This window comes from Sporichthyaceae bacterium (assembly GCA_036493475.1).
In the GTDB taxonomy this organism is placed as follows: domain Bacteria; phylum Actinomycetota; class Actinomycetes; order Sporichthyales; family Sporichthyaceae; genus DASQPJ01.
The window spans coordinates 1-57,411 of sequence record DASXPS010000118.1; the positions used below are offsets into that span (position 1 = coordinate 1).

Consider the following 57,411-nt stretch of genomic DNA (forward strand, 5'->3'; position numbering starts at 1 on the left):
CGCCGGGGCACGCTGGCCGAACACGTGCACCGGCACGGGCCGCTGCCGCCCGCGGAGGCCGCACGGGTGGCCGTTCAACTCGCCGCCGCCCTGGCCGCGGCGCACCGGTTGGAGGTCGTGCACCGCGACGTGCACCCGGCCAACGTGCTGGTCTCCGACCACGGTGGAGCCCTGCTCGCCGGCTTCGGCTCGTCGGACGAGGAGCCCGCCGGAGAACTGGTCGCGCGCGACCCGGCCACGGTGCAATTCACCGCGCCCGAGGTGCTGGACGGGGATCCGGCCGGTCCGGCCGCCGATCTGTACGCCTGGGCGGCCACCGTGTATCACCTGCTGACCGGGCGGCCCCCGTTCCCGGCCCAGCCGGGCGAGGGCTTCACGACGATCTACATCCGCATCGTCAGCCAGCAGGCGCCCGCCCTGTCCGCCGACGTGCCCGCCGTGCTGCGTGATCTGGTCGCGGCCGGGCTGGCCAAGGACGCCGCCGATCGCCCGGCCGACGCGGCCGCAGTGGCCGAGGCGTTGGTGCGAGCCGGTGCGGGCGCGGGCGACCCGGCCGTGCTCACCCAGCACACAGAGACTCCCGATGAGCGCGGCCTGATCCATCTGTTGCCCCGCCCGCGGCGTCGCTGAGGACTGCGGTTCCGCCGTTGCGCCGTACGGGTGGTCGGTACGGATAGGACCGTACCGGGTCGTCGGCGGGCAATTGCCGCGGAATTCATCGCAACCGTTGTGTCCGGTTCGGCGGCGAATACCGACGTTTTGCCGTACACCCTGACGGACGCGCTCCCTCACGCCTTTCGATTTCGCCGGCTAACGTCACCAATGCGTTCGGGGGAAGTAATTCGATCGCCTCATTCGAGCAAATAGAGGCGTCGCATTTCTTGGTCAGGAACGCACGGCGGCACCGGGCCTTGCGTGATCAGGGGGACAGCTCAATGCATCGGCGCAGGGTCTTGCAGGCGGGCGTACTCGCCGCCGCCGTCTCCGCCTCGGTGCTGATCGGCCCGGTGTCACAGGCCGCGCCCGGCGCGGTCGGCGCACAACGAGTGGGCCACGCCGCCCGGCTGCACACCGCCCGGCCGGCCAATGGCGCCCCGGTGCCCACCGGCGGCCTGTACGACGCGGGCGTGCCCACCGTGGCCGGCACCCCGAACCCGGCCCCTCAGCCGGCGCCGCCCGCGCCGGCGCCGGTCCCTTCCCCGCAGCCGACGCCCATGCCCACGCCCGGGCCGGCCGCGCCCGGCACCTCGGTTCCACCACCTGCCCCTGCACCTGCGCCGACGCCCGGCAACCCGGCCCCGGCGCCCAATCCCGCCCCGACTCCCACGCCCTCACCGGTGCCCACCCCGCCCCCGGCCGGTCCGGTGGTTCCGCCGCCACCGCCGCCCGCGCCCGGTCCGTCGCACAACATCACCGAACTGCTTGCGTTGACCAACCAGGACCGGCTGAACAACGGCTGCGCCGCGTTGACGCCCAACCCCGCCCTGATGCGTGCCGCCCTCGGCCACGCCCAGGACATGGCGCAACGGGACTACTTCTCGCACACCTCGCTGGACGGGCGCACCTACGACCAGCGCATCCGGCAGGCCGGCTTCGACGGCGACGACATCGGGGAGAACATCGCCTCGGGGTTCCCGGACGCCCGCGGCGTGCAGGATGCCTGGATGGACCACGCGGGCCACCGGCGCAACATCCTGGACTGCAACTTCAAATGGGTCGGCATGGCTTATGTGCCCAACGGCCAATACTGGGTCGTGGACTTCGGCGGCTGACCGGGAATTCCTGTCAAGGAATTCGTGGGGAATTCACGACTGGATTTCTTTCGGCGCTGCGGATTCGTCGTCGATTTTCGGGTGATCCCTTCGGTCAACCCGTTCGATCGCCTCGGCAGAGCGAACGCTCGTTCCTCGCTGCTCGCTCTCCTCTCGGCTCACTTCCGGGTATGCCCCCTTGGCCGGGCGACGCCGACGCACCGGAGCGGGCACGTCGGGCGCCATGCGTCGGGTGGTGACCAGAAAACCGGTGTGCCCGATCATGCGGTGGTCCGGGCGCACCGCCAGACCCTCCACGTGCCAGGTACGCACCAACGTCTCCCAGGCGGTCGGCTCGGTGAACAGCTTGCCCGCCCGCAGGTCCTCCACCAGCGTGGACAGCTGCGTGGTGGTGGCCACATAGCAGCACAGCACGCCGCCGGGCACAAGCACGTCGCTGACCGCGGGCAGGCACTCCCACGGCGCGAGCATGTCCAACACCACCCGGTCCACCTCGGCGTCGGCGGGGTTGCCGGGCAGCTGCTCGGCCAGGTCACCCTCGGTGAGCCACCAGGCCGGGTGCGGGCCGCCGAAGAAGCGCTCCACGTTCTTGCGGGCCACCACCGCGAACTCCGGGCGCCGCTCGTAGGAGGACACCCGCCCCGCGACGCCCACGGCACGCAGCAAGGAGCAGGTCAGCGCCCCGGACCCGGCCCCGGCCTCGACCACCCGAGCGCCGGGGTGGATGTCGGCCAGCCCGACGATCTGCGCGGCGTCCTTGGGATAGACGACGGTCGCGCCCCGCGGCATGGACAGCACGAAATCCGACAGCAGCGGGCGCAGCACGAGGAAGTCCTGCCCACCGTTGGTGCGGATCACCGTGCCCTCCGGCGCCCCGATCAGGTCGTCGTGCGCGAAGTTGCCCTTGTGCGAGTGGTAGGTCTTGCCGACCTGCAGGGTGATCGTGGAGTGCCGCCCCTTGGGGTCGGTGAGTTGGACGAGGTCCCCGGCCCGGAACGGGCCGCGGCGCGACACCTCGGGGCGCACGTCCTCGGACGCGGGCTCGTCGGTGCTGTGTTCTCCGAGGGTTCGCTCACTCACGGGCGGCCACCCTAGGGCGTCAGGTGCTCACCACGCGGCGCACGTCCGCGGTGGACAGCATGCCGAAGATCGACCCGTCCGACTCCAGCACCAGATATTCGGTGGCCGGGAAGGCATCCAGCCGACGCAGCAGGTCCTCCCCGCTCAGGCCGGCGTCCAGCACCAGGCCCGGCTCCAGCCGCCGGGACAGCGTGGCCACCGCCACCCAGGGCCGCCGGTTCTCCGGGGTGGCCGACACCGAGGCCTCGTTGACCAGGCCCACCGGACGGCCGGTGGAGTCGACCACGACCAGCCCGTACGCGCCGACCTCGGCGGCGCGGCGCAGCGCCTCGCCCAGCGGCAGGTCGGAGTCCACCGGGATGGCGCGGCGGGTCAGCCCGCGCACGGCGAGCTCCGGCAGCTTCTCCCGCAGTTGCGCCCCGCGCATGGCCGCGGTCGCCCCGACCCAGATGAATCCGGCCAGCAACGCTCCCCAGACCATGGAGAACGGTTGTGCCTTCCGATCCCCCCACGAGTCGATGAGCAGCGGCACGAAGAACACCACGACGGCGAGCCCTCGGCCCACCCAGCCGGCGGCCATGGTCGCGGTGTAGGTGCGCCCGGTGACCGCCCACAGCGTCGAGCGCAGCATCACTCCGCCGTCCAACGGCAGACCGGGCAGCAGGTTGAAGATGCCGACCACGATGTTCGCGTACATCAGCGCATCGAGTAGTTCCAGCGCGATGCGCAGGTGCACCGAGTCGTTGGGATCGGAGGCGGCCGATCCCCCGGTCAGCCCGCCGGGGTCCCCGCCGAGCGCATGGATGGCGGCCCAGGCGCCGATGCCGAGCGCGATGGACAGCGCTGGACCGGCCGCGGCGATGGCGAACTCCCGGCGCGGGCTGCGCGCCTGTCCGCCCATCTCGGTGACCCCGCCGAGCAGTTGCAGGGTGATCCGACGCACCGGCAAACCCATGCGCATGGCGGTCACCGCGTGACCGAGTTCGTGCACCAACACCGAGCCGTAGAGCAGCACCGCGTAGGCGAAGGAGACCGCGAAGCGCCCGGTGCCGATCTCCGGGATGTCGTAGCGGACGTTCGGCGCGAACATCACGGTAATCAGCAGTGCGACCACGGCCCAGGACGGGGTGACGTAGACCGGAACGCCCACCACCCGGCCCATCAGCCAGCCCGAGCCCCGTCGCGGGGCATCGTCGGCGGATGGACGGGCCGTGTCGGTCACCGCGCGTCCCCGCCTCTGCTCGTCCCTTGGTCCCGGCAGCGACGCCAGGGCTAATCCCCGATGGTATGGCGCCGCGCCGTCCGCTGCCCCGCGGCGCGACGCTCAGTCCGGCTCGGGCACCAAGTGCAACAGCGCGCTGCGCACACACATCAGCCCGGCGTGGTCGTCCAGGAAGCGGGCCACCACACGGCGGACCTCGGGGGTTCGGTAGTCCTCGATGACGATCCGACCGCCCTGCGTCAGCCGTGCCGCGACATCGGTCAAGCGGTCCACCGCGGGCCCGGTGAGGTAGACCAGCGCCGCCGAACCATCCGGCAGGGCGCCGTTGACCGGCACATCCACCCGCTCGGCACCGCCCGCGGCGCCGAGCACCACGGGTACGGCGACCGCGGCCGGGCCCAGCACCAGCAGCCGGCCGGGCACTCCAAGGACCGCGGCGGCCGCGTCGGCCAACTCCAGCAGTACCCGGGCGGACGGGGCGTCCGGGCCGCGGCGCAGCTGGTTGAGCGCGGTCCGAATCCCCTCGGGCACCTCATCGGTCTCGTAGAGCCGGTGCAGCGCCTCGGCCTCCGCCCGGGCGTCGGCCAGCTCCGCCCGCAATGGACCCAGCGAGGTGCGTATCTCCGCGCGTGCCGCGCGGAGCTTCCCGTTCGTCTTGCGCAGGCTGGACTGGACCTCAGCGAGCTGGTTGCGGGCCAGCTCCCGGGCCCGCCGGGCCCGCCGGACCTCGGCGGGGAAGGCACGGATCTGACGCAACGTGGTGCCCGGTTGCCGCCAGGCCTGCTGCCAATGCACCCTGCTCATCCTTCACACCGGGGATCAGAATCGGGCGCAGATTACCCGTGCCAGGTAAGCAGAATGCTCGCAAAACGCATCAAGACCTCCGCCATTCGGCGAGTCACCCGAAGACCTTCGGCCTGTTTTTCGCCGCCCGCGGAGCGCGATCGGCCCCACGCGCGTCGAATCGGCCACAAGTCCCTTCTATCTAGAGGTGTCAGGTTGTCGTCGTCTTTCTCCCCGGTCCGCCAGGTTGCGGCAGTCGCTGCCGGGTTCGTTGTGCTCGGCGCAGTTGCCATCGCCGCCTCGCCGGGCGGTGCGGAGGCGGCATCCACGCACGACAAGGTGGTCCAGAGTTACAACCAGATCTACGCCGGCCAGCAGCCGATGCTGGCTCCTTCGATGGACCGTTCGCACGTCCTTTTCACTGGGCTGCTGTCCGACCTCACGCTGGCCGCTGAGCCGGGCAACGAGGGCGCCTACATCAAGCTGGCCAAAAAGACCTGCGACGCGCTGCCCACCTGGGGTGCGCAGTCCGACCGGATCTCCCAGAACGTCGCAGCGCTGGTCGGGCACGACGTGGACGCCAACCAGCTGATCACCTTCGTGACCGCGTCGGCTCTCGCCTACTGCCCGGGCATGCAGCACTTCGCCACGGACTGAGGTCCCCACCGCACCAGACGTACTGATGCCCGTCGGACACGCCCCGACGGGCATCAGTCGCGTCCGCGGGGCCGAGCTTCCCTCCGCTCATTCATGAGCGCAGAGAGCACTGTCATACGCGAGTCGTCGAAATCACGCCCCCGGCGCCCCCGAAAATGACGGCCCACGTATGACAGTGGCGGTCCGGCGGGGGTAGAGGAACCGGGCTGGTCTGCCGACGAGGTGCGAGGGGTCATGGGTAAGGACGTCTCCACCGCGGAGTTCACGTCCGCGGATCGTCGCCGGTTCCGGGACAAACTGGCCCGCTGTCGGTCGGCGCTGGACCGCATGCTGGCCGAGGGCATGTTCCAGGAGGCCGGGTCGAAGGTCGGCATGGAACTCGAGCTGTACCTGGTAGACGCCGCCTTCGAGCCCAGCCTGAACAACGCCGACGTGCTGGCGGCGATCGACGACCCGCGTTGGCAGAGCGAGTTGGGCAAGTTCAACATCGAGCTGAACACCGACCCCCGCACACCGGCCGGAGACGGCTTCGCCGAGTTCCGCACCGAACTTGTGCAGAGCCTGGAGCACGCCGAGGCGATGGCGCAGCGGTTGGACACCCATCTGGTGATGGTGGGCATCCTGCCCACACTGCGCGAGGAACACATCGGACCGGCGGCGCTGTCGGAGTCCACGCGCTACGCCGCGCTCAATGACCAGCTCCTGGCCGCGCGCGGTGAGGAGTTCCGCATCGTCATCGACGGGACGGACCGGCTGGTGATGTCCGCCGACACCGTGGCCCACGAGGCTGCCTGCACCTCCGCGCAGTTCCACGTGCAGACCGAGCCCGCGGCCTTCGCCGATTGCTGGAACGCCGCGCAGGCCGTGGCGGCGGTACAGGTAGCGGTGGGCGCCAACTCCCCGCTGCTCTACGGGCATCGGCTGTGGGCGGAGACCCGGGTGCCGTTGTTCGAGCAGGCGGTGGATCCACGCCCGCCGGAGTTGAGGGTGCAGGGGGTGCGGCCGCGGGTGTGGTTCGGCGAACGCTGGATCGACTCGGTCGACGACCTGTTCGAGGAGAACACCCGCTACTTCCCGCCGCTGCTGCCGATCTGTGCTGACGAGGACCCGCTGGCAGCGCTCGACGCCGGCGGGGTCCCGTCGCTGTCCGAACTCACCCTGCACAACGGCACCGTCTACCGGTGGAACCGCCCGGTGTACTCCGTCGAGGACGACGTGGCGCACCTGCGGGTGGAGAACCGGGTGTTGCCCGCCGGGCCGACGGTCGCCGACACCGTGGCCAACGGCGCATTTTTCTTCGGCCTGGTGCGCGGGCTGACCGGGCACCGCGGCCGGGTGTGGGCGGACCTGGACTTTGACGCCGCCCGGGCCAATTTCCGAGTCGCGGCGCGGCACGGGCTGGACGCGACGCTCACCTGGCCCGGACTCGGCGAGGTGCCCGCGGTCGACCTGGTGCGGCACACGCTGTTGCCCATCGCCGCGGCCGGCCTGGACGACTGGGGCGTCTCCCCCGCCGAACGGGACGCCACCCTGGGCATCATCGAGGGCCGCTGCACCCACCGCCGCAACGGCGCCTCCTGGCAGCAGGATTTCCTCGCCGCACGGGAGAACGCCGGGCTCGATCGCGAGCAGGCGCTGCACGAACTGACCCAGCGTTACCACCAGTACATGCATGCAGGCGAACCCGTGCATACGTGGCCCCTGCCCTGAGGCGGATATTGCGGTGCCCCGCTGCCGGCGAGGTGGTTGGATCGCAACGGTGACCATCTCATTGCTTCCGGACGCCGGACTCGATGATCCGGTCCGGTACGCCCTGAGGGGCCCTCAGCACGCCCTCGGCGTGCACGCCGAGCACTGCGCCGCCTTCCGCGCCGACGTCGGACCGTTCGCGTTTCTGGACGACCCCGCCGACCCCGAGCACTGGGCGGCGTTGCGGGCATTGCTGCCCGATCGCACGGTCATCGTGCTCGACGTCCCCGACGGGCAGGTCCCCGCCGACTGGACGGTGCTGCGCCGGATCGTCGGCCGGCAGCTGGTCGACCCCGTCAGGCGGCAACTCGACGACCCCGAACTGGTCGAACTCGGCGAGGCCGATGGACCGCAGATGCTCGACCTGGTCAACCGCACCCAACCCGGCCCCTTCGCCGAGCGCACCATCGCCTTCGGCGGCTACCTCGGCCTGCGCGGTCCCGGCGGCGACCTGCGCGCGATGGCCGGGCGTCGGATGTGGTCCGGCAACGCCATCGAGATCAGCGCCGTCTGCGCCGACCCCGCGCACCGCGGCCAGGGCCTGGCCCGGCGCGTGGTGCACGCGGTATCCGCCGGCATCCAGGCGGACGGCGCGACGCCCTACCTGCACGTCGCGGACGCCAACACCCCGGCCCTGGGGCTGTACCACGCGATGGGCTTCGTCCTCCGCCGCGAGGTGCACTTCGTGGTGCTGACCCCCGCCGGCTAAGGCGTGACCGCGTTCAGGTGCAACGCGATCACTTCGGCTGCACCTTCGACGTCGAGACCGTGGCGCACGAGGCCGCCTGCACCTCCGCGCAGTTCCACGTGCAGACCGAGCCCGCGGCCTTCGCCGATTGCTGGAACGCCGCGCAGGCCGTGGCGGCGGTGCAGGTTGCGGTGGGCGCCAACTCCCCGCTGCTCTATGGGCATCGGCTGTGGGCGGAGACCCGGGTGCCGTTGTTCGAGCAGGCGGTGGATCCGCGCCCGCCGGAGTTGAGGGTGCAGGGGGTGCGGCCGCGGGTGTGGTTCGGCGAGCGCTGGATCGACTCGGTCTACGACCTGTTCCGAGGAGAACGCCCGTTACTTCCCGCCGCTGCCGATCTGTGGTGACGAGGATCCGTTGGCGGCGCTCGAGGCCAGCGGTTACATGGACCGCGCTCTGAGCGACCTCCGCCGCCGGGGCTACCCGGTGCTCGCGCAGGACGTCCCCCGGCTGTCTCCGGTTCGTGCGCCACCACATCGGCATCGACGGGCACTACAGCTTCCACCTACCCGAACTGGGAGGTACCCCATCGACCGCTGCGGGACCCCGACACTCCAGACGATGACGAGTGAGCCAGGAACGCCTGGGCGGAGCTGGTCTTAGCCGACGCAGAACTCATTGCCGTCGGGATCGAGCACGACCGTCCAGCTCCGCCCGTTGCGCTCCAGGTGCTCGCCGCGGCGGAGGGTTGAAGACGGCTCGTACGGCGGCTTCATCGCCTTCGATCTCGACCAGCCCACGGGTGTCGTCAAGGCCGAGCACACCCGCTGCCAGCCCGAGAACGATCGGGGCGTCAGCGCGCACGACGGCGTCAAGATCGCGACCATCATGCGGGCTCACCTCTGTGCCCGAGCGTGTCATCCGAACCTGGACCAGCACGCCATCGACCGCGATCCCCACCGTCGATGACCGGCGTGCGGCTGCCTTGCCAGTGAGTAGGACTGAGAGAGGCAGGACGAGCCATTCGGCGCGGAAGTGGTCGCCGCCTGGCCCGCGCGTCATGAGCGGCGTGGACCAGCGGATGAGGCCCTCGACCGGCTCCCGCAGCTCGGCGCCCCATGGGGTGAGCGCGTAGACGATGGCGTTGCCCTCCTCCGCCAGCCGTCGCTCGATGACTCCGGCGGTCTCCAGGTCGCGGAGCCGGTCGGCGAGCAGGTTGGTGGCCACACCGGGGAGCCCTTCGAACAGCTCGCGGTAGCGCGCGGGAGCCATCAGCAGCTGGCGGACGATCAGCAGGTTCCACCGGTCGCCCACGACATCGAGCGCCCGGGCGAGACCGCAGTAGTGGCCGTAGTTTCGACTCATCCCAGTCACTTTACAATCTCAAGCACGCCTGACAACATCTAGTAGAGCTGGCCGGAACGAAGGGCAGTGATGGCAGACACGGGAAGACCTGCGTGGGTCGACGACGAGCTGTTCCCATTCGAGAGCCGCTTCGTCGATATCGGCGGGCACACGGTGCACTACGTGGACGAAGGATCGGGGCCGACGCTGCTGTTTCTGCACGGCAACCCGACCTGGTCGTTCGACTATCGCGACGTGGTCCGCGCGCTGCGGGACGAGTTCCGCTGCGTCGCGCTGGACTACCCCGGCTTCGGGCTGTCCTCGGCTGGGCCGGGCTACCGGTATCTCCCCGAGGAGCATGCCGCCGTGGTCGTGGATTTCCTTGACCACCTGGGCCTATCGGACGTCACCCTCGTTGCACACGACTGGGGAGGCCCGATCGGCTTGTACGCGGTCGAGCAGCGACCGGACACGTTCGAACGCCTCGTCCTGGCCAACACCTGGGCGTGGCCCCTCAACGGCGACCTGGTCGTCGAACTGGCCTCCCGCCTCATGGGTGGACCGATCGGGCGCGAGCTGATCCGGCGGTTCAACCTGTTCGTCAACGCGATGATCCCCGTCGGGCACCGGCTGCGAAAGCCGACCCCCGATGAGATGGCGCATTACCGGAACGCCCTCGCCACCCACAGCCGGCGCGAGGCATCGGCCGTATTCCCCCGGCGCATCACCGCCAGCCGCGACTTTCTCGCCGGTATCGAGGCCGGGCTCGCAGACCTCGCGGCACTCCCGACGCTCATCGTGTGGGGCGACGCCGACTTCGCCTTCCGAGCCAAGGAACGACAGCGATGGGAGCAGATCTTCGCCGACCACCGCACCGTGATCATCGAAGGCGCCGGCCACTTCGTGCAGTCCGACGCGCCCGAGGAGTTCGCGGCGGCGATCCGTGGCTGGTGGTCGGCACCGGACGGGCGGCGAACATCTCCGGCTCGCGAGGACATCCGGCGCAAAACGCCAAGGCAACCGTAGTGGCTTACGACGTACACCTCGCCGACCGTGTCCGGGAGCCGCTGGTGGACGGCTCGCCGGTGACCGAACAGAGGATGTTCGGAGGACTCGCCTTCCTCGTCGCCGGCAAGATCGCAGTAGCGGCAAGCAGCCAAGGTGGCCTTTTGGTGCGGGTCGATCCGGCACGCACCTACCATCTCCTCGCCACCACCAACGCGCGGCCGATGGAGATGAGAATCCGAGCGATCCAGGGCTGGCTACACATCGACGGCGACGACCTGCGCACCAAGCGCCAACTGGCCGAATGGATCGCCGTCGGGACAACCACCGCGAGAAACACGCCCGCCACGGGAGCGAATCGATGACCAGCACCCGCCCAGATCCCCGTCCCAGACCCTGATGCCCAGAAGGGCGCTGACATGGCCCCAGCCGCGACGCACAGCGGTGCACCCGACACCATGGCCCGGGCTCGCGCCGCGTTGCGCGACGTCGTCCCCAGCCTCGTCACACTTGTGAGCTGCATCCCTGACGCCAACTCAGCGTCGGTCGGTACCTGGACGGTGGGCGACGTCGCGGCTCACCTGTCCCATTCTTTTCGCGCCGACACCGACGCCATCGCCGGAAGGCCAGTCCCGGAAACCGTTGTGACGAAAGCGGGCATAGCCGAGGCCACCGCGAAGCTGCTGGCCGAGGACAGTGAACGGGACCCAGCTGCACTCGCGGCCCGCATCGGCACACTCGCAGGCGAGTTCGACGACGTCGCGTCGCGTTCGCAATCAGCGACCGTCGATTGGCTTCAAGGTACCCGCCTGCCGGTTTCGGCGGTGGCTTGTCACCTGCTGAACGAGTGCCTCATCCACGGCCATGACATCGCCACAGCCACCGGGCGACCGTGGCCGATACAGCGCCACCATGCCCTCCTCGCGATCGAGGCCTTCGTGCTTCCACTGATCGCGGCCCTGCCGCCCACCGCTTTCCTGAACCAAGAGAAGGCCGGATCCTTCCGAGCTCGCATCGAGCTGCGCCTACGCGGAGGCCAACGAACGGTAATGGTCTTCGACCGCGGTTCGCTGACGCTCGACACGGGGCGCGCACCTGAAGTTGACGCCCACATCTCCGCCGACCCCCAGGCCTTCCAGCTGCTATTCATCGGCCGCCAAGGAATATGGAAACCAATTCTCGAAGGGAAGCTCACCGCGTGGGGACTGCGTCCCTGGAAGCTCCCCCGCATGCTCACCGTAATGAGCCCCCCGTAAGCCGTTCGACCACCGACCCGGCACGAAGCGCGCGCGATCGTCCACTGACCGAGGGGTGCACAACCCGGCAAGAGTCGGGTATCACCGACCGCTCGTACGCCGGGCGGCCGGGTCGCGCTCGGCCTGCCATCTGCCCAAGGCCCCCGCCGAGACGCGTGCGTACTTGGCCAGTGACGACTTGCACGTCGCGGACGCCGACACCCCGGCGTTGGAGCTCTACCGGTCGATGGGGTTCGTGGTCCGCCGCGAAGTGCACTTCGTGGTGCTGACGCGCTAAGCGTTGAAGTACTTCGCCTCGGGGTGGTGCACGATCAGGGCGTCGGTGGACTGCTCCGGGTGCAGCTGTAGCTCCTCGGACAGCGTGACGCCGATCCGGTCGGGCTTGAGCAGCTCGACGAGCTTGATGCGGTCCTCCAGGTCCGGGCAGGCCGGGTAGCCGAAGGAGTAGCGCGAGCCGCGGTAGCCCTGCTTGAGCATCGTGTTCAGGTCGCCGTCCTCGTCGCCGAAGCTGAGCTCCTCACGCACCCGCGCGTGCCACATCTCGGCCAGCGCCTCGGTCAGCTGCACGGACAATCCGTGCAGCTCGACGTAATCGCGGTAGGAGTTGGCGGCGAACAGTTCCTTGGTCACCTCCGCGATCCGGCCGCCCATGGTCACCAACTGGAAAGCAACCACGTCGATCTCGCCGGACTCCTTGGGCCGGAAGAAATCCGCCAGGCACAGGTGCCGGTCGCGGCGCTGCCGCGGGAAGGAGAACCGTAGGCGCTCGGTGCCCGGCTCTCCCCCGGACCCCTCGGAGTGCGCCACCACCAGGTCATCGCCCTCGGACCAGCACGGGAAATAGCCGTAGATGACCGCGGCCTCGAGCATGTTCTCGGTGAGCACCCGGTCCAGCCACATGCGCAGCCGCGGGTGTCCCTCCGTTTCCACCAGTTCTTGGTAGCCGGGGCCGTCGTCGCGGCCACGCGTGGGCTTGAGTCCCCACTGGCCGAGGAACAGCGCCCGCTCATCGATCCACGAGGCGTAGTCGGCCAACTGGATGCCGCGCACGATGCGCTCACCCCAGAACGGCGGGACCGGCACCTTGTTGTCGGCGGCCACGTCCGAACGCGCGGGCATGTCCTCCGGCGCGGTCTCGATCAGTTTGGCCGCGCCGGTCACCCGACGCTTGCGCAGCGGCGGCAACTCCGCGCCGGGTACGCCGCGCTTGACGGCCATGAACGCGTCCATCAGGCGCAGACCCTCGAACGCGTCGCGGGCATAGCGCACCTGGCCGGGGAACTGACCGGCCAGGTCCTCCTCGACGTAGGCCCGGGTCAACGCCGCACCGCCGAGCAGAATCGGCCATCGGTCAGACAACTGACGACTCGTCAGTTCTTCCAGATTCTCCTTCATGATCACCGTGGACTTCACCAGCAGCCCGGACATGCCGACCACGTCGGCCCGGTGCTCCTCGGCGGCCTCGACGATCGCCGCGATCGGCTGCTTGATGCCGATGTTGACCACGGAGTAACCGTTGTTGCTCAGGATGATGTCGACGAGGTTCTTACCGATGTCGTGCACGTCGCCCTTGACCGTGGCCAGCACGACGGTGCCCTTACCGGATTCCTCGCCCTCGACCTTTTCCATGTGCGGTTCGAGGTGGGCCACTGCGGTCTTCATCACCTCGGCGGACTGCAGCACGAACGGCAGCTGCATCTGCCCCGAGCCGAACAGCTCACCGACTGTCTTCATGCCGGACAGCAACGTCTCGTTGATGATCTCCAGCGCCGGACGCTCGCGCAGCGCCAGATCGAGGTCGTCCTCCAGACCCTTGCGGGCGCCGTCGACGACCCGGCGCTCCAGCCGCGCGAACAGCGGTAGCCCGAGCAGTTCGGACTCCTTCTCCGCGGCCATCGACTTGGAGTCCACGCCCTCGAACAGTTCGAGGAACTTCTGCAGCGGGTCGTAGGCCGAGGTGTCCGCGGTCGCCGGGCGACGCCGGTCGTAGATGAGGTCCAGCGCGGTGTTGCGCTGTTCCTCGTCCAATCGCGCCATCGGCAGGATCTTCGACGCGTGCACGATCGCGGAGTCCAGCCCGGCCTTCTGAGCCTCATTCAGATAGACCGAGTTGAGCACCATGCGCGCCGCCGGGTTCAGCCCGAAGGAGATGTTCGACAGGCCCAGCGTGGTCTGCACCGTGGGATAGCGCTGCTTGAGCAGCCGGATCCCCTCGATGGTTTCCTCGCCGTCCTTGCGCGATTCCTCCAGCCCGGCGCCGATGGTGAACGCCAGGCAATCCACGAAGATGTCCTCGACCCGCATGCCCCACTTCGCCACCAGGTCGTCGATGGTGCGCGAGGCGATCTCGACCTTGCGTTCGGCCGTGCGGGCCTGGCCCTGCTCGTCGATGCACATGACCACGACGCCGGTGCCGTGCTCCTGGACCAGCGGCATGATCCGGGCGAAGCGGGACTCCGGGCCGTCGCCGTCCTCGAAGTTGACCGAGTTGATGATCACCCGGCCGCCGATGCACTCCAGGCCGGCCTGCAGCACCGCGGGCTCCGTGGAGTCCAGCACCAGCGGCAGCGTGGAGGCCGTGGCGAAGCGCCCGGCCAGTTCCTTCATGTCCGCGACGCCGTCGCGGCCGACGTAGTCCACGCACAGGTCGAGCAGGTGCGCGCCGTCGCGGGTCTGGGCGCGGGCGATGTCCACGCAGTCGTCCCAACGGCCCTCGAGCATCGCCTCGCGGAACGCCTTGGACCCGTTGGCGTTGGTGCGCTCACCGATAGAGAGGTACGCGGTGTCCTGCTTGAACGGCACCGTCGTGTAGAGCGATGCGACGCCGGGCTCGGGCCGCGGCTTGCGCTTGCCCTTCTCGGCCGCGCGGACCCGCTCGACCAGCACGCGCAGGTGCTCCGGCGTGGTGCCGCAGCAGCCGCCGACCAGGGACAGCCCGTAATCCCGGATGAAGCCGACGTGCGCGTCGGCAAGCTCATCGGGTCCCAGCGGGTAGTGCGCGCCGTTCGGCCCGAGCACGGGCAGTCCCGCGTTCGGCATGGCGGACACCCCGATCCGGGAGTGCTTGGAGAGGTAGCGCAGGTGTTCGCTCATCTCGGCCGGGCCGGTGGCGCAGTTCAGCCCGATCAGCTCGATGCCCAGCGGTTCCAGCGCGGTCAGCGCGGCGCCGATCTCCGAGCCGAGCAGCATGGTCCCGGTGGTCTCCACGGTCACCTGGGCGAACACCGGCAGGTCCACGCCCATGGCCTGCAGTGCGCGCCGCGCGCCGAGGATGGATGCCTTGGTCTGCAGCAGGTCCTGGCTGGTCTCCACCAGCACCGCGTCGATGCCGCCGGCGACCATGCCCTCGGTCTGCTGCTGGTAGGCATCGCGGAGCTTCGCGTAGGGCGCGTGGCCCAGCGTGGGCAGCTTGGTGCCCGGACCCATCGAGCCGAGCACCCAACGCTGCTGCCCGGTCTGCTCGGTCCAGTGCTCGGCCGCCTCCCGGGCGATCCGCGCGCCGGCCTCGGCCAGTTCACCGATGCGTTCTGGTATGTCGTACTCACCGAGATTCGCGAGATTGGCACCGAAGGTGTTCGTCTCCACCGCGTCGACGCCGACCTCCAGATAGGCGTCGTGCACCGAGCGGACCACGTCGGGCCGGGTCACGTTGAGGATCTCGTTGCAGCCCTCGTAGCCCTGGAAATCCTCCAGGTGAAGGTCGTGGGCTTGCAGCATGGTGCCCATGGCGCCGTCTGCGACGACAACTCGCTCGACCAGGGCCTGGCGCAGGGCGGCAACGGAGGGCTTCATTGGAGTCCTAGCTTAACTAACCCGGTCGGGTAGGTTCGCCGGACAAACGCTGCCGCGGAGGAGGTGCAGGTCAGGGTGATCACGTTCGACGGGGTCGATTCGCTCACCGAGCCGATCCTGCTGGCCTCCTTTGAGGGTTGGAACGATGCGGCGGAATCCGCCTCCGGCGCGCTGGGCCACCTGTCCAACGTCTGGCAGGCGGAGTTGATCGGCGAACTCGACCCGGACGATTACTACGACTTCCAGGTCAACCGGCCCCAGATCAGCGCCGAAAACCCTGGTCAGAGCCTTTCCCGGATCACCTGGCCGACCACTCGCTTCTACCGGGCGCGGCCGAACGGGCGCGATGTGCTGCTGATGCGCGGTGTGGAACCCAACATGCGGTGGCGGGGCTTCTGTGAGGAGCTGATCGGGGCCTGCCGCGACCTGAAGGTGACCACGGTGGTGACCCTGGCCGCGCTGCTGGGTGACGCGCCCCACACCCGTCCGGTGCCGGTGCGCGGTACCTCGGTGGATGTGCTGCTCCGCGAGCGGCTGGGCGTGGAGCCGTCCACCTATGAGGGACCGACGGGCATCGTCGGGGTGTTCCAGGACGCCTGTCACCGAGCCGGGTTGCCCGCGGCGTCGTTCTGGGCCGCGGTGCCGTATTACGTGGCGCAGCCGCCCTGCCCGAAGGCGACGCTGGCCTTGCTGCAACGGGTCGAGGATGTGCTCGACCTGGCCATCCCCCTGCTGGACCTGCCCGCGGAGGCGCGGATGTGGCAGGAGGGCGTGGACGAGATGGCCGGGGAGGACAGCGAGGTCGCCGAGTACGTGCGCTCGCTGGAGGAGGCCAAGGACACCGCGGAGTTGCCGGAGGCCTCCGGTGAAGCCATCGCCAAGGAGTTCGAGCGCTACCTGCGTCGCCGCGACGAAGGTCCGGGCGGCGAGACCCGCTCCTGATCACCTCTCGACCCGCACAACTTCGGGCCGCCAGGGCACGTATCAAGGGGCGCTGATACGTGCCTGGACGGCCCGAAGATGCGCGTGGTGCTACTGGCTCAGGTCGGCGAAGACGATGACGTCGGAGTCATCGCCGGTCGGTGCGACCAGGCGCAGTTGCGGGGTCTTGCTGGGGCCGTAAACGTCATCGGCCGGGACGTCGGCGAGCGCGTAGGTCTTCACCGACTTGACCACGAAGGTCACCTTGCTGCCGCCGTCGGTCTCGACGACGATCTGGTCCCCGGCCTTGGAGTCGCCCAGGTTGGCGAACACGTCATCGGCGCCGGTCGCGTCCAGCCGGTGCCCGAGGATCACCGCGCGGCCAACTGTGCCGGGCTTCGGACCCGCCGCGTACCAGCCGGCCTGCCCGTAATCCGGGGTGTCCAGCGCACCGGTGCTCGCGTCGGTGGACAACGGCTCGATCGCCGCATCGATGTGCAACCGAGCCATCTCCAGATGGGTCGGCGTCTTGTTGTTCGGGTCCACCGGCGTGATCGAACTCGCCGCCGGCGTCGTGTCGCTCCACGGCCAGCTGTGCAGACCGCCCCACCACAGCAACGGCAGCGCCGAGGCCGCGGCCAAGAGGTAATGAAGAGCCTTCCACCAGTTGCGGTGATTCGGCCCGACCAGTTCTTCCTCGTGCTCCGGTGCGCGCACCGGCTCAATCGTCTTCACCATGCTCCCCCGATGAATTCGCGGCGCCCCGCGGCCCCGGCGGCCCCCGCCGCCCCGGTCACAGCCACGCCCCCCAACACAATCAATGCCAGCGCCGCCGCACCCAGACCGGCCTTACCGGCCGCAGTCTGCGGTAACAGCGACGCCACGTTGCGCACGGCCGCCGATGCGCCACCCACCCCGGAGTGGTGCGACGAACCGTCGGTCGACGGGACGTTCATCAACCCCGGCGGCTTCGGCGCGGTCCAGGTGGACCCGGTCCGCGCAACCGTCCCCGTGCTCTTGTGGTGACCGGACGGGGTCGGGCCGGGCTTGCCCGGCGACGACCCCGAACCGGTCGATCCCGCTGCGGGCGCCCCCGAGCCCAACAGCGGCAGCGAGTCCACAACGCCCCCCAGCGTTGGTCCGAGCAACGGCAGGCCGGAGACGATCTGGGCCAGGCTCGGTGACTCATCGCCTGCGTCGGCCGAGGCCGGCGCGGACGTTTGGAGTCCGAGAGTGTCGGTCAGCCCGTGCAGCAGCTGACCGAGACCGAGTACATCGGCCTGCGGCTCAGCCGTGGGCACGGTGGCCGCGGACGCCGAACCGGCACCCACCACCCCCAACACCGCGACCGAGGCAACCACGATTGCCGCCCGACCCGGGTGGATAGCCACCCGGCGCGGTCGAGCATGACGTGCTGCCATTTCTGCCACCTCCGAACCACACGGTTCTCGAACGCCTTGAGAATGCCGGCTGGAATAGCGCAGAACAGGGTCGGCGACGAACTCGTTCTCAACTCCGGACTCCACGCGCGAGCAAAACAACGGATCATCCGTCGCGTTCTTTGGCCCCGACGCGAATAGCCCAAGCCGCCCTTCGGGGGTGGATGGGACTTCTCTGCCCGGCGGGCCGGCCCGCTCCGGATTCCCTCAATCCCCTTGCTGAGCTGGAAAAACGCCGGGGCGGACAACGCTGTGGCAGCCGCCCGGCGGCGGGATGTCGGGTGCGTCGGATTCGCCGCGATGACCGGGAGCGCACGACATTTTCCGCCGCGATCATCCGCCATGAAATCCTAAAGTCGCCGGCCCGTAGAACCGAAAGACTGGCCGTTCGTATGATGCCCGACTCATACGATTGGCAAGCGCGAAATAGTCCACCCGGATAGGTGACAAATCGGAATTGCCACCCGCCGTGAGAGAATTTCTACAACGCGATCCCGAGTAGGCCGTCGACCGCACGCGAGATCACGCCGGGCGCCGCCGGATCGGCACCGCCCGAGGCAGCCCGCGACGCCCAGTCGTCGATCGCGGCCAGCGCGCTGGGGGCGTCCAGGTCCGTGGCCAGCGCGCCGCGGATCGCGGCCAGGGTGTCCTCCGCGACAGGCCCATCGGGACGGGACACCGCGGCCCGCCAAGCGTCCAGCCGCGCCTGCGCCGCGGTCAGGTCCGCGTCGGTGTACTCCCAGTCCGAGGCGTAGTGGTGCGCCAACAACGCCAATCGGATCGCGGCGGGCTGCACGCCGGCCCGACGCAGGCCGGAGACGAACACCAGGTTGCCCCGCGACTTGGACATCTTCTCGCCCTGGTAGCCGACCATGCCGGCGTGCATGAACACCCGGACGAACTCCTCGTTCCCGTTGTGCACGTGCGCGTGCGCGGCGCCCATCTCGTGGTGCGGGAACACCAGATCGCGCCCACCCCCCATGACATCGACAACCGGACCCAACCGGTCCAACGCGATCGCCGTGCACTCCACATGCCAGCCGGGCCGACCGGAACCCGCCGGGGAGTCCCAGCTGGGCTCGTTCGGGCGGGCGGCCCGCCACAGCAGCGCATCCAGCGGATCCTTCTTGCCCGCCCGGTCCGGGTCCCCACCGCGTTCGGCGAACAGCGCGAGCATTTCCTCGCGGTTCAGTCCGGACACCGCGCCGAACGCCGGGTCGGTGCTCACCGGGAAGTACAGGTCACCGTCCAGGTCATAGGCCGCATCGCGGGCGGCCAGTTCGGCGATGAACCGTCCGATCAGCGGGATCGCCTCCACCGCGCCCACGTAGTGGTCCGGGGGCAGCACCCGCAACGCGGTCATGTCCTCGCGGAACAGTTCGATCTCCCGGCGCGCCAACGCCCGCCAGTCCTCGCCGGTGGCGTTGGCGCGCTCCAGCAGTGGGTCATCCACGTCGGTGACGTTCTGCACATAGCGGACCTCGACGCCGCTGTCCCGCAGCGCCCGGCCGAGCAGATCGAAGGCCACGTAGGTATTGGCGTGGCCCAGGTGGGTGGCGTCGTAGGGAGTGATCCCGCATACGTAGATGCGCGCGACCGGCCCGACGGCGGCGGGCTCGAGTTCGCCGGTGGCGGTGTTGCGCACCAACACCGCCGACCCGGTGCCGGGCAGCCGCGGAAGTGCCGTGGTCGGCCAGGCTTGCATGGTCTCAACCCTAGGTGGCCCGGGCCCCGCCCCGGTCCGGGGCTTCGGTCAGAACGGGGGCCAGGGCACCGTGGGCCAACCGTCGTCCCGTGGGATCGGGTGCACGCCACGGCGCAGCAATCGGGCGATACGTCGCCGGGTCGCGCTGACCTCGTCGGTGGCCAACAACTCCCCGAGCGCGGGCGCCAGCTCGTCCGACCAGTCGGCGATCAGGCCGGCCAGCACGTCGACCACGTCCTCCGGCAAGGGACTGCCCGCCCAACCCCACAGCAACGTGCGCAACTTGTCCGGCACCGCGAAGCACAACCCGTGGTCGATGCCGTGCAGCGCGCCGTCCGGAGTGGGCAACACATGACCGCCCTTGCGGTCGGCGTTGTTCACCACCACGTCGAACACCGCCATGCGCCGCAGCCGCGGGTCGTCGCTGCGCACGAGTGCGATCCGGTCGCAGCGTTGGTCGACCTCCACCCACAGCTGGCACATGCCCGGGCCCCAGGGTCCCTCACGCATCACCGTCGGCGGCACCACGTCCCAACCGGTGGCCGCGGACACCCGGTAGGCGGCCACCTCGCGCGCGGCCAACGTCCCGTCCGGGAAGTCCCACAACGGCCGCTCACCGGCGATCGGTTTGTGCACGCAGGCGGCGGTCACCCCGTCCAGGCTCACCGCACAGTAGAGGGTCGCGTTGGACGCGTCGACCAGCCGACCGACCACCTCGAGTTCACCGTGGGAGAGCAGGGCCAGCGCACCGGGCAGACCGATCTGGCTGACCGCCACTGTTGGTACTGCCGCGACCTCCTCCGGCTGACTCAACGCCGGTGGCCGTTCTGCCGCGGGCAGATATGACCGCCGGCATCCACCGGCAGGCCGCAGAACGGGCACGGCGGGCGGCCCGCGGACACCACCGACGCGGCGCGCCGGGCGAAGTCGCGGGCCATCTCAGCCGTCAGTCGTACGCGCAACACATCCGGCCCGTCGAGGTCGGTGTCCTCCTCCTCGATCGCCGGCGCGGAGCCCGCCTCGCCGTCCTCACCGGGTGCCTGGGCGACGATCACCAACCGGTCAACCCGGGGATCCCAGCCCAACGCGAGCGTTGCGACGCGGAAATCCTCCTCGATGGGGAGCTCGAGCGGATCGAGGTCGGATATCACGGGGACAGCGGTGGGCACCGCCTCCGGGGCGATCCTGCGCACCTCATCCAGCACTCGGTCGACCTGTTCGGCCAGCAACAGCACCTGCTGCTTCTCCAGGGCGACGCTGGTCAGCCGTCCAGCGGCGCTGGCCTGCAAGAAGAACGTGCGCTGGCCGGGCTCGCCCACCGTCCCGGCCACGAACCGATCCGGCGGGTCGTAGAGGAACACCTGCCTGGACATATGGGGAAGCCTACGACTTCGGTCCGGCCCCGCCGCCGACCACGGCATCCCCACGGGCGCTACGCCCCCGGCCCGCGGGGGGCCGGTAGGCGGCGGCGTCCCCGCCGGTGTCGTTGACCTTGAGCAGGAACGGTCGGCTCTCGGTGTAACGGATCGCGGTGACCGAACCCGGGTCGATCACGATGCGTTGGAAGAGATCCAGGTGCATGCCCAACGCGTCGGCCACCACGGCCTTGATCAGGTCCCCGTGGCTGCAGGCCACCCAGACCGCGGCCGAGCCGTGTTCGGCGCTCAGGCGCTGGTCCCACTCGCGGATGGCGTCCACCGCCCGAGCGGCCATTGCGGCCATGGACTCCCCGCCGGGGAACGCCACCGCGCTGGGGTGGGTCTGCACCACCTTCCAGACCTTCTCCTTCATCAACTCCTTGATGCTGCGCCCGGTCCAGTCGCCGTAGTCGCACTCGGCCAGTCGCTTCTCCTTCCTTACCCGCCCGCCGGTGGCCGCGAGCAACGGCGCGACGGTCTCCAGGCACCGCTGCAGCGGGCTGGACACGACCGCGGCCAACGGCAGCCTGGCCAGCCGTTCGGCCACCGCCGCGGCTTGCTCGCGACCCTTGTCGTCCAAGCCGATGCCGGGGGTGCGCCCGGCCAACACTCCGGAGGTGTTGGCCGTCGACCGGCCGTGTCGGACCAGCAGGACGGTGGCCACTGGAATACTTCCCCTCACCCTCGCCCGGGCAGGCGCGCCGACACGACCTGCGCTGCCGGGCTCGACGCCCGACGCCGCTTAGCCTTGCCATCATGGAAGCAGCCTCGGATTCGATCGCCGGCGGGGGCATGGTGCATCGCCGGGTGGGCCGCAGCGGTCTGAGCGTTTCCCGTCTCGGGCTGGGCACGTCGAGTTGGGGTTCGGTAACCGACGCCGCCGACGCCGCGGACGTGCTCACCACGTTCGCCGAGGCCGGCGGCACGCTGATCGACACCGCCCCGCATTACGGCGAGGGCCATGCCGAGGAACTGCTCGGCAGCCTGCTGCGCAAGACCGTGCGTCGCGACGAGATGGTCGTGGCCACCAAGGCCGGCCTCGGTCTGCGCGGACCGGATTTGGTGGTGGACACCTCCCGGCGCGCACTGCTGGACACCCTCGACCTGTCGCTGGCCCGGTTGGACACCGACCACGTGGACCTTTGGCAGGTGCACGTGTTCGACCCGGCCGCGCCGCTGGACGAGACGCTCTCCGCGTTGGACCACGCCCTGGCCTCCGGGCGCACCCGTTACGTCGGGGTGTCCAACCACGCGGGCTGGCAGCTGGCCCGCACCGCGACGCTGCAGGAGAGCTCGCCGGCGCACGCCCGGATCGTGTCCGACCAGGTGGAGTACTCCCTGCTGCATCGCGGCGCGGAGGCCGAGGTGCTGCCCGCGGCGGCGGCGTTGGGTGTCGGCGTGCTGGCCTGGGCGCCGCTTGCCGGTGGCGTGCTGACCGGCAAGTACCGCCGCGGGACGCCGATCGATTCCCGCGCGGGCCGCTCGGACGCCGTGGACCGCTACTTGACGGCGAACGGGCGCCGGGTGGTGGACGCCCTGGTGACGGCGGCCAAGGGATTGGGCGCGACGCCGCTGGAGGTCGCGCTGGCCTGGGTGCGTGACCACCCCGGCATCAGCTCGGCCATCGTCGGTGCCCGCAGCACCGCGCAGCTGGGTGAACTACTGACCGCGGAGAAGCTGACGCTGCCCGCGGAGATCCGCACTGCACTGGACGACATCTCCGCGATCTAGTGCGGCGCCGCCCAGCGCACCGGCACGTCGAACCGGCACAGCACGTCATCCGGGTCCGCCTCGCCGAACGCGTTCTCCATCCAGGTTGCGTCGTCGCCGACCGCGTCGAACGTGGGCAGCACCCAGGTGGTCGCACCGTGCCAACGCAGACCCACCGCCACGCCGGCGTCCGGGTCGCCCAACGCGCTGTGCCCCCGATCCGCGGCGAGCATGGCCAGCGCCTCGGCGGGGGATCCCGCCTCCTCGTTGGTCGCCAGGTTCAGCGCCTTCGGGTCGGTGATCGTGAAGTCCCATCGGGCCAACACGGAGAACCGACGTGGGTCGAGGTCCACATCCTCATCCGCGGATTCCGGTGCCCGGTCCGGCAACTCGAACGGGGTCACCTCATCGTGCTCGCGATACAGCGCGTCGTCATAGGCGGCGGCCGCCGCGCGCACTGCGCGGTAGGCCGCGGTCACCGCCGGGTCGTTTTCCGAGGCTCGCGCCCCAACCGCAGCCCAGTGCTGTTCCAGCGCCTCGACGAACCCGTTGAGTGCGCTGCGGGCAACGCCGTTCTCTTCGGTAGACATGAAATCTGATGTCCCGTCAGCAGGTGGCCAGGAAGCGGTCGAGCACCCGCACCCCGAAATGCAGGGCATCGATCGGCACTCGTTCGTCGACGCCGTGGAACATGGCTGCGAAGTCCAACTCCGGGGCCAGCCGCAGCGGAGCGAAGCCGAAGCAGCGCATGCCCAGCCGGGAGAACGATTTGGCGTCGGTGCCGCCGCTCATCGCGTATGGGATCGCCCGCGAGCCGGGGTCCTCGGCCTGCAGCGCGGCGACCATGGCGTCCACCAACGCCCCGTCGAAGGTCGTCTCCATCGCGATGTCGGTGTGGATCATCTCCCGGCGCACCCGGTCGCCGATCAGCTCGTCGATGGTGGCGAAGAACTCGTCCTCGTAGCCGGGCAGGAATCGCCCGTCCACCACGGCGTGCGCCTCGGTCGGAATCACGTTGGCCTTGTAGCCGGCCTGCAGCATGGTGGGGTTCGCGGTGTTGCGCAGCGTCGCGCCGATCAGCCGCGACATGGTGCCCAATTTGGACACGGTGGCGTCCAGGTCGTCGGGGTCCAGTGGCACCCCGAGGGCATCGGCGATCTCGTCGAGGAAGGCCCGCACGGTCTTGGTCATCCGGATCGGGAAGGTGTGGTTGCCGATCGCGGTGACCGCCTCGGCCAGCGCGGTCACCGCGTTGTCCTCGGCGACCATCGAGCCGTGTCCGGCCCGCCCGGCCGCGACCAGTCGCATCCAGGCCATGCCCTTCTGCGCGGTCTCGATGGCGTAGAGCCGCTTGCCGCCGACGGTGATGGAGAAACCACCGACCTCGCTGATCGCCTCCGTGCAGCCCTCGAACAACTCGGGGCGGTTGTCCACCAGGTAGCGAGCGCCCTTGGCGCCGCCGGCCTCCTCATCGGCGACAAAGGCCAGCACGATGTCCCGCGGCGGCACGCGGCCCTCGGTGCGCCAGGCGCGGATGGTGGACAGGATCATCGCGTCCATGTCCTTCATGTCCACCGCGCCGCGGCCCCAGATGCAGTTCTCGGCGATCTCGGCGGCAAAGGGTGGGCGGGACCACTCCTCGGCGAACGCCGGCACCACGTCGAGGTGACCGTGGATCAGCAGGGCGCCACGGGAGGAATCGGCGCCCTCGATGCGGGAAACCACACTGGCCCGGCCGGGGTCGGACTCGATGATCTCGCCGTCCAACCCGACCTCGGCGAGCTTGCCCGCAACGAACTCGGCGATGCGCCGCTCCCCCGGCCCGGAGGAGTCACCGAAGTTGACCGACTCGATGCGGATCAGGTCCCGGCACAGGTCGACGACCTCGGCCGCGGCCTTCTCAGCCGTGCTGCTGGGGTCCGGATTACCGCTGTCCACACGCTCTCCTCGCAGGCTTCGGGCGGGCCGCTGTCCACACCTACCCATACCCAATCCTGCCGTGACGGACGACCGAGAGCGACACCCGCTCGGTGCTAGGGTTCTGCACGGCGTTACGGCGCCCCACGTCCGGGTGGCGGAATTGGCAGACGCGCTAGCTTGAGGTGCTAGTGCCCCAAAAGGGCATGGGGGTTCAAGTCCCCCCTCGGACACCCGATTGAGGCGAGCGGAAAGCGCGAACCGAAGCGTTACGCTCCGCCCATGCAGCTAGCCGTGGCTCTGGTCGGTCTTGCGATCGTGATCCTCCTGGTCGGCCTGGTCGTGACCGCGATCAAGGTGCTGTCGCTGATCGCGCTGATGATCCTGGTGCTTGCGATGGCCTACTATTACCGCGACGCGAAACGACAGTAGCTCGCTCCGCCATGCCGCTTTCTGAACCGCTGTCCGATCTCCTGGCGCGCGCCGAGGGCCGGGAGCCGATCGATTCGGCGGGTAAGTCCGGGGCTCGGCTGGAGCGGTTGCGCATTGACGGCGTCGCCTATGTGCTCAAGGAATTGGATCGTCGGCAGGACTGGACGATGCGGGCGGCGGGTGTGCTGGCCGGGGCGCCCGCGTTGTTGTGGTCGACCGGGTTGTTGGACCGGTTGCCGGACTGTTTGAACTCCCCGATCGTTGCGGTCGAGGTCGGGCAGACCACCCGGATGCTCATGCACGACGTGAGCGCCTGGTTGGTGCCGGTGACCGATGAACCGGTGGACCTGGCGATGCATCTGCGGTTCCTGAACCACATGGCGGCCATGCACGCGACCTTCTGGGCCGGCGGCGCGGAACTCGAGGTGGTGCCGAACATGCACCGATACCTGGAGCTCTCCCCGTGGACCGCGCTGGCCGAGGCCGAGGGTGGTGACCCGCCGTTGGTGCCACGCCTGGTCGGTGAGGGTTGGCCGCGGCTGGAGAGCGTCGCGCCGGTCGCGGCGAAAGTCGTGGTGCCCCTCGCCCACGACCCCGGCCCATTGGTCCTGGCGTTGGACTCAACCCCGCAGACCTTCGTGCACGGCAACTGGAAGCTGGACAACCTCGGCACCGACCCCGACGGGCGCACCGTACTACTGGACTGGGAGTTGCCCGGCCGTGCGCCGGCGTTGTCCGATCTCGCCTGGTACCTGGCCATCAACTGCCGCCGCCTGCCGCAGTCCAAGGAGGAGACCATCGACGCCTACCGGGCGGCGCTGGAATCCCGCGGCATAGACACCGCGCCCTGGTGGGACCGCCAACTCACCCTGTGCCTGCTCGGTGCCCTGGTGCAGTTCGGTTGGGAGAAGGCGCTCGGCGGCTACGACGAGGAACTGGCCTGGTGGGAACAACGCGCGCTGTCCGCGGCCGAGATGTTGACCTGATCCCTGATCGGGCATGCCCGGGGTACACCGGGGCAGTTCCTGATCATTCATCGTCGGATTCAGGAGTCTGTCGTGGCGCTGCTGATCGTGATCGCCCTCATCATCGCGTTGGCCGCTTTCGGTTTCTTCTGGCACGTGTTGTGGTTGGGCGTGCTGGTGGGCGTGGTCGCGTTGCTGACCCGCCTGGTGCTGATCGGCCTGGACGCGGATCGACCGGCGGGCCGGCTCAACATCAACGTGCTGCACTCGTTCGGCCGCTACCTGCTGGAGATCAGCGAACGCGCCCGGCGGCGCGGACGCCGCTCTGACGTTGTCGACAATGCCGGCGCGATGACCGAGGAGAAGACCGACCAGGCGCTGGCCATGGCCCGGGGCGGCATGACGCAAGCGGCCATCGGCCAGGAGCTGGGTGTCAGTTCCTCGACGGTGTCCCGCCACCTGCGGGCCCGGCGCAAGCAGTCGAAGCAGCGCCGGGCCACCAGCAGTTGACGAGGATCAGCTGCGCGGCACGTCCCCCCGCCACTGCCCGGTTTCCGAACCGTGGTCCTCCATGAACTTCTTGAACCGCTTGAGATCGGACTTCACCCGGTGGTCGTCCACGCCCACCAGGGCACCGGCCTTCTCCACCAAACCCTCGGGCTGCCAGTCGATCTGCGCAGTCACCCGGGAGGACTTGGCGTCCAGCTTGTGGAAGGTGATGACCCCGGCGTGCGTCGTGCCGTCGGTGCTCTTCCAGGCCACCCGCTCATCCGGGTGTTGCTCGGTGATCTCGGTGTCGAACTCGCGGGTCACACCGCCGATGTTCGTCTTCCAATGCAGGTGGGTGTCATCGGTCTGCCGGATCTGCTCGACGCCGTCCATGAACTTCGGGAACGACTCGAACTGGGTCCACTGGTTGTAGGCAGTGGTCACGTCCACTGCCACGTCGATGGTTTCAGTCACACTGGCCATTACTGCACCCCCGATTGCGGGCGGGATGAATCTTCTGTCCCCGAGGGCCTTCCCGGGCCACCTCCGAGCCATGCGCCACGCCGCGGCACGCAGGAAGCTCAGCGATTCAGGAACTCCACAATCACCGGGGCCAATTCCTCGGCGCTGGTCAGCAGACCCAGGTGCCCGTCGCGGTAGATGTGCAGTTCGCCGTGCGGCAGCAGCGAACTCATCAGGCGCGCGTTCACCAACGGCACGATCGGGTCGTCCTCGCCGGCCACCACCAACGTGGGCTGGCGGATCAACGGCAACGCGGGCAGGCTCGACCAGCCCGCACCTGCGGCCAACTGCAACGCGTAGCCGCGCTTGGGGCCGACCACATTGCGTTGGTGCAGCACCTCGCTGATGCACCCCGGATCCTGGCGCACCTTGCCGCCGTACAACTCCGGCGCCACCGCGCGTGCCCATTGGGGATCGCGGTGCCGGCGCGGGGTGAGCATCTTGTACAGCACGCCCGGCTTCGCGGGCACCATCAACATCCCGGTGCCGGTGCCGACGAGCACCAGCCGGCGGCAGCACAACGGGTGCTGGAAAGCGAACTGCTGGGCCAGCGCGCCGCCCCAGGACAACCCGAGGATGTCCACCTGGCGATAACCCAACCGGTCCAACAACCGACGCAGCGTCAGGGCCAAACCGGCGAAGGTGTAGGGCACATTGGGCAGCGGCGACCCACCGACGCCCGGCACATCGAAGCGGACGACCTCGAGGGACGCGGGCAACGCGGCCACAAAGGGGTCGAGCACATCCAGGCTGGTGCCGATGCCGTTGCACAGCACCAGCGGACGACGACGAGCGGTGCCGGGGCGCACGCTGTAGCGGATGCGCTGCCCGAACACGCGCATGCGCTGGTTGGCGACGCCGGTCGCCGGCCCGGGACCGGTCATTCCGTGCTCCCCCCTGGACCCCCTACTCGGGAGTATAGGGAGCGTCAGGCGGGCTGATGCACGTATGTGCCGGGCGCAGCGCCGAGCACCGGGAACTTGTCGCTGCCCAGCTCCTCGCGGGCCGGACGCTCGTCGCCGGCCCGGGCGATCACCCAGTCCGCCCAGTGGTCCCACCACGACCCGGCCTGCTTGGTCGCCGCGGCCCGCCACGCCTCCGGGTCCGGGCCCGGCTTGGGGCCGGTGAAGTAGTGCGCCTTCGGCCCGGGCGGGGAGACCGGGGTTTGGATGTGACCGGTCGGGGACAGCACGAACGTCGAGTCGCCGCCGAGCAATTGCGTGCTCTGATAGCAGCCCTGCCACGGGGTGAGGTGGTCGGAGAAGCCGCCCACCACGTAGTTGTCGATCTTTACCGCGCTCAGGTCCACGCCGTGACCGAGCACCTCGACCGCGCCGCCGCGGGTCAGGATGTTGTGCTCGAACATGTCCAGGAATTGCGCGTGCAGCGCGGCGGGCAGGTTCGTCTTGTCCTCGTTCCAGGCGAGGATGTCGAACGCCGGCGGCTTGTTGCCCATCAGGTAGTTGTTGACCCAGTAGTTCCACACCAGGTCGTTGGGTCGCATCCAGGTGAAGACGCTGCCCAGCGAACGTGCGTCCAGCACGCCGTTCTTCTTGCCCTTCTTGCGGGTCATGGCCAGGATCCGCTTGGAGCGGAACGCGCCGATCGCCGCGGGCGAGTTCCAGTCCAGCAGGGTCACCGCGAACGAGCAGGCGCGCACCCGGCCGGGGTCGTGCTCGGCCAGGTAGGACAGCACGGTGGACGTGGTGATGCCACCGGCACACAACCCCAGCGTGATCAGCTCGTCGGCACCGCTGATCTGACGCACCGCATCGGTGGCCTCCAGCAGCGCGGTGGCGTAGGTGTCCAGGTCCCAGTCGCCCTGCGCCGGGCCGGGGTTGCGCCAGGACACGGTGAAGCAGGTCAGGCCGCGGCCCACCGCGTGCTCCAGCAGGCTGCGGCCGGGCGCGAGGTCGGTGAAGTAGTACTTGTTGATCTGCGGCGGGATCAGCATGACCGGGGTGGTGCGTACCGCCGCGGTGCTCGGCGCGTACTGGATCAGTTCCAGCACCTCGTTGCGGAACACCACCGCACCCGGCGTGGCCGCGAGGTTTTCCCCCACCACGTAACCGGAATCGTCGACCTGTTTGGGCATGCCGCCGTTGTGCCGCAGGTCGTCCACCCAGTTGCCCAGGCCCGTCCGCAGGCTGCCACCCGCGGTCTCGAAGGCCCGCTTCACCGCCGCCGGGTTGCCCAGCAGGGTGTTGGTCGGGGCCAACGAGGAGGTGAGCACGCCGGCCGCGAAACGCAACTGCTCCTTGGTGCGCCAGGACACGTCGGTGTCCTCGACCACCTTGTCCACCGCGTTGCCGGCCGCCAGGTAACCCTGCATCAGCCGGTGGTAACCGGGATGGTCGGTCCAGGTTGGATCGGCGAAGCGCCGGTCGCCCCGGCCCGGTTCCACCTCGGACCTACCGACAGTGACCTTCCCCAATTCCACGGCCAGGTCCGCACCGGCCCGCGCCAGTCGCGGTGACTCGCCGACGACCCGGCCCAGCAGCTTGGCCGCGTCGGTGAGGCGCTCGCGCACACCGCGCTCCTCGGCCCAGGTCCAGGCCGTCAGGTGACCGTCGTCGGAGTGGTCCGCCGCGCCGTGCTCGGTGGTGATGGTGGCAGTCATGGGCACATTCTAGGAAGGCAGAACCAACCGCCGCGATATGTAGGTCGTCCCGGTTCAGGAGTAATCCCATGAGACCGTTCGAGATCAATCGCCATGGCCGCATCGTGTTCCCGTCCAGCTACTTCCCGGATATGGACCTGTCGGACTTCCGGACCCTGGAGCAGTTCGAGGCGGCGGTACGCCGTGACTTCGACGAGAAGTCGCCCACCGGGTCGGACATCGTCGAACGCGTGGAGGCGGGCAAGTACAGCACCCGCTTCGAATTGCTGCGCGATGTGGCGCTGAACCTGTTCTGGGGCAACCGCTACGTGGTGACCCTGTACGAGCGCCGCCCCACCCGGTGGCGTGACGTGCCGCGGCACTCCGACGATGTGTTCCTGGGCGTGGCCAAGCCGTGGGTGGACGGGGCCCGCAAGATCGCCGCAGTGGCCGAGACCTACCGCGCGCTGCCACCGACCTGGAACGGCCAGAGCGAGGACGCGATCTTCCAGCTGCTGTTTCACATCTTCGGCCACAAGCGCTACCACGCCAGCGACCTGCCGGCCGTCAAACCGACGGTTGCCGAGCTGCTGGCCAAACCCGAGACCTTGACCTTCGTGCTACCCGGGCACGACCCGGATTACCCGCGCTACACCGCCCGGCAGATCCTCGACCACTCCGACGAGGTCCCAGAACTGGAGTCGTTGGGCCGCTGGGCGCGGGTGCTGCACAACCTGCACCCGTGGGATCAGGCCGCCGCCCGGTTGGCCCCGGCGTCGTCGATCTCCGATGACGATTTCGTGCTGCTGTACGTCCCGCGCAGCGAAGCGGTGACCCAGTTCATCCATCGGATCAAACAACCGACGCACCAATCGGCGCCGGTCCCCGTGGTCATCGAGGCGCAGCCCCCGGTGCGCCCGTTCCCCGCGCTGGATGTGCCCCGCACGTTCCGCGTGCAGCCGCGCATCGCCGCGCTCACCGCGTTGCGCGGCGAGCACGTGTGCAGCAACGACGACGTCATCCGCAACTCCGCGATCAACTGGTCGCCGATGAGCGCGGCGCAGATCGCCCGCAAGACCGGCATCGATTCGCGCTGCTACACGGCCAAGCCGCTGGAGCAGATCGCGCTGGAGGTGGCCCGCACGGCGGTCGCCGGCGCCGGCCTGACACCCGGTGAGATCGGCGCGGTGTTGGTGTGCACCTGCACCAGCGACCGGTTGATCCCGTCGGTGGCGTCCTACATCTCCGGCCAACTGGGCATCCACCGCACCTACATGTCCGCGGACCTGGTCGCCGCCTGCGCCGGATTCCCCTACGGGCTGGCAGAAAGCGTGCGGCTGCTGCAGGAGGTGCAGCGGCCGGTGCTGCTGGTCTGCGCGGAGAAGTTCTCCAACAAGATCGGCAGCGTGCGCACCTCACGCATGCTGTTCGCCGACGGCGCCGCGGCACTGGTGCTGGTGCCCGCCCCCGACGGCGAACCGGGCGACATCGAGTACCTGCAGACCTACGCCAGCGGCCCGGTCAGTGAGGTGAACTCCATCCTGTGGCCGAACCCGGAGTTCGACGGCAACATCACCGTCTACGGCCCCGAGGTGAAGTCGCTGGCCAAGCGCTACCTGGCGCAGATGCTCGACGAGATGAAGGAGATCCCCGGCCCCGACGGCAGCGGAAACCTGTTCGACGCCGTCGATGTGATGGTCCCTCATCAGGCCAACAAGGTGATGGTCGCCGACATCGCGCGCGGCGTGAACTTCCCCATGGAGCGGGTCTATTTCAACATCGAGCGGACCGGCAACGTCTCCGCGGCGAGCATCCCGTTGGCCATCCACGACGCGGTGCTGGACGGCGTGATCGACCGCCCGATGCGGGTGTTCGCACCCGGCTTCGGCGCCGGCGCTGTGGCCGGGTACGCGGTGCTGAACCTCGACCCGTCCGTGGTGGTTCGCACCGACGGCGCCGATGGACCGGCCGAGTCCGCGGTCCAGGTGCGCGGCACCAGCGTCGAGGACGTGGCCCAGGCCTTCAGCTGAGCGCTGAGTTCAGGACATGTCCAGGCCGCCGTTGACGGCGATCACCGCGCCGGTGATGTACGCGGCGTCCTCGTGGGCCAGGAAGGACACCGCGCGGGCCACCTCGGAGGCGTGCCCCAGCCGGCCCACCGGGATGGTCTTGACCACCTTCTCCAGGACCTCGCCGGGAACGGCGGCGACCATGTCGGTGTCGGTGTAGCCCGGCGTCACGCAGTTCACCGTGATGCCCTTGCGGGCCACCTCCCGGGCCAGTGACTTGGTCAGCCCGAACTGGCCGGACTTGGACGCGGCGTAGTTGGCCTGCCCGATGCCACCGGTGCTGCCGATCGCCGAGGAGATGTTCACGATGCGCCCGTACTCCTGAGCGATCATCTGCTCGAGCACGGCCTTGGTCATGTAGAACGACCCGGACAGGTTGACCCGCAGCACCGCGTGCCAGTCCTCGACGCTCATCTTGCGCATGGTCTTGTCCACGGTGATGCCCGCGTTGTTGACCAGGATGTCCACCCGGCCGGCGACGTCCATGACCTCCTCGACCACGCGCACACAGTCCTGTGGTTCGCCGACATTGCCGGCGTGCAGCGAGACCGACATCCCGTCCTTGTTCAGCCGCTCCACGAACTCCTCGGCGGAGTCACTGACCCGGCTGCAGCCGGCCGCCACGTGAATGCCCTGACCGGCCAGGTTCTCGGTGATGGCAGCGCCGATACCGCGCACGCCGCCGGTGACGATGGCCACCCGCTGATCGACCATGGCAAAACCTCCGCGACTCCGGGACAAGGCCAGAGTCGGGAGGTTACGCCCGTTGTCGGGCGCGCCGGAAGGCCCGGTCAGACGGCGGAACGACCGCCGTTGACGTAAATGGTCTGGCCGGTGACGTGGCGGGCGTCCTCGCTGCACAGGAAGGCGATCACCGTGGCGATGTCCTCCGGTTGCGCGACCCGGCGCAGCGGGTGCGCGGCCGCGGCCCCGCTCACGAACTCCTCGACGCTGACATTCATCCGGGACGCTGTGGCCTCGGTCATCGCGGTGTGCACGAAGCCCGGCGCGACCGCGTTCACGTTGATGTTGAACGGGCCCAGTTCCTGCGCCATGGTCGCGGTCAGGCCCTGCACTCCGGCCTTGGCGGCGGAGTAGTTGGACTGACCGCGGTTACCCAGCGCGGAGATGCTGGACAGGCTGACCACCTTGCCGTACTTGGCGGGCACCATGTGCCGCTGCGCGGCCTGGGTCATCAGGAACGCGCCCTTGAGGCTGACGTCGACGCAGAGGTCCCAGTCCTCCTCGGTCATCTTGAACAGCATGTTGTCCCGGGTGATGCCGGCGTTGTTGACCAGGATGTCGACCTGGCCCCACTCGGTGACCACGCGGGAGATGGCGGCAGCGGCGGAGTCGGCCTTGCTGACGTCGGCGCCCACCGCAATGGCGATGCCACCGGCGGCCTCGATGGCCACCACGGTGTCCTTGCCCCGCTCCTCGCTGAGGTCGACCACGGCGACCTTCGCACCCTCGGACGCGAACCGAAGCGCGGTCGCCGCGCCAATGCCCTGCGCCGCCCCGGTGACCACCGCGACCCTGCCGGCGAACCTGCTCACCCGTGCCCCCCACTGTTGTATGGAGTCGATCGGCGCCCGGACGGGTCGCCGTTGCAGGATGATACTGGCCGGTAGCTAACTCGTGAGTAGCAGGTCCGGCAGCAGCGTTGCGGCTCCGTTACCCCGGGCCCGGGATGTCCACCAGCGTGGCCAGTGTGGCCTTGTGCCGGTCGGCACTGCCCAGGGCAATGGCGTCCGCCGCGGCGCGCTTGAGGTACAGATGCGCCGGGTGCTCCCAGGTGAAGCCGATGCCGCCGTGCAACTGCACGCCCTCCTCCGCGGTGCGCAGCGCCGCCGGTCCGCAGTGCGCCTTGGCCAGCGCAATCGCCACCGACAGGTCGTCGGCGTCGGTGGCCGCGCACACCGCGGCGTACCGGGCCACCGCCCGGGCCTGGGTGAGGGCCACCCACAGATCCGCGCAGCGGTGCTTGAGTACCTGATAGGAACCGATGATCCGACCGAACTGGCGACGCTCCTTGAGGTAGGCGACGGTCATCTCCAGCACCCGGTCGGCGATGCCCACCTGTTCGGCGGCGAGCAGCATCGCGCCGATGCGCAGCGCGTGGTCCACCGCCGCGCAGGCCGCCTGCCCGCGAGCCACCACCCGACCGCCGCCACTGGCATCGATGTCGATGTCGGCCAACGGGCGCGTCATGTCCAACGAGATCACCGGTGTGATCGTCGCCGTGCTCGCCTCGACCGCGATCAACTCCGCCGAGGCCCCGGTGCCGGCCGGCACCAACAACACGTCGGCGGTGCGCGCGTCGGCCACGCTGGTGGTGCCGACCGACGCCGAGCCGGGCATCGTGCTGAAGGACACGGCCAGAGTTGCGGTGCGCTCCCCCGCGGCCAGCTCCGGCAGCAGGTCCTCATCGCCGACGGCGAGCAACGCAGCCACCGCCATGCTGTGCCCGAGGTAGGGCACCGGGGCTAACGCCCGTCCGAGTTCCTCCCCAACAACCGCCGCCTCGCGCCAGGATGCCCCCGCGCCACCGAGTTTCTCCGGCACCGCCAACCCGGTGATGCCGACCTCGATCAGCGCGGCCCACAGCGCGCGGTCCACGGGTTCGTCGCTCTCCGTACGGCGCAGCACCTCGGCGGGCGATGCGCGCTTCTCCAACAGCGTGCGCACGGTGGACCGTAGGTCCGCCTCGACCTCGGACTCCAACAGGTCCGGCATCACCGGGTCGACCACACTCATCGACCCACCTCGTTCCTCGGTGCGCCGATGAGGCACGCCGCACTGTGCTCATTTATGAGCTCGCTTCGCTCGCTCATCGCGGCAGGTCCTTCCACGCGATGTCCTTGTCCACCCGGACCTCCGGCGGTAGCCCGAGCACCCGCTCGGCGATGATGTTGCGCAGGATCTCCGAGGTGCCGCCCTCGATGGAGTTGCCCCGGGAACGCAGGTACCGACGGTTGGCCGCGGGCACGGTGCCCTCCGGCGCGCGTTCCGGACGCCAGTCGGCGTAGCGCAGTCCCTCCGCGCCGAGCAGCTCGGTCTCCACCGCGGTGATGCGCTGGTTGAGTTCGGAGAAGGACAGCTTGGCCGCCGAGCCCTCGGGCCCGGGCCGGCCGGCGGCCTGCGCCTGGCGCCGCCGCACCCCGGCTACCCGGGACGCCTCGGCCTGCACCCACAGCTCCAACACGCGCTCGTGCAACCCCGCGGTGCGCAGCTCCGGTCGGCTCCGCCAGGTGTTCATCAGCGGGGCGACCATGGCGTTGCGCGGGCTGTGCCCGCCGCCGATGGTCGTGCGCTCGCTCATCAGCGTGGTCATGGCCACCGCCCAGCCCTCGCCCACCGCCCCGAGCCGATCGGCGTCCGGGATGCGAACGTCGGTGAGGAACACCTCGTTGAACTCCGATTCGCCGGTGATCTGCCGCAGCGGACGCACCTCCACGCCGGGGGCCTTCATGTCCAACACGAAATAGGTGAGGCCCTCGTGCTTGGGCACGTTCGGGTCGGTCCGGGTGACCAGAATCGCCCGCCGCGCGAACTGTGCCAGCGAGGTCCACACCTTCTGCCCGTTGACCACCCAGTCGTCGCCGTCCCGCACGGCGCGGGTAGCAAGTGACGCCAGGTCAGATCCCGCGCCGGGTTCACTGAACAGCTGGCACCAGATCTCCTCGCCGGTCCACAACGGACGTAACAAGCGCTGCTGCTGCTTCGACGTGCCGTGGCGCAGGATCGCCGGGGAGGCCATGCCCAACCCGATGATGCCGAGCGCGGGCCGGTTGTTCGGGGCACCCGCGGCGGCGAATGCCGCGTCGACCGCGGCTTGTTCGGCGGGCGAGGCGCCGAGCCCGCCCAACCCCTGCGGCCAGTCGATGCGGGCCAGGCCGGCGTCGAACCGCGCGCGCAGAAATTCCCACCGGTCCGTGGCCGCCGGGTCGTGCGCGGCCAGGAATTCCGTCACGCGCCGCATCAGGTCACTCATTCGCCTGCCTCCATGCCGGGAATTGCCACAGCATGCCTGCCCGTACCATCGCCGCTCGTGGCGGGGATCCGGTTCGACGAGGCCAGCGCGGTGCACCGCACCGTCCCCGGCACCTACCGGGCCGACCTCGACGGCGAGTGGGGGTTCGCCGGCAACGTCAACGGCGGCTACCTGCTGGCCATCCTGGCCCGCGCGGCTCTGGATTCCACCGGCGCCGCCTTCCCGCACGCCATCTCCGCGTCGTTTCTGCGCCCGGCCGAACACGGACCGATCGAGGTCGAGGTGATCCCGGTGCGCGCCGGACGCACCGCCACCCATGTGGTGGCGGTGTTGTCGCAGAAGTCCGGGCCCGCGGTGCACGCGACCCTGGTGTTGGGCGCAGCACCGCAGGGACCGGTGGAGAATCCGGCCACGCCGCCCGCCCTGCCCGCCGAGGAGGAGTGCGCGCCGCTGACCGGCCGCCCGGAGGTCCAGGGCTTCCTGGAGCGGGTGCAGATCAGCTACGCACCCGGTTTCGGTCCGCATGACCCCGGCAACTCACCGGTGGTGCGTGGCTGGGTGCGGCTTCGGTCCGGGGAACCGGTGGACGCGCTGGTCGGTTTGTTGGCCACGGACCTGTTGGTGCCCACCGTTGCCCGAATCGGTTATCGCAGTTGGGCACCGACCGTGCAGATGACGGTTCAACTGCATCGGGCGCCGGTGGCCGGGCCGCTGGCCGTGGAGGCCGAGGCCGGTGAGCTACGCGACGGCTGGTTTGACGAGGAGGCCCGGGTGTTCGACGCCGCCGGTCAGCTGATCGCCCGCGGCAGCCAGTTGGCCCGCCTGCCCCGGTAGTCCCGGAATCACCGCGCGGTCGGGGCGGAGCTTGCCGACGTCGGCTTCTTCGGGGTCTTCTTGGTCGCGGTCTGCGGCTGGGTGTCGGTCGCGGCCGGTGGTGTCCCGGCCGCGGTGATGGAAGGCTGCGGCGTTTCTTTCGGCGGGCAGGTGCCGAGGCCGAGCAGGCCGCATCCCTGCGTCCCACCGCCGTTGTCGGGGGGCGTCAGGATTGGCGGGGTCCCGGTGCCGGTCGTCGGCTTGGGGGTCGCCACCGATGTCGGCTGCGGTGCCTTGGTGGCGATCGGGGTCGGCGGGGGCGGCTCCACCGGAACCTCGCCCGGGGTACTGACCAGATTCTGCGGCGGAATGTACGCGCGCGGCTGCACCTCGCCGGGTTGGATCCCGCCCTTACCGAGGTTGTGCACCTTCATCGTGGTCTTGCCGTAGATCGTGTTGGTGCGTTCACTGGCGGGCTGGATCGTGTCCACCAGGAACGTCCCGGCCACGATCACCCCGATCAAGCCGAGGACCAGCGCGGTTTCCCCCGTGAGCAGACCCCAGCGACGTTCGGCGGGCGCGACGACAGGCTCCATCGGCGCCACCACAGGTGGCACCGGCGGCTCGATACGACCGTGTCGCGGCACCGCGTCGATCCTCCAGCTGGCAGGTTCAAGATCCGAGTGTGCCGCATCCAGTACAGGCAGTTCGAAGAATTGACCCGACCGCCACCCGGGCGAGTCCGGAATGTGGTGCATTACCGAACAAATTTCGCATACGCCGCATGCGAATCCGGATCAGGCCATGCCCTGCAACCGTCGGGCCACCCGGGCATGCCCGGTCAGGGCATCGGGCAAGCCGGGGTCGGTGGGTCGCCCGTCGCGCACCAGCACCCGCCCGGCGACCACGGTGTGCCGCGCCAGGGACGGTCCGCAGCGCAGCCAGGCCTCCACCGGGTCGCTGTGCGCGCCGGCGAAGAGCGGGCCCGTCTGGTCCCAGACCACCAGGTCGCCGGCCGAACCCGGCGACAGCTCCCCCAACACCCCGGCTCGCCCCAGGCACGCCGCCCCGCCGCGGGTTGCCATGTCCAACACGTCGCGGGCGCTCATCCCGGTGGGTCCACCACGTTGCCGGCCGAGCAACATCGCGGTGCGCGCCTCCAACCACAGCGACGACGCGTCGTTGGATGACGATCCGTCACATCCCAGTCCCACCGGAGATCCGGCGGCGCGCAGATCGCGCGCCGGACAGATTCCCCCGCCACCCAGGATCATGTTCGAGCTCGGGCAGTGCGCCACACCCACCCCGGCAGCACCCAGCCGGTGTACCTCCACCCCGGACGGGTGCACGCAGTGTGCCACCCAGCTACGCGGGCCGGCCCAGCCCAGATCCTCGAAATGTTCCACCGGGCTACGGCCGAACCGGGCCCGGCAGTACGCGTCGTCGTCGGGGTCCTCGGCCAGGTGCGTGTGCAGCCGGACGTCCAACCGCTCGGCCAGTTCGGCGGTGGCGCGCATCAGCTCCGGGTGCACGTTGAACGGGGCGCACGGCGCCAATGCCATCTGCACCATCGCGTGCGGGTCCGGATCGTGATGGCGGCGCACCAGCCGCTCGCTGTCGGCCAGCACCTCCTCGTCGTCCTGCACCAGCTCCGGTGGCGCCAGCCCGTCCTCGGCGGTGGACAGGGTCATCGAGCCCCGGGTGGCGTGCAGTCGCACCCCCGTCGCCCGGGCTGCTTCCACCTGTGCGGTCCACAGATCGCCCGCACCCCGCGGCGCGATGTACAGGTGGTCACTGGTGGTGGTCACTCCGCCCATGGCGAGTTCCACCAGGCCGACTCGGGTGGCCAAATAGGACGCCTCGGTGTCGATGCCCGCCCACAACGGGTACAGCCGTTGCAACCAGCCGAACAGGGTGCGGTTCAGCGCGGGTGCGAATGCCCGAGTGAGGTTCTGGAACAGATGGTGATGGGTGTTCACCAACCCGGGCGTGACCAAACAACCGTCGGCATCGATGACTTCCGCGGCGTTCGGCAACGGGTCCCCCGCCCCGCCCAGCGCGGCCACCCGACCGTCGCGGATCGCCACCCAGCCATCGGAAAACTCCTGTCCGGCAGCGTCGCAGGTGGCCAACAGCGCGGCCCGGTGCACCAGCAGATCCACGCGCCGACGCTAGTGGGCGGAGCCTCCCGAACGGCCCGCAAGGTGCCAGACGATCTTGACCCAATTCGGTACGAAGCCGTACTCGTCCCAAACGGGATGACTCTTAGTGTTGCCATTGTCGCGTTGGGTGATTTGGCACCGAATGCGCTGCACCACTGAACATCTGGCTGGGGGAACCGCACAAGTGAACAACCCGGGGTGGGGGAAATGAACCGCAAGACTGTCGTGATCAACACGAGCCTGGCGCTGGTGCTGCTTGCCGCCGCTGTAGGGGCTGTTATGCAGATCGACAACCCATCGGCACCGAAGCCGGTTGAGCAGACCGCTGTGGTCACTCAGGGACCGGTGTCGACCACGGTGACCACCACCGGCAACATGGACACGCCGCACACGGTGGGTCTGCCGTTCTCCGGTCAACCGGGCATCGTCAAGGCGCTCTACACCAAGATCGGCGACGAGGTGAAGGGCGGCGACAAGCTCGCCGCCGTGGACGATCGCGCCGCCAACGCCCAGTACCAGCACGCACTGGCCCAGCTGCAGCAGGCGCAGGGTCAGCTCGTGACTGCCCAGAGCCCGGAATCCGGCGCGGACTTCGAGCTCGACCAGGCGAACATCGGCGCCTCCATCCAGGACCTGGCGAACGCCCAGCAGGCCGTGCAGCACGCCCGCCAGACACTGGCCCAGGACACGGTCGAGCAGAACCGCTTGGTGCGCGCCGCGGAACGCAACGTCACCCGTACCGCGACCGCGAGTGCCTCGCGGGCGCGGGAAGCCGTCACCTCGACCACCGACCAGCCGGCGCCCACTACGACGCACAGCAACAGCCTCACCCGCAACCGGTCGCGTGCGCGGCAGATCGAGGCCACGTCGTCGACCAGTGCGGTCGCTCAGGCAACCACGACGCGAAACTCCACGTTGCTGACCGACACGCAGGCCGTCAAGCGGCTGAAGAACGAGGCCACGCTGGCCGCGCGCAACCTCTCGGTGGCGCGCGCCCAGGCGGCGGCGAACGCCGAGGGCAAGCCCGGCGAGGTCGAGACGGCCAGGGGGCAGGTTGCCGATGCGTTGGCGACCGTGAAGGACGCAAAGGACTCGTTGGCCGACACCGTGCTGCGCGCGCCGTTCGCGGGCAAGGTCGTGGACATCGCCGGTGGCGTCGGGGAAACCCCGGTCGGTGCCGTGCGTGGTACCGCCGCGGCCTCGGCCTCGCCCAACGGCCCCGGCGCGGTGGAGAACCGCAAGCCGGCCACCCAGTCCGGCTTCATCATCCTGGCCGACCTGACCCACAAGTACGTCACCGCGCAGGTCGACGAGGCCGACGTGGGCAAGATCCAGCCGGGGCAGCCCGCGAACGTCACGTTCCCGGCCACCGGCGCCAAGGTCAACGGCACCGTGGAGAAGGTCTACGAGCAGGAAATCGTGATCAACAACGTCGTCGAGTACAACGTCGACATCCTGCTCAACGACGTCGGCCCGACGATCAAGCTCGGTCAATCCGCCACGGTTCAGATCGTCACAGCGGCCCAGCAGAACGTACTGTCGGTACCTAACCAGGCGATTATTCACGCCGGGGATCAGAGCATTCTGCAGGTGCGACGTGGGACGCAGCTCATGAAGATTCCGGTCAAGGTCGGGCTGGTCGGCGACACCAGTACCGAGGTCTCCTCTCCGCTGCTCAAGGCCGGCGACGTGGTTGTGCTGCCGTCCGCGGGTGGCGGCGGCGGTGGCGGCGGCGGCAAGCGCGGCGGCAGCAGCGGGAAGATCGGCTTGAAGTGACCTCAAACGCCCGACGCCCGGCCATCGCCCTCGAACGCATCCGTAAGACCTACGGCGAGGGCGAGACCGCCGTGCACGCGATTGCCTACGTGGACCTGACCGTGCACGTCGGGGAGTACGTGGCGATCATGGGCGCGTCCGGGTCGGGCAAGTCCACGCTGATGAACATCGTCGGCTGCCTGGACGCACCGACGGCGGGGCGCTATCTACTCGACGGCATGGACGTGCGCCGGCTGGACGACTACCAGCTGTCCACGGTGCGCAACCGCAAGATCGGTTTCATCTTCCAGAGCTTCAATCTGATTCCACGTACCACTGCGTTGAGCAACGTCGAACTGCCGTTGGTCTACGCGGGCCTGGACCGCCGAACGCGGCGCCGGCGGGCATTGGAGGCACTCGACCGGGTCGGGCTGAGTGACCGTCATCATCACCTGCCCTCGGAACTGTCGGGTGGTCAGCAACAGCGTGTCGCGGTGGCCCGGGCCATCGTCACCGACCCGGTGCTGCTGCTCGCCGACGAACCGACCGGCGCGTTGGACTCGCACAGCACCGCGGAAGTGCTCGACCTCTTCGACGAGTTGTCCTTCGCCGGACGCACCATCATGGTGATCACGCACGAGGCCGACGTCGGCGCCCGCGCCCAGCGGGTGACCCGGATGCGGGACGGCCGGATCATTTCCGATCTGCCGAATCCGCCCAGGGCCGTAGCGGGTGTCTCATGAGGTTCGCCGAGAGCATTCGCTTTGCCCTGCACGGGATCGTGGCGAACAAGATGCGCTCCTTGCTCACCATGCTCGGCATTTTGATCGGCGTGGCATCAGTGATCACGCTCGTCGCGGTGGGCACCGGATCCTCCCGCGACGTGCAGACGTCGATCAGTCGACTCGGCTCGAACACGCTGTTCGTTTTGCCGCTGCAGGAGGGTGGCGGCGGTAGCGGCCGCGGCATCGCGGCGCAGGTGCGCCGACTGCTCGGCATCAAGGCCCCGCCGGTGAACGGCACCCAGGTCCGCAGCGCGGAATTGACCTTCGAGGATGCGGAGTCGTTGAAGGATCCGATCAACGCGCCGCACGTGAAGAACGTCGCGCCGGGTGTGCTCATGCAGCGGGTGGAGGCCACGCACGGCACCTCCTCGCACACCGTGAACCTGCTGATCGGCACCAAGCCGGTGTTCCTCGGCATCGACAACTCCACCATCACCTGCGGCCCGGGCTTCACCGACGAGGACTACGACGCGCACAAGCACCTGGCACTACTGGGCACCTCGGTGGCACAGGACCTGGCCAGTGGCGACGTGTGCGCCCTGAACGGCGAGCAGATCCGGATCAACGGCCAGGCGTTCATCGTGGCCGGCATTCTCAACTCCAAGGGCTACAGCGGTCAGCAGGACCTGGACGACCGCATCCTCGCCCCCGGTACCGCGGTGCAGGACGCGCTGTACGGCTACAACCCGCCGGGCGCCGGACCGATCAGCGGTATCGCGGTGGAGGCCACCTCCGGGGCGGACACCAAGGCCGCGCAGTCCGAGGTCACCGCGATCATGATGGCGCGTCACCACGTGAACCTGCTCAGCGCCGACTTCATCGTGTTCAACTCCTCCGCTGTGCTCGACGTGTCCGGATCCGCGAACCACACGCTGACCATCCTGCTCGCGGCCGTCGCCGGCATCTCGCTGCTCGTCGGCGGCATCGGCGTCATGAACATCATGTTGGTCTCGGTCACCGAGCGAACCCGCGAGATCGGCATTCGTAAAGCCATCGGCGCCGGACGCATGGACATCATCGGGCAGTTCCTCGGCGAGGCCGTGATCCTGAGCATGGTCGGCGGGGTGCTCGGTGTGCTCTGCGGATTCGCGGCCGCCCATTTCAAGATCGCCGGCGTGGAGCCGGTGGTCGCGCCGTACTCGGTCTACCTGGCCCTGGCCGTGTCGCTGTTCACCGGCCTGTTCTTCGGTCTGTACCCCGCCAGCCGCGCCGCGGACCTGCGGCCCATCGACGCGCTGCGCTACGAGTGAGGGAGTGGAGTCGGTGAACGATCAGCCCGAGGCCGAGAACAGCGGGGTCGAGCCGCGTCCCGGGGCGGAGCAGCCCGCGGCGGAGGTCCCGCCAATGGACGCCCCCATGGAGCACCCGCCGACGGAGCTCCCGCCGATGGAACACCCGTCGGCGGCGTACCCGTCGACGGAGTATCCGCCGATGGAGCCGCCCGCTGCCCCGAGCTACCCCAACTACATCAACCCGGACGCGGGCATGTTGCCGCCGGACGAGGATCCCGACGACATCCCGCTGCCCAAGGGCCGCTCGCCGGCCTCCACCCGTTACCTCGGGGTCGCCGTGCTGCTCGCGATGGCCTTCGGCGGTGGGGTGGTCGCGCAGAAGCATCATGACAAGGGCTACACGCCCCCGGTCAGCGGAGCGCAGGCGGCGTTGGCCGCGGGCCTGCAGGGTGGCGCCGGCGGTGCCCCCGGTGCTCCGGCCGGCGGGGCCGGGGGCGGCGCGCCCGGCACGGTCACCTTCACGCCGAAGGTGATCGGCACCATCACCGACGTCAGCGGCACCGACATAACGGTGATGGGACCGGACGGGGTCAAGCACCTGGTGCACACCAACGCACAGACCGACGTGCTGCGCAAGGGCGCGGTCAGTGATCTCAAGCCGGGCACCGTGACAGCCGTCGACGGAGACCCCGACGACGCCGGGGTGGTCACCGCCAAGGGAATCATCGCCCAATGACCACCCCCCACCGACCCCAACGGGGTCCCGACGGAGGAGCACCAATGCGTGTCCTCGTGGCCCAGCACGACCGGGTCCTCGCCGCCCGCCTGCGGCGTGGGCTGGCCGAGCACGGCGCGTCTGTCGACATCGCGCACAACACCGCCTCGGTGGTGGCCAACGCGCGGGCCCACGCCTACGACGTGATCGTGCTGGACCAGGAACTGCAGGAGGTGCCCGGCGCCCCGATGTGCCCGCGGCTGCGGGCGGCGGTGAGCGGCACCCCGGTGCTGATGTTGGTCGGCTCGAGTGCGGACCGACCGGTTCGGGCGGGCTCCGGGGTGCAGGAGCACCTGCGCAAGCCGGTGGACGTGCCCGACCTGGTCGCCCGGGTACGTGCCATGGCGCGCCGCCACGACACCTCGACGGCCACGCTGCGTCGCTCCGCCGCCCACGCGCCGGACCGGGTGGAAACCCCGGCCCCGCCGACCACCGCGGTGCTCATCGCGGAGAACCTGGCCATGTACGCCCAGGCGTTGACCGCCGTGCTGTCCACCGAGCCGGACCTGCGGGTGATCTCCACCGACGTCTCCGAGCCGGAGATCCTGGCCGCGGTGCGCCGCGGCGCCGTCGAGGTGCTGGTGGTGGACATCGACGGCGGCGCGCTGGACGCGGTCGCGCTGTGCCGGCGGCTGCGTCAGGAAGTCGCCACCTGCAAGGTGATCGTGCTCACCGCGAACCTGATGCCCGCCGCGACCTGCCGCACCTGGGAGGCCCAGGCGCACGGCCTGGTCAACAAGAATTCGCAGCTGCCGGTGCTGATCGAGGCGATCCGCCGGGTCGCCCGCGGGGAACGGGTGGTCGACCCGAAGCTGGCCTCGGCCGCCCGGGAGGCGGACAACGGCGGTCTGACGCGGCGTGAGTTGGAAGTGTTGCGCCACGCCGCCGCCGGGGAATCGGTGCGGGAGATCGCGGCCCGGTTGTCCCTGTCCAGCGGGACGGTGCGCAACTACCTGTCGCGGATCATGGACAAACTCGGCGCCCGCAACCGCATCGACGCCATCCGCATCGTGCGGGATTCAGGCCTGTTGTAGCCCCACGGGGCGCGGCGGTAGCGGCGTCGACCTGTGGCCCGCAGCACCGGGACCACAGGTCGGCGTCCGGCTCAGAACAGGCTGCAGACCGCGTGGAGCACGGTACCCAGGATATTCCCAACACCGAACAGGATCGCGCCCAGCCCGAAGAACAGGCCGTTGTACTTCGCGCTGCTGTCCAGGTCCTTGGTGAACTTCATATCCGCTCCTTGATTGGTTGGATCCACCTTTCGTCGGGGCAGGCCCGTCCGACATTTCGACTCGGCCGGCGGCGGGCCCGGTGGGTCCCGACGTCGCGGACCCTACCTGAACCTTGGCGTTATGCAAGGAACTCCTTCGCGTTTCCCGGGAACAGGACGTTAACCTGAGGCGGAGCGGAGCCTCGAGCGTCGCGGTGTTTCATCCCGAGATGCCAACGCGCCCCCGCCGGTGAGCGAGGGCGCGTCGGTCAGGCAAGCGCAGAGCGCCTCCTGGGTCGAGAGAGCAAAACGTTAGCCGCCCAGACCGAGCAGTCCGCCGAGCAGGCCGTTCGAGAACAAATCCACCGCGAGACCCTTGATCTGCAGGGCAAGTGCAAGACCGTCAAGACCGATATGCAACATGATGAACTCCGTTTATGTCCGAACCGCTCAGGAACTGAGGATGCGTCGGGCTTACCGCGTTTCCTGTTCCTTGCGGAGCCGCCTGTGTGCTACCTGACACGAGAAGAATTGCGTTCGTGACAATGCGGCCAACAGTGTCAAGTGTCATCGTTTGAAGAAATCGCCAAGCTTTCACCCTGTGTCATCAAACAACTGCAGACAGTGATATCTACGCGGGACTGTCGACCGGGGTCAACGCGCCGGCGGGTCGCGTCGACTCTTACGTCAATCCCCCACAAACCCAGCGGTGCCCAATTCAAGGGCCGCTGCAGCGTGGTTCTCGCGATCTAACCCACGTTAACCATTACCTCGGAAATCCTGCCCCCAGCGGCTTACCGACGGGGATGTCAATTCGCTCGGGAGGGTGGTTGGGCGCAACGAGATTGCGGATTCCCGAAAGAGGCTCAGGATTCTGCCGATCTACGGCACCGCTCCGCGACGCAACTGATCCCAGCGCGAAATAACCCGTGCGTGATCCCGCCATTATCTATCTCGTGACGTGCTTTATATTTCCATGACGTTCATCGCGGAGAGATCATTCCGTCGCGAGTCGTTCATGATCGCCCGCGACGAGCAGTTGGGTTTACGCGGAGTTTACGTCCCGCGACGTACGGTGAAGGCGCGGTTCACCGGTCAGGCGTTCCCAGAGTGCGCGCCATACCACGCTCTACCGCCAAGATCAAATACGGGCGTAGCTCGGCAGCGGAAATAATCGTGTGCACCGAGCCGACCTTTTGGGCGCGTCGGATGTCGTGAATGGCCTCGAACTCCGCGGCCACCTCGCCCATCTTTTCCGCCCGCACCACGGTGCGCAGGTCGCCCAGCTCCACCCGCAGCTGAGCGGCTACCGAACCCTCGGCCTCGGCCACCGCGGCCTCCAAAGCCTTGATCCGCGGGTCGTCGTTGATGCGGTTACGGACCTCACCGGTGAACACCACCGCCGCGGCCGGAGCGCCACCCAGCACCGAGGCATACGAACCCTCGACCGCCACGACCTCCATGTTGTCGTTGAGCGTGCCGGAGAACACCACGAACGCACCACCGTGGTAGCGGGAGATCACCGTGAACACAATCGGGCCGTCGAAGTTGACGATGGCCCGGCCGATCTCCGCGCCGTACTCCAACTGGACGTTGCGCAACGACTCCGGTGAACCGTCGAAGCCGGACAGATTCGCCAGCACCACCAACGGACGCACACCGGAGGCGGCGTTGATGGCCCGCGCCGTTTTCTTCGACGAGGCAGGGAAAAGCGTGCCGCCGGTCCAGATGTCCGGGCCGTCCTTGGGCAGTCGACCCCGGCGCGGCACCGGCTTGGATTCGATGCCGATCACGGTGACCGGGTGGCCGCCGAGGTGCGCGTCGAAGACCACCGAGGTGTCCGCGTCGGCCATACCGGCCCATCGCTCCAGCACCGAATGGTCGATGTCCACCACTGCGCGCATCACGGTTCGAATATCGAATGGCTTCTTACGATCCCCATTGCGTTCGGCCGAGAAGATGTCCCCGACCGTGGTGAAGTCACTGCCGGGATGCACATGCGGGTACTCGCGCACGTCGCGCTCGCGCGGGTCCTCGGTGATCGCCTGACGGGGGAACCGCTCGCCGGGCGCCACGTAGCAGTGCGCGTAGTGCGCGAACAGGATCTCTACGGCCGCGGTCATGTTCGGCGCCCAGTACTGCGCCTGCCCGTTGGGGCCCATCACCCGGTCGTAACCACCGATGCCGAAGTTGTCTTCGGCGGACACGCCGCCGGAGTAGTCCAGGGACTGCTTGCCGGTAAGCACCATCGCCGAATCCGGCGTCATCACCAGGATGCCCTTGGTGTGCATCAGCATGGTGGCCTCGGCGTTCCAGTAGGGCTGGGCGCCGACGTTGATCCCCGCGACGATCACGTTGATCTCGCCGCCGGCCTGGGTGAACTCGATGATCCGGCGCAACGCGCGGGCGATCCAGTCCATGTTCTCGGTGCCGGAGTCCATCGAGATGCGGGCGCCCGAGGACAGCGTCAACCACTCGACCGGGTAGCCCTTCTCCTCGGCCAGGTCCAGCGCCGCGCACACCCGGGCGCACTCGGCCTCGGCGATCGACCCGAGCGAGCGGGTCGGGTCACCGAGCAGCGCCACCCGGGTCATGCCCTCCGGGTACCGGTCGGTCGGTGTGGTGACCAGACCCATCACCACTCCGGCCTTGTTCTTGCCCGGCGGCCGGTGCACCCTCGTCGGCACGCCGTTCTCGTCGAGATCCAACTCGAGAAATGTGCCGCTCGCACCGGCCAACAAGCCGACGATCTCGTAAGGGTAAATCGCACCCCTGGCGCGGGACTGACGGACCCTCTGGGTGTACTCGTCCAGCGGCGGCAGCGGGTCGGTGGGCCGCTCGGTCAGCGAGATCTGCACCCCGGCACCATGCTTGTAGGAGATCAGTACGGCGACCTCGCGGGCCTCGTCCTCATCTGACTCCTGCAGGCGCCCGTGGACCATGACCTCCTCCAGGCCCGCGCCGGCGGTCATCGGCACCAGGTTGCGGACCACGTGATGCAACTCGTCCAGCGGCACCTTCGCGGTCGGCGACACGCTCATCACGATGCGGTTGTTCTCCGTGCGGCGCTTGGCCGGTCGACGTGCGTAGACCTGCCGGATGCCCTCCACACAACCGGCCAGCACCCGCTCCACGGTGGGCACCGCCAGCACCCGCCCGGCCGCGTCGCGCAGCGGATGCACATCGCGAATCTCCCCGAGCGCAATGAACCGTTCGTCGTCCGGGTTCTCCTTGCCCACCGCCCGATACAGGTAGATGCCCTCGTCCGCGGGCAACCGGGTGAGGTCGAAGTTCACCAGGCGCTTGAAGTCCAGGCGTTGCGCGACCAACGGGTGCAGACCGCGGATCAGCCGGTCCTCCTCCAGGCTTCCATCCACAGCGGGACGGAACGTGAAGTAGTGCGCCCGGGCGGCGATCTCGCCCGCGATGCCCACGGTGACCCGACGCAGGGTGTCCGGCAGCGAGAGCTGAGACACCGCGGCCCGCAGCGCCTCGGAGATGGCGTCGTGATCGGCGGGCGCGTCCGCCCACGACAGGAAAATGTCGACCACCAGCGTGCGCGGCTCCCACGCGTCGGTACCCGCGGCCACCACGTCCAGCGCGGAGGACAACGCCTCCAACTCGCGGTAGTCCCCCACCGTGGTGATCAGGTGCAGTCGGTTGCCCTGCAGGTCGAATTCGGCGGTCACGAAGTGCCGGTTGGCGTGCTGGAAAAGCCGCACCTCTTCCAGTTCCCGGGTGCGGTAGTAACGCCGCGTCAGCACCTCCAGCAGCGGGCCCAGGTCGGCAGTGCCGGTGCCGATCCACTCGCTCATCAGGCCGATGATCGGCTCCGGGGAGACCACCATGGCCTCGATGCGCTCGGCCCGATCCGGAGTGTCGGGGTTGAGCACCAGGAAGCCCAACTGGGTGCGCACCTCGGAAATGATCTTCGCGCGCAGCGCCAGGCTCTGCGGCTGGTCGAAGTAGCGGTACCGCACGCTGCGGGCCAGGTCGCAGATCAGCGGGTAGCGGATCTGGGTGGCCACCACCACCCGTTCCAGCACCTCGGCCAATTCGTCGTGGGCCGCGGTGACGTCGGCGACGTCCATCCAACGCTCGAGCAGTGCATTGATCACCGGGATTTGCGGATCGCTGCGTTCCAGGGCCAGGTACACCCGGTAGACGGCGTCCTTCAATGCGCCGGTGGGCTCCAGGTCGGTGATCCCGTAGTGGGTCAGCGCCCGGATGAGTCGATTACGGAAGGACTCCGGTAGGCCCTCGCGCTCCAGGTCGAAGGAACGCAGGTAGGTGTGCAGGTGCTCGCGGGGGCTGTGCACCCGGGTCTCGGAGTTCTCCTCCTCGCCGCTGGGGCGGTTGCGGGACAGCTCACAGATGTCGGCGAACACGCGCAGCAGGTTCAACTCGGCGGACACCAACTCGCGGTCATCGGCCGGAAGTTGCTTGCGGATCGCGGAGTAGTCCGCGACCAGCTTGCGTCCCTCCAGGGCGTTGACGTCGTAACCGGTGAGCAGGGCGCCCAACCCGCGCAGTACCTCCAGCGCACGGGTGCGCGGGTCGGCGGCGGCCTCGCCGTCCGCGGAGAACACGACGGTCGGCGCGTCGGACGGTCCGGTCTCCGCGGTGTCCGGGTCCAACCGCACCAGCGGGGCCCCGGCCGGCACCTGGGAGTTGACCGTGGCGAAAACCTCGCGCACCCGCCCGGCCACCGGCGCGGTCACCGGGGTCTCCATCTTCATGGCCTCGAGCACGGCCACCGTGGCACCTGCCTCGACGGTGTCGCCCACCCGCACCGGCAGCGCCACGATAACCGCCGGCGCAGTGGACCGAATCACCCCGCCGGAGTCGCGGGCCACCCGATGGCTGACCCCGTCCACCTCGACCAGGTGGTCGGCCGGACCGGCGGCGAGAACCACCCGGTACACCTGGCCGCGAACGGTCATGCGGTAGGAGAAGCGGCCGATGCGGTCCACGCGGACGTCGGTCGCCACGTTGTTCACGTCGACCCGATACCGGTCCGGACCGAGCTGATGTACCGTCAGTTTGTAATTCTGTCCGTGATAGCGCACCTCCACGTCCCCGCCGATAGCATGGTCGGCCTGCGGCCGGCCGCCGCGCGCGGCGGCCAGGAAGGTCTCCCGTTCGGTGGCCTCGTCGTGCGCGTAGACGTCGATGGCCACCGCGTACAACGCGATGTCGGCGTGCGCGGGCAATGCGCCGCCGTCCAGCGGACCGGTGCGGTCCAACCAGGCGGTGTCCGCCGACCCGGTCAGCACCTCCTCGCGGCCGAGCAGGTTGAGCACGAAGGACTTGTTGGTGGTGCCGCCCTGAATCACCACGGTCGTGTCGCGTAGCGCGCGGCGCAGCCGCGCGATCGCCTCGGCACGGTCCTTCCCGGCTGCGATGATCTTGGCGACCATCGAGTCGAACTCCTGCGGGATCGTGTCGCCCTGCGCGATGCCGGAGTCCACCCGGATGCCCGGACCCTGCGGGAATTCCAGGAATTCGACCTTTCCCGGTGCGGGTGCGAATCCGTTGTCCGGGTCCTCGGCGTTGAGTCGGATCTCGATCGCGTGACCGATCTCCGGCGGACACTCGCCGGGCAGCGGCTCGCCCGCGGCGGTGAGGATCTGCAACTTGACCAGGTCAATGCCGGTGGCCGCCTCGGTGATCGGGTGCTCGACCTGCAGACGGGTGTTCACCTCGAGGAAGGCGAAGGCGTGGCGGGCCGGATCGTAGAGGTATTCCACGGTGCCCGCGCCGTGGTAGCCCACCTCGCGGATCAGGTCCATGGAGACCTGGCGCAAGTGCAGGGATTGCTCGGTGCTGAGCACCGGGGAGGCGGACTCCTCGATGATCTTCTGGTTGCGCCGTTGGATCGAGCAGTCCCGCACGCCGGGCGCCCACACATTGCCGTGCTTGTCGGCGATGATCTGCACCTCGACGTGCCGGCCGCCGGTGACCAGGGCCTCCAGGAACACCCCGTCGTCCCCGAAGTAGCGCGCGGCGTCGGCCCGGGTGCCCTCGAACGCGGCCTGCAGTTCCTCCGGGGCCATCACCTTGCGGATACCACGACCGCCACCGCCGGCCTTGGCCTTGATGATGAGCGGATAGCCGATGGCCGAGGCGTGCCGTTGCGCGTCGGCGTAGGACGCCACCCCGCCGGCCCCGCTCCAGGCGGCGACCGGGACACCGACCCGTTCGGCGACCAGCTTGGCCTCGATCTTGTCGCCGAGCAGCCGCATGGCGCTCGCGGACGGACCGAGAAACGCGATGCCGAGCCGGTCGCACACCTCCACGAAGGCGGGGTGCTCGGAGACGAAGCCCCAGCCCACCCACACCGCGTCGGCGCGGCCGGCAACCAGCGCCCGCTCCAGCTCGACATAGTCCAGGTAGGGCACCGAAGCGGTCTTGCTCGGGTTGAGCGCGACGGCCTCGTCGGCCTGACGCACGAACATCGCCGTGCGCTCGCCCTCGGTGTGCAGCGCCACCGTGCGGATGGACAGGTTTCGTTCCTCGTTGAGCTCCCGCACCGCCCGGATCAGGCGGACCGCCGCCTCACCCCGGTTGACGATGGCAATCCGCTCGAACACGAATGTCACTCCTTGCGCCGCCCGTCGAGCCCGCGGATCGCGCAGGGCTCCCATCCGACCCTAGGCGGCCCGGCAAGACCGGCGCAGTGTGGGCGAGGACAACAAACGGGCCCCGGCGTTGTGAAGCCGACAACTGGGGGCCGGCAGGGTGGGGCGGTGCGCAGCGTCCATGTGATCGGCATCGGCTCCGGGGACCCCGAGCAACTCACCCTGCAGGCGGTCCGGGTACTGGCCGATCTCGACGTGGTCCTGGTGGTGGACAAGGGCGAGGCCACCGGGGAACTGGTGGAGTTGCGCGAGTCGATCTGCCGCACCCACATCCGGCGGCCCTACCGACTGGTAGGTGTGCCCGAACAACGACGCGACCGCGCGGCGGCCGACTACCCGGGCGCGGTGAAGAATTGGTACGACCTGCGGGCGGCGGCCTTCGCCGAGGCGTTGAGCACGCAGGTCGGCCCGCAGGAACGGGTCGGCATCCTGGTCTGGGGTGACCCGGCGCTCTACGACAGCACGCTGCGGGTGCTGGACCGGGTCCGTGAGTTGGGCCGGGTGGAGTGCACGGTGGAGGTGGTGCCCGGCATCACCAGCCTGCAGACGTTGGCCGCCGCGCACCGAGTGACGTTCACCGGCGTGGGCGCTGCGGTGCACGTGATCCCCGGCCGTCGGTTGGCGGCCGGGCTGCCCGAGGGCCTGGACGATGTGCTGGTGATGCTGGACGGCGGGTGCGCGTTTACCCAGTTGCCGGACACCGACCTGGACATTTACTGGGGCGCCTATCTGGGCATGCCGGATCAACTGTTGGTGTCCGGGGACCTGCAGGAGTGCAAGGCGCAGATTCTGGCCGCCCGCGCAGCCGCCCGCGAGCGCAAGGGCTGGATCATGGACAGTTATCTGCTGCACCGCCGGCCGCAGGCCGGAGGATGACGCTCGAGGCACGCCGTCGCAGGAGGTCGCACACGTTGGACCCGACCGCGCCCGACGTGCTCGGTTTCTGGACCGAGCGGCACCTGTGCACGCTGACCACCATCGGTCCGGACGGCCGTCCGCACGTAGTGCCGGTCGGTGCCACCCTGGATGCCGCGGCCGGCCTGGTCCGGGTGATCACCTCGGGCACCTCTCTGAAGGCCCGTCAGATCGCTGCGGTGGGCGCGGCCGGGGCGCCGGTCGCGGTGTGCCAGGTGGACGGCCGCCGGTGGGCCACCGCCGAGGGCACGGCCACGGTGTCCGCCGACCCGACGGAGGTCGCCGAAGCGGAGCGTCGGTACGCCCTGCGCTACCGGCAGCCGCGGCCGAACCCGGAGCGGGTGGTGATCCTCATTCGGTTGGATCGCATGCTGGGCAACGCATGACGGCGGTCAGCGTGGTGGGCATCGGCGCGGACGGTTGGGAGGGCCTGTCCCCCGCCACCCGGGCGCTGGTCGGTTCGGCCGAGGTGTTGCTCGGTGCCGAACGTCACCTGGATTACCTGCCGTCGGGCCTGCCGGGCGAGCGCAGGTTCTGGCCGAGCCCCCTCACCCCGAATCTCCCCGACCTGTTTGCCGGGCTGGCAGGGCGGCGGGTATGCGTGGTGGCCAGCGGGGACCCCATGCACTACGGGATCGGCGCGACGCTGGTCCGCCTGCTCGGGCCGGACGCGGTGACGGTGATCCCGCAACCCTCGTCGATGTCGTTGGCGTGTGCCCGGCTGGGTTGGCCGGTCGAGGGCACCCGGATCCTCAGCGCGGTGGGGCGCCCGGTGGCCCGGCTGGTCGGCTGGCTGACGCCCGGTCAGCGGCTGCTACTGCTCAGCCCGGGCGCGGAAACCCCGGCCGCGGTGGCCGCCACCCTCGTCGCGGCCGGGTACGGCGCCAGCGCGTTGACGGTGCTGGAGCAGCTGGGCGGACCGGGTGAGCGGCGCACCGAACACCGGGCCGCCGACCTGGCCGGCGCGCCGGCGATGACACCGTTCGATCCCCTGAACATCGTCGCGATCTGCGCGGTGCCCGACCCCGGCACCCGGCCGTTGGGCCGCACGCCGGGCCTACCGGACGACGCCTTCGAACACGACGGGCAGATCACCAAGCGGGAGATCCGCGCGGTGAGTCTGGCCCGGCTGGCGCCCCGGCCGGGGGAACTGCTCTGGGATATCGGTGGCGGGTCCGGCAGCGTGAGCATCGAGTGGATGCGCGCCGCCCGGGGCGCCCGGGCGATCGCGGTGGAACGCCGCGCGGACCGGGCCGCGCGGATCGCGACCAACGCCCTCGCACTCGGGGTACCCGACCTGCAGGTGGTGCAGGGCGCGGCGCCGGCGGCGCTGGCCGGGTTGCCCGCGCCGGACGCGGTGTTCGTCGGCGGCGGCGGGTCGAACCCGGCCGTGCTGGACGTGTGTTGGGCGGCGCTGTCGCCCGGCGGCCGACTGGTGGCGAACGCGGTGACCCTGCAGACCGAGGCGGCGCTGGTGGCCCGGTGTGCGCAGCTGGGCGGCGATCTGGTGCGGCTGGAGATCTCCCACGCGGTGCCGCTGGGTCGGTTCACCGGGTGGCATGCCGCGCATCCGGTAACCCAGTGGACGGTGACCAAGTGACGGTGCACCGCGAGCGGAGCGAGCCGTGACCGTTCACTTCATCGGGGCCGGTCCGGGGGCGGCGGACCTGATAACGCTGCGCGGCCGCACTCTGATCAAGTCCTGCCCGGTGTGCGTGTACGCGGGCAGCCTGGTCTCGGCCGAACTCCTGGCCTGGTGCCCGCCGGGCGCCCGACTGGTGGACTCCTCGCGGCTGGACCTGGATGCGATCACCGAGGTGTTGGTGAACGCGCATCGCTCCGGGTCGGACGTGGCCCGGCTGCACTCCGGGGACCCGTCGGTGTTCTCCGCGATGGCCGAACAGATGCGCCGACTCCAGGCGGCGGGCGTGCCCTACGACGTGACCCCCGGAGTGCCCGCGTACGCCGCGGCGGCGGCCACCCTGGGGCGCGAACTGACCGTGCCCGGCGTCGGTCAGACCCTGGTGCTCAGCCGCATCTCCTCCTCGTCCACCCCGATGCCCGACGGCGAGGACCTGTCCTCGCTGGGCGCGTTGGGCGCCACCCTGGTGCTGCACCTCGCGGTGCAGCGCATCGAGGAGGTGGTGGCGGCGCTGCTGCCGCATTACGGTCCGACAACCCCGGTGGCAGTGGTGGCTCGGGCCAGCCGGCCCGACGAGGTGATCCTGCGCGGCACCCTCGCCGACATCGCCGAGCAGGTGCAGGCAGCCGCACTGGTGCGCAGCACAGTGATCATCGTGGGCAGCGTGCTGACAGCTGATCAGTTCTGCGACAGCCATCTGTACAGCCCGCAGCGTCCGCGATGACCCTGCTGATCCTCGGCGGTACCGGGGAGGCCCGGACGCTGGCCGCGGCCGTAATCATCGGCAGTAACCGACGGGTCGTCAGTTCGCTGGCGGGCCGCGTATCCGACCCGTTGCTGCCCGCGGGCGAGGTGCGGTTGGGCGGGTTCGGCGGACCGGACGGATTGGCGGCCTGGATGCGCGCCGAGAGCGTGACGGCGGTGGTGGACGCCACCCATCCGTTTGCGGCGCGGATCAGCGCGTCGGCGGTGGTCGCCACGCGGTTGGTGGGCACGCCGCTGCTGGTGCTGCGCCGGCCGGGCTGGCAGGCGGAACCGGGCGATGATTGGACCCGGGTGGCCGACGTGCCGGCCGCCGCGGCCGCGCTGATGGAGCGAGATGGCCCGGTGTTCCTCACCACCGGCCGCGGCGGGCTGGCCCACTTCGCGAACCTGCCGCACCGATTCGTGATCCGTACCGTCGATCCGCCGGACCCGCCGCTGCCCGCCGACGCCGTGCTGGTGTGCTCCCGCGGTCCCTACCGGCCGGCAGGCGAGCGGGCGCTGTTGGCCGAGCACGGCATTCGGGTCCTGGTGACCAAGGACAGCGGTGGGGAGATGACCAGTGCGAAACTCACCGCTGCCCGCGAACTGGGCGTGCCGGTGGTGATGGTGGATCGTCCGCCGTTGCCCGACCCGAACGTGGCGGCCGTGGCCGACCCGCAGGCCGCACTGGCCTGGGTACTGGCGCGCTAACCGGCTTTGGGAGCCGGGCCGCCGGTCGGGCCGGGGCCGGCGTTGCGCTGCTGCTCCTTGGCGGCGTCCCGCTCGGCAGCGCGGGCATCGCGCTCGGCGTCCCTGGCCGACCGTTCGGCGTCCTTGGCCGCACGATCGGCCGCCTTCGCCTCGGCGTTTGCGTGCTTGGCCACCTCACGCGCAGCCGCCTTGTCCGCCTTCAGCGAGGCGTCCTCGGCGATGCGGGTCTCCCGCTGCGCGATCAAGTACTCCGCGAAAGTCTGGTCGCCGACCGCACGATCCGGGGTCAAATGCGCGCCGGCCCGCCACCCGTCGTGCTCGCCGCCGCGCTTGTTCACCACCAGCAGTTTGCGGCTGCGCTTGTGCTCGTACAACCACGCGGTGGCCAGTTCGGTGGTGGTGAGAATCTCCGGGCCGCCGAACAACGGCATGTGGTGACCCTGCAGACCGCTGCACAGGTCCACCAGTCGGTAGGCCACCTCGTCGGCCGCGACCGGCTGGAACTTCTCGTTCTTGGCCAGCAGCATCACCGGGAACCGGGACTGCATGTGCAGGCCGGCGTCGATGAACTCGTGGAAGTGCGTGGTGCGCAGCACGGTCCAGGGCAGGTCGCCGTCCTCCAGCAACCGCTCGATGGCGCGCTTGTCCCGGTAGTAGCGGCTGCGGATGGTCTCCGCGCCGACCACGGACGGGAACACAATGTGTGGCCGACCGGCGCGGGCCGCCGCGATCATCAACTGGGCGCCCATCTGCGCCTCGCCGCGAGCGGAGGTCGCGCAGTGCGCGACGGTGGTGACCCCGTCCAACGCAGCGGCCAGTCCGATACCGGTGTGCAGGTCACCGACGAACCACTCCGCCTCGCCGGGCTGGGCGGGCGTGCCCTCGGGTACGCCGGGACGCGGCTTGCGGCTGAACGCCCGCACCTCGCGACCGTGCGCCAACAGCTCGCGCACCAGCAACCGGCCGAGAGTCCCCGTCGCACCGGTGACCAGGATCGGCGAACTCATCGGGGGACGGCTCCATTCCTGACCGTATGCGTTCTGAACATCCAGAGTGACAGCAAGATCGAGTGATCGCTGGCGAACGCCGTTGTCCGCAGCTTGCCCCAGGCTGGCACGCCTTCAGCCGTTTCGGTAGTGACGTGGAGTGAAAACTGTGAGAAGCCCATCACCGCGAGTAACCACACGAGTAAAGTTCGACCCCACGATCACCAGGCAGCGCATGTCCACCAGAGCGGTGTCGAGATCCCCCAACGTCGTCACCCGCACGCTCTCCGCGGGTCCGCCAACATCGCGACCGATCACCACGGGGGTGGCGGCGCTGCGGTGGCCGAGCAGGATCTCGCGAGCTTTGTCCAACTGCCAGGTGCGCGTCTTCGAGGCCGGGTTGTAAATGGCCAGCACCAGGTCGGCGGCAGCGACGGCGGCCAACCGGGCCTCGATGACCGCCCAGGGCTTGAGCCGATCGGACAGGGACAGCACACAGAAGTCATGACCCAGCGGGGCGCCGATCCGGCTGGCCACCGCGGATGCCGCGGTAACGCCCGGCAGCACGCGCACCGGCACGTCCTTCCAGCGCTCCTCGGCGGCCACCTCCAGCACCGCGGCCGCCATGGCGAACACCCCCGGGTCACCGGAGGACACCACGGCCACCCGCCTGCCACGCCGGGCGAGTTCCAGGGCGAACTCCGCGCGCTCGGCCTCCACCCGATTGTCCGAGGAGTGCCGGACCTGACGCGGGTTGGGCGGCACCCGGTCCAGGTACGGGCCGTAGCCGACCAGATGCTGCGCGGCGGCCAACGCCGCCTGCGCCTGGGGGGTGAGCCACTCCCGACCGGCCGGGCCCAGTCCGACGACCACCACCTCGCCGCGCGCGGTGGCGCTGTGTTCCTCCGGCGTGGCCAGCGCGGCCTTGGTTTCCGCGTGCACCCGGCTGGGCAGCAGGGCGACGGAGAAGTACGGCACCGTGGCGGGGTCCACCTCGCTCAGCGGCGCGACTCGTTGTCGATCGGTGGTGGCCCGCTCCACGTACCAGGCCTCGTCCAGTCGGCCCGCGACGGCCAGCGCGTCGCGCACCCCGCTGAACGTGCGGCCGAGCTTCAGAATCGCCGCGGAGTCGGTGTCCGTCAATCGGCGGGCGAGGACATCCGGGGCCAACGTGCCGGGCAGCACGGTGAGGACCTCCTCGCCCTCCACCAGTGGCGTACCGAGTTCCGCGGCGGCCCCGGCCACCGAGGTCACCCCGGGCACCACCTCGACGTCATACCGCCCGACCAATCGTTTGTGCAGGTGCATGAACGAGCCATAGAAGAAGGGGTCACCCTCGCAGAGCACCACCACGTCACGATCGGCATCGAGGTGCGCGGCCAGTCGAGCGGCCGCGTGGTCGTAGAACTCCTCGAGCGCGCCGCGATAGCCACCGGGGTGATCGGTGGTTTCCACGGTCACCGGGTAGTGCAGCGGCTCCTCGACCTGATGACCACTCAGGTAGCCACGGGC

General features: G+C 69.5%; 52 protein-coding genes and 1 tRNA gene (1 of these 53 only partly in view). 27 read left to right on the forward strand and 26 right to left on the reverse strand.

Annotated elements, in window-relative coordinates; all coding sequences use genetic code 11:
- The coding region (locus VGJ14_12320; GenBank protein ID HEY2833203.1) for a protein kinase at positions 1-630 on the forward strand (630 nt) is incomplete at its 5' end.
- Between the two features lie 305 nt (positions 631-935).
- The gene (locus VGJ14_12325; GenBank protein ID HEY2833204.1) at positions 936-1,772 is read left to right on the forward strand and encodes a CAP domain-containing protein; all 837 of its coding nucleotides are present in this window, start codon (positions 936-938) and stop codon (positions 1,770-1,772) included.
- A gap of 33 nt (positions 1,773-1,805) precedes the next feature.
- Here VGJ14_12325 and VGJ14_12330 read toward each other — a convergent pair whose 3' ends face one another.
- The 3 genes from VGJ14_12330 to VGJ14_12340 all read right to left on the reverse strand — a co-directional run bounded on the left by VGJ14_12330 (position 1,806) and on the right by VGJ14_12340 (position 4,878).
- The gene (locus tag VGJ14_12330; protein HEY2833205.1) at positions 1,806-2,852 is read right to left on the reverse strand and encodes a tRNA (adenine-N1)-methyltransferase; all 1,047 of its coding nucleotides are present in this window, start codon (positions 2,850-2,852) and stop codon (positions 1,806-1,808) included.
- Between the two features lie 19 nt (positions 2,853-2,871).
- Positions 2,872-4,074 carry a site-2 protease family protein gene (locus VGJ14_12335; GenBank protein ID HEY2833206.1) on the reverse strand — a complete coding sequence of 401 codons (1,203 nt, stop codon included), beginning with the start codon at positions 4,072-4,074 and terminating at the stop codon, positions 2,872-2,874.
- Between the two features lie 102 nt (positions 4,075-4,176).
- Positions 4,177-4,878: a hypothetical protein gene (locus tag VGJ14_12340; GenBank protein HEY2833207.1), complete on the reverse strand. Its 702-nt coding sequence runs from the start codon at positions 4,876-4,878 to the stop codon at positions 4,177-4,179.
- Between the two features lie 195 nt (positions 4,879-5,073).
- Here VGJ14_12340 and VGJ14_12345 point away from each other — a divergent pair, with 195 nt between their 5' ends.
- The 4 genes from VGJ14_12345 to VGJ14_12360 all read left to right on the forward strand — a co-directional run bounded on the left by VGJ14_12345 (position 5,074) and on the right by VGJ14_12360 (position 8,355).
- Positions 5,074-5,514 (forward strand): DUF732 domain-containing protein, encoded by a 441-nt coding sequence (locus VGJ14_12345; GenBank protein HEY2833208.1) that lies wholly within the window; start codon positions 5,074-5,076, stop codon positions 5,512-5,514.
- 234 nt (positions 5,515-5,748) lie between these two features.
- Positions 5,749-7,224, forward strand: coding sequence for a glutamate--cysteine ligase (locus tag VGJ14_12350; protein ID HEY2833209.1), 1,476 nt, complete (start codon positions 5,749-5,751; stop codon positions 7,222-7,224).
- Between the two features lie 49 nt (positions 7,225-7,273).
- Entirely contained in the window at positions 7,274-7,972 is a 699-nt protein-coding gene (locus VGJ14_12355; protein HEY2833210.1) for a GNAT family N-acetyltransferase, read from the forward strand.
- 17 nt (positions 7,973-7,989) lie between these two features.
- Positions 7,990-8,355: a hypothetical protein gene (locus VGJ14_12360; GenBank protein HEY2833211.1), complete on the forward strand. Its 366-nt coding sequence runs from the start codon at positions 7,990-7,992 to the stop codon at positions 8,353-8,355.
- A gap of 268 nt (positions 8,356-8,623) precedes the next feature.
- On the opposite strand, the gene VGJ14_12365 is transcribed toward VGJ14_12360, so the two are convergent.
- On the reverse strand, positions 8,624-9,313 hold the full coding sequence (locus tag VGJ14_12365; GenBank protein HEY2833212.1) for a helix-turn-helix domain-containing protein: 690 nt from the start codon (positions 9,311-9,313) through the stop codon (positions 8,624-8,626).
- Between the two features lie 69 nt (positions 9,314-9,382).
- Between VGJ14_12365 and VGJ14_12370 the strand changes: the two genes are divergently transcribed.
- Genes VGJ14_12370 through VGJ14_12380 form a run of 3 tightly spaced genes read left to right on the forward strand, consistent with a single transcriptional unit; the run spans position 9,383 to position 11,553 of the window.
- Positions 9,383-10,318 (forward strand): alpha/beta fold hydrolase, encoded by a 936-nt coding sequence (locus VGJ14_12370; protein HEY2833213.1) that lies wholly within the window; start codon positions 9,383-9,385, stop codon positions 10,316-10,318.
- On the forward strand, positions 10,318-10,662 hold the full coding sequence (locus VGJ14_12375; GenBank protein ID HEY2833214.1) for a TfoX/Sxy family protein: 345 nt from the start codon (positions 10,318-10,320) through the stop codon (positions 10,660-10,662). Before VGJ14_12370 ends, VGJ14_12375 begins: the two co-directional genes overlap by 1 nt.
- Positions 10,663-10,716: 54 nt before the next feature.
- Positions 10,717-11,553, forward strand: coding sequence for a maleylpyruvate isomerase N-terminal domain-containing protein (locus VGJ14_12380; GenBank protein ID HEY2833215.1), 837 nt, complete (start codon positions 10,717-10,719; stop codon positions 11,551-11,553).
- A gap of 273 nt (positions 11,554-11,826) precedes the next feature.
- Here the strand turns inward: VGJ14_12380 and metH are convergent, their stop codons facing one another.
- Positions 11,827-15,345 carry a methionine synthase gene (gene metH, locus VGJ14_12385; GenBank protein HEY2833216.1) on the reverse strand — a complete coding sequence of 1,173 codons (3,519 nt, stop codon included), beginning with the start codon at positions 15,343-15,345 and terminating at the stop codon, positions 11,827-11,829.
- A 75-nt stretch (positions 15,346-15,420) separates the two neighbouring features.
- Between metH and VGJ14_12390 the strand changes: the two genes are divergently transcribed.
- Positions 15,421-16,287, forward strand: coding sequence for a PAC2 family protein (locus VGJ14_12390; GenBank protein ID HEY2833217.1), 867 nt, complete (start codon positions 15,421-15,423; stop codon positions 16,285-16,287).
- Positions 16,288-16,377: 90 nt separating this feature from the next.
- Here the strand turns inward: VGJ14_12390 and VGJ14_12395 are convergent, their stop codons facing one another.
- The 6 genes from VGJ14_12395 to VGJ14_12420 all read right to left on the reverse strand — a co-directional run bounded on the left by VGJ14_12395 (position 16,378) and on the right by VGJ14_12420 (position 21,492).
- Positions 16,378-17,001: a class F sortase gene (locus VGJ14_12395; GenBank protein HEY2833218.1), complete on the reverse strand. Its 624-nt coding sequence runs from the start codon at positions 16,999-17,001 to the stop codon at positions 16,378-16,380.
- Positions 16,998-17,687, reverse strand: coding sequence for a hypothetical protein (locus VGJ14_12400; GenBank protein HEY2833219.1), 690 nt, complete (start codon positions 17,685-17,687; stop codon positions 16,998-17,000). Before VGJ14_12400 ends, VGJ14_12395 begins: the two co-directional genes overlap by 4 nt.
- 499 nt (positions 17,688-18,186) lie before the next feature.
- On the reverse strand, positions 18,187-19,410 hold the full coding sequence (gene mshC / locus VGJ14_12405; protein ID HEY2833220.1) for a cysteine--1-D-myo-inosityl 2-amino-2-deoxy-alpha-D-glucopyranoside ligase: 1,224 nt from the start codon (positions 19,408-19,410) through the stop codon (positions 18,187-18,189).
- 48 nt (positions 19,411-19,458) lie between these two features.
- Complete coding sequence (locus tag VGJ14_12410) at positions 19,459-20,223, reverse strand: SCO1664 family protein (protein HEY2833221.1); 765 nt, start codon at positions 20,221-20,223, stop codon at positions 19,459-19,461.
- Positions 20,220-20,783: a DUF3090 domain-containing protein gene (locus VGJ14_12415; GenBank protein HEY2833222.1), complete on the reverse strand. Its 564-nt coding sequence runs from the start codon at positions 20,781-20,783 to the stop codon at positions 20,220-20,222. Before VGJ14_12415 ends, VGJ14_12410 begins: the two co-directional genes overlap by 4 nt.
- Positions 20,784-20,793: 10 nt before the next feature.
- Entirely contained in the window at positions 20,794-21,492 is a 699-nt protein-coding gene (locus VGJ14_12420) for a histidine phosphatase family protein (protein ID HEY2833223.1), read from the reverse strand.
- A 92-nt stretch (positions 21,493-21,584) separates the two neighbouring features.
- Here VGJ14_12420 and VGJ14_12425 point away from each other — a divergent pair, with 92 nt between their 5' ends.
- Positions 21,585-22,559, forward strand: coding sequence for an aldo/keto reductase (locus tag VGJ14_12425; protein HEY2833224.1), 975 nt, complete (start codon positions 21,585-21,587; stop codon positions 22,557-22,559).
- On the opposite strand, the gene VGJ14_12430 is transcribed toward VGJ14_12425, so the two are convergent.
- Both VGJ14_12430 and VGJ14_12435 read right to left on the reverse strand, forming a co-directional pair.
- Positions 22,556-23,128, reverse strand: coding sequence for a hypothetical protein (locus VGJ14_12430; GenBank protein HEY2833225.1), 573 nt, complete (start codon positions 23,126-23,128; stop codon positions 22,556-22,558). The genes VGJ14_12425 and VGJ14_12430 overlap by 4 nt on opposite strands.
- Positions 23,129-23,144: 16 nt before the next feature.
- Positions 23,145-24,476 carry a M20/M25/M40 family metallo-hydrolase gene (locus VGJ14_12435; protein HEY2833226.1) on the reverse strand — a complete coding sequence of 444 codons (1,332 nt, stop codon included), beginning with the start codon at positions 24,474-24,476 and terminating at the stop codon, positions 23,145-23,147.
- 127 nt (positions 24,477-24,603) lie between these two features.
- Here VGJ14_12435 and VGJ14_12440 point away from each other — a divergent pair.
- From VGJ14_12440 to VGJ14_12455, 4 genes are all read left to right on the forward strand, one after another.
- Positions 24,604-24,688, forward strand: a tRNA-Leu gene (locus tag VGJ14_12440).
- A 49-nt stretch (positions 24,689-24,737) separates the two neighbouring features.
- Positions 24,738-24,887, forward strand: coding sequence for a hypothetical protein (locus VGJ14_12445; GenBank protein ID HEY2833227.1), 150 nt, complete (start codon positions 24,738-24,740; stop codon positions 24,885-24,887).
- A gap of 11 nt (positions 24,888-24,898) precedes the next feature.
- The gene (locus VGJ14_12450; GenBank protein HEY2833228.1) at positions 24,899-25,873 is read left to right on the forward strand and encodes a phosphotransferase; all 975 of its coding nucleotides are present in this window, start codon (positions 24,899-24,901) and stop codon (positions 25,871-25,873) included.
- 72 nt (positions 25,874-25,945) lie between these two features.
- Positions 25,946-26,362 (forward strand): winged helix-turn-helix transcriptional regulator, encoded by a 417-nt coding sequence (locus VGJ14_12455; GenBank protein HEY2833229.1) that lies wholly within the window; start codon positions 25,946-25,948, stop codon positions 26,360-26,362.
- A gap of 6 nt (positions 26,363-26,368) precedes the next feature.
- Here VGJ14_12455 and VGJ14_12460 read toward each other — a convergent pair whose 3' ends face one another.
- The 3 genes from VGJ14_12460 to VGJ14_12470 all read right to left on the reverse strand — a co-directional run bounded on the left by VGJ14_12460 (position 26,369) and on the right by VGJ14_12470 (position 29,483).
- Entirely contained in the window at positions 26,369-26,824 is a 456-nt protein-coding gene (locus VGJ14_12460) for an SRPBCC family protein (protein HEY2833230.1), read from the reverse strand.
- A 98-nt stretch (positions 26,825-26,922) separates the two neighbouring features.
- Complete coding sequence (gene phaZ, locus VGJ14_12465; protein ID HEY2833231.1) at positions 26,923-27,747, reverse strand: poly(3-hydroxyalkanoate) depolymerase; 825 nt, start codon at positions 27,745-27,747, stop codon at positions 26,923-26,925.
- A 44-nt stretch (positions 27,748-27,791) separates the two neighbouring features.
- Positions 27,792-29,483: an alpha/beta fold hydrolase gene (locus VGJ14_12470; protein ID HEY2833232.1), complete on the reverse strand. Its 1,692-nt coding sequence runs from the start codon at positions 29,481-29,483 to the stop codon at positions 27,792-27,794.
- Positions 29,484-29,551: 68 nt separating this feature from the next.
- Between VGJ14_12470 and VGJ14_12475 the strand changes: the two genes are divergently transcribed.
- On the forward strand, positions 29,552-31,492 hold the full coding sequence (locus tag VGJ14_12475) for a 3-oxoacyl-[acyl-carrier-protein] synthase III C-terminal domain-containing protein (GenBank protein HEY2833233.1): 1,941 nt from the start codon (positions 29,552-29,554) through the stop codon (positions 31,490-31,492).
- 9 nt (positions 31,493-31,501) lie between these two features.
- Here VGJ14_12475 and VGJ14_12480 read toward each other — a convergent pair whose 3' ends face one another.
- The 4 genes from VGJ14_12480 to VGJ14_12495 form a co-directional block, all read right to left on the reverse strand.
- Positions 31,502-32,245: a 3-oxoacyl-ACP reductase gene (locus VGJ14_12480; GenBank protein HEY2833234.1), complete on the reverse strand. Its 744-nt coding sequence runs from the start codon at positions 32,243-32,245 to the stop codon at positions 31,502-31,504.
- A 77-nt stretch (positions 32,246-32,322) separates the two neighbouring features.
- Entirely contained in the window at positions 32,323-33,087 is a 765-nt protein-coding gene (gene fabG, locus VGJ14_12485; protein ID HEY2833235.1) for a 3-oxoacyl-ACP reductase FabG, read from the reverse strand.
- Positions 33,088-33,205: 118 nt separating this feature from the next.
- On the reverse strand, positions 33,206-34,288 hold the full coding sequence (locus VGJ14_12490; protein HEY2833236.1) for an acyl-CoA dehydrogenase family protein: 1,083 nt from the start codon (positions 34,286-34,288) through the stop codon (positions 33,206-33,208).
- Between the two features lie 73 nt (positions 34,289-34,361).
- The gene (locus VGJ14_12495) at positions 34,362-35,525 is read right to left on the reverse strand and encodes an acyl-CoA dehydrogenase family protein (protein ID HEY2833237.1); all 1,164 of its coding nucleotides are present in this window, start codon (positions 35,523-35,525) and stop codon (positions 34,362-34,364) included.
- Between the two features lie 57 nt (positions 35,526-35,582).
- Here VGJ14_12495 and VGJ14_12500 point away from each other — a divergent pair, with 57 nt between their 5' ends.
- The gene (locus VGJ14_12500) at positions 35,583-36,359 is read left to right on the forward strand and encodes a thioesterase family protein (GenBank protein HEY2833238.1); all 777 of its coding nucleotides are present in this window, start codon (positions 35,583-35,585) and stop codon (positions 36,357-36,359) included.
- An 8-nt stretch (positions 36,360-36,367) separates the two neighbouring features.
- Here VGJ14_12500 and VGJ14_12505 read toward each other — a convergent pair whose 3' ends face one another.
- The gene (locus VGJ14_12505) at positions 36,368-36,934 is read right to left on the reverse strand and encodes a hypothetical protein (GenBank protein ID HEY2833239.1); all 567 of its coding nucleotides are present in this window, start codon (positions 36,932-36,934) and stop codon (positions 36,368-36,370) included.
- Positions 36,935-37,135: 201 nt separating this feature from the next.
- Entirely contained in the window at positions 37,136-38,500 is a 1,365-nt protein-coding gene (locus tag VGJ14_12510) for an 8-oxoguanine deaminase (GenBank protein HEY2833240.1), read from the reverse strand.
- 207 nt (positions 38,501-38,707) lie between these two features.
- Here VGJ14_12510 and VGJ14_12515 point away from each other — a divergent pair, with 207 nt between their 5' ends.
- Genes VGJ14_12515 through VGJ14_12535 form a run of 5 tightly spaced genes read left to right on the forward strand, consistent with a single transcriptional unit; the run spans position 38,708 to position 44,081 of the window.
- Positions 38,708-40,276, forward strand: a complete 1,569-nt coding sequence (locus VGJ14_12515; protein ID HEY2833241.1) for a hypothetical protein — start codon at positions 38,708-38,710, stop codon at positions 40,274-40,276.
- Entirely contained in the window at positions 40,273-40,998 is a 726-nt protein-coding gene (locus tag VGJ14_12520) for an ABC transporter ATP-binding protein (GenBank protein ID HEY2833242.1), read from the forward strand. The genes VGJ14_12515 and VGJ14_12520 overlap by 4 nt, the downstream gene beginning before the upstream one ends.
- Positions 40,995-42,290, forward strand: a complete 1,296-nt coding sequence (locus VGJ14_12525; GenBank protein ID HEY2833243.1) for an ABC transporter permease — start codon at positions 40,995-40,997, stop codon at positions 42,288-42,290. Before VGJ14_12520 ends, VGJ14_12525 begins: the two co-directional genes overlap by 4 nt.
- A gap of 13 nt (positions 42,291-42,303) precedes the next feature.
- On the forward strand, positions 42,304-43,008 hold the full coding sequence (locus VGJ14_12530) for a hypothetical protein (GenBank protein ID HEY2833244.1): 705 nt from the start codon (positions 42,304-42,306) through the stop codon (positions 43,006-43,008).
- 44 nt (positions 43,009-43,052) lie between these two features.
- A complete protein-coding gene (locus tag VGJ14_12535) occupies positions 43,053-44,081 on the forward strand; it encodes a response regulator (GenBank protein HEY2833245.1) in 1,029 nt (342 codons plus the stop codon).
- A gap of 71 nt (positions 44,082-44,152) precedes the next feature.
- Here VGJ14_12535 and VGJ14_12540 read toward each other — a convergent pair whose 3' ends face one another.
- Together VGJ14_12540 and VGJ14_12545 are read right to left on the reverse strand one after the other, a co-directional pair.
- A complete protein-coding gene (locus VGJ14_12540) occupies positions 44,153-44,281 on the reverse strand; it encodes a hypothetical protein (protein ID HEY2833246.1) in 129 nt (42 codons plus the stop codon).
- Positions 44,282-45,348: 1,067 nt separating this feature from the next.
- On the reverse strand, positions 45,349-50,853 hold the full coding sequence (locus VGJ14_12545) for a carboxyl transferase domain-containing protein (protein ID HEY2833247.1): 5,505 nt from the start codon (positions 50,851-50,853) through the stop codon (positions 45,349-45,351).
- A 156-nt stretch (positions 50,854-51,009) separates the two neighbouring features.
- On the opposite strand from VGJ14_12545, the gene cobF reads away from it, so the two are divergent.
- From cobF to VGJ14_12570, 5 genes are read left to right on the forward strand one after another with little or no spacing between them, the layout of a single operon-like run.
- Positions 51,010-51,777, forward strand: coding sequence for a precorrin-6A synthase (deacetylating) (gene cobF / locus VGJ14_12550; GenBank protein ID HEY2833248.1), 768 nt, complete (start codon positions 51,010-51,012; stop codon positions 51,775-51,777).
- A 35-nt stretch (positions 51,778-51,812) separates the two neighbouring features.
- Positions 51,813-52,202 carry a TIGR03618 family F420-dependent PPOX class oxidoreductase gene (locus VGJ14_12555; GenBank protein HEY2833249.1) on the forward strand — a complete coding sequence of 130 codons (390 nt, stop codon included), beginning with the start codon at positions 51,813-51,815 and terminating at the stop codon, positions 52,200-52,202.
- Complete coding sequence (cbiE, locus tag VGJ14_12560; GenBank protein HEY2833250.1) at positions 52,199-53,416, forward strand: precorrin-6y C5,15-methyltransferase (decarboxylating) subunit CbiE; 1,218 nt, start codon at positions 52,199-52,201, stop codon at positions 53,414-53,416. Before VGJ14_12555 ends, cbiE begins: the two co-directional genes overlap by 4 nt.
- 25 nt (positions 53,417-53,441) lie before the next feature.
- Positions 53,442-54,182 (forward strand): precorrin-4 C(11)-methyltransferase, encoded by a 741-nt coding sequence (cobM, locus tag VGJ14_12565; GenBank protein ID HEY2833251.1) that lies wholly within the window; start codon positions 53,442-53,444, stop codon positions 54,180-54,182.
- Entirely contained in the window at positions 54,179-54,913 is a 735-nt protein-coding gene (locus tag VGJ14_12570; GenBank protein HEY2833252.1) for a cobalt-precorrin-6A reductase, read from the forward strand. The genes cobM and VGJ14_12570 overlap by 4 nt, the downstream gene beginning before the upstream one ends.
- Here the strand turns inward: VGJ14_12570 and VGJ14_12575 are convergent.
- Both VGJ14_12575 and VGJ14_12580 read right to left on the reverse strand, forming a co-directional pair.
- Complete coding sequence (locus tag VGJ14_12575) at positions 54,910-55,920, reverse strand: SDR family oxidoreductase (GenBank protein HEY2833253.1); 1,011 nt, start codon at positions 55,918-55,920, stop codon at positions 54,910-54,912. The genes VGJ14_12570 and VGJ14_12575 overlap by 4 nt on opposite strands.
- 114 nt (positions 55,921-56,034) lie before the next feature.
- On the reverse strand, positions 56,035-57,411 hold the 3' portion of the coding sequence (locus VGJ14_12580; GenBank protein HEY2833254.1) for a precorrin-2 C(20)-methyltransferase. It continues 222 nt past the right edge of the window; 1,377 of the gene's 1,599 nt are visible here — the last part of the coding sequence; its start codon lies beyond the right edge, outside the window — the gene reads right to left on this strand; its stop codon occupies positions 56,035-56,037.

What these genes read in the sequence shown, in the direction of transcription:
- mshC (HEY2833220.1), bottom strand. Translation starts at nt 19,410, where the DNA reads ATGCAAGCCTGGCCGACCACGGCACTTCCGCGGCTGCCCGGCACCGGG.
- VGJ14_12365 (HEY2833212.1), bottom strand. Translation starts at nt 9,313, where the DNA reads ATGAGTCGAAACTACGGCCACTACTGCGGTCTCGCCCGGGCGCTCGAT.
- VGJ14_12525 (HEY2833243.1), top strand. Translation starts at nt 40,995, where the DNA reads ATGAGGTTCGCCGAGAGCATTCGCTTTGCCCTGCACGGGATCGTGGCG.
- VGJ14_12480 (HEY2833234.1), bottom strand. Translation starts at nt 32,245, where the DNA reads ATGGTCGATCAGCGGGTGGCCATCGTCACCGGCGGCGTGCGCGGTATC.
- cbiE (HEY2833250.1), top strand. Translation starts at nt 52,199, where the DNA reads ATGACGGCGGTCAGCGTGGTGGGCATCGGCGCGGACGGTTGGGAGGGC.
- VGJ14_12445 (HEY2833227.1), top strand. Translation starts at nt 24,738, where the DNA reads ATGCAGCTAGCCGTGGCTCTGGTCGGTCTTGCGATCGTGATCCTCCTG.
- VGJ14_12535 (HEY2833245.1), top strand. Translation starts at nt 43,053, where the DNA reads ATGCGTGTCCTCGTGGCCCAGCACGACCGGGTCCTCGCCGCCCGCCTG.
- VGJ14_12400 (HEY2833219.1), bottom strand. Translation starts at nt 17,687, where the DNA reads ATGGCAGCACGTCATGCTCGACCGCGCCGGGTGGCTATCCACCCGGGT.
- VGJ14_12505 (HEY2833239.1), bottom strand. Translation starts at nt 36,934, where the DNA reads ATGGAGCCTGTCGTCGCGCCCGCCGAACGTCGCTGGGGTCTGCTCACG.
- phaZ (HEY2833231.1), bottom strand. Translation starts at nt 27,747, where the DNA reads ATGACCGGTCCCGGGCCGGCGACCGGCGTCGCCAACCAGCGCATGCGC.
- VGJ14_12340 (HEY2833207.1), bottom strand. Translation starts at nt 4,878, where the DNA reads ATGAGCAGGGTGCATTGGCAGCAGGCCTGGCGGCAACCGGGCACCACG.
- VGJ14_12460 (HEY2833230.1), bottom strand. Translation starts at nt 26,824, where the DNA reads ATGGCCAGTGTGACTGAAACCATCGACGTGGCAGTGGACGTGACCACT.
- VGJ14_12495 (HEY2833237.1), bottom strand. Translation starts at nt 35,525, where the DNA reads ATGAGTGACCTGATGCGGCGCGTGACGGAATTCCTGGCCGCGCACGAC.
- metH (HEY2833216.1), bottom strand. Translation starts at nt 15,345, where the DNA reads ATGAAGCCCTCCGTTGCCGCCCTGCGCCAGGCCCTGGTCGAGCGAGTT.
- VGJ14_12475 (HEY2833233.1), top strand. Translation starts at nt 29,552, where the DNA reads ATGAGACCGTTCGAGATCAATCGCCATGGCCGCATCGTGTTCCCGTCC.
- VGJ14_12540 (HEY2833246.1), bottom strand. Translation starts at nt 44,281, where the DNA reads ATGAAGTTCACCAAGGACCTGGACAGCAGCGCGAAGTACAACGGCCTG.
- VGJ14_12425 (HEY2833224.1), top strand. Translation starts at nt 21,585, where the DNA reads ATGGAAGCAGCCTCGGATTCGATCGCCGGCGGGGGCATGGTGCATCGC.
- VGJ14_12575 (HEY2833253.1), bottom strand. Translation starts at nt 55,920, where the DNA reads ATGAGTTCGCCGATCCTGGTCACCGGTGCGACGGGGACTCTCGGCCGG.
- VGJ14_12380 (HEY2833215.1), top strand. Translation starts at nt 10,717, where the DNA reads ATGGCCCCAGCCGCGACGCACAGCGGTGCACCCGACACCATGGCCCGG.
- VGJ14_12350 (HEY2833209.1), top strand. Translation starts at nt 5,749, where the DNA reads ATGGGTAAGGACGTCTCCACCGCGGAGTTCACGTCCGCGGATCGTCGC.
- VGJ14_12515 (HEY2833241.1), top strand. Translation starts at nt 38,708, where the DNA reads ATGAACCGCAAGACTGTCGTGATCAACACGAGCCTGGCGCTGGTGCTG.
- VGJ14_12570 (HEY2833252.1), top strand. Translation starts at nt 54,179, where the DNA reads ATGACCCTGCTGATCCTCGGCGGTACCGGGGAGGCCCGGACGCTGGCC.
- VGJ14_12430 (HEY2833225.1), bottom strand. Translation starts at nt 23,128, where the DNA reads ATGTCTACCGAAGAGAACGGCGTTGCCCGCAGCGCACTCAACGGGTTC.
- VGJ14_12370 (HEY2833213.1), top strand. Translation starts at nt 9,383, where the DNA reads ATGGCAGACACGGGAAGACCTGCGTGGGTCGACGACGAGCTGTTCCCA.
- VGJ14_12450 (HEY2833228.1), top strand. Translation starts at nt 24,899, where the DNA reads ATGCCGCTTTCTGAACCGCTGTCCGATCTCCTGGCGCGCGCCGAGGGC.
- VGJ14_12470 (HEY2833232.1), bottom strand. Translation starts at nt 29,483, where the DNA reads ATGACTGCCACCATCACCACCGAGCACGGCGCGGCGGACCACTCCGAC.
- VGJ14_12415 (HEY2833222.1), bottom strand. Translation starts at nt 20,783, where the DNA reads ATGTCCAGGCAGGTGTTCCTCTACGACCCGCCGGATCGGTTCGTGGCC.
- VGJ14_12490 (HEY2833236.1), bottom strand. Translation starts at nt 34,288, where the DNA reads ATGAGTGTGGTCGACCCGGTGATGCCGGACCTGTTGGAGTCCGAGGTC.
- VGJ14_12325 (HEY2833204.1), top strand. Translation starts at nt 936, where the DNA reads ATGCATCGGCGCAGGGTCTTGCAGGCGGGCGTACTCGCCGCCGCCGTC.